Source organism: Pelagimonas phthalicica (assembly GCF_004364805.1).
Lineage (GTDB): Bacteria > Pseudomonadota > Alphaproteobacteria > Rhodobacterales > Rhodobacteraceae > Pelagimonas > Pelagimonas phthalicica.
Genome location: NZ_SOAP01000005.1, coordinates 55937 through 113607, shown reverse-complemented (window position 1 = coordinate 113607; position 57671 = coordinate 55937). Strand labels below are relative to the sequence as shown.

General features: G+C 57.8%; 54 protein-coding genes and 1 pseudogene (1 of these 55 cut by a window edge). 19 read left to right on the top strand and 36 right to left on the bottom strand.

Annotation, left to right across the window (positions count from 1 at the left end; genetic code table 11):
• The 7 genes from CLV87_RS22435 to CLV87_RS22405 all read left to right on the top strand — a co-directional run.
• Nucleotides 1–1524: the 3' portion of a ParB/RepB/Spo0J family partition protein gene (locus CLV87_RS22435; protein ID WP_099249414.1), read on the top strand. Its footprint begins 459 nt before the window's first position; only the last 1524 of its 1983 coding nucleotides appear in the window; its start codon lies beyond the left edge, outside the window; the stop codon is at nt 1522–1524.
• A 74-nt stretch (nt 1525–1598) separates the two neighbouring features.
• Nucleotides 1599–2192: a hypothetical protein gene (locus tag CLV87_RS22430; protein ID WP_058314148.1), complete on the top strand. Its 594-nt coding sequence runs from the start codon at nt 1599–1601 to the stop codon at nt 2190–2192.
• Entirely contained in the window at nt 2192–2839 is a 648-nt protein-coding gene (locus CLV87_RS22425) for a DUF6927 domain-containing protein (RefSeq protein ID WP_058314149.1), read from the top strand. The genes CLV87_RS22430 and CLV87_RS22425 overlap by 1 nt, the downstream gene beginning before the upstream one ends.
• Nucleotides 2840–2961: 122 nt before the next feature.
• Nucleotides 2962–7236, top strand: coding sequence for a strawberry notch-like NTP hydrolase domain-containing protein (locus CLV87_RS22420; protein WP_099249416.1), 4275 nt, complete (start codon nt 2962–2964; stop codon nt 7234–7236).
• 14 nt (nt 7237–7250) lie between these two features.
• Nucleotides 7251–7556, top strand: coding sequence for a hypothetical protein (locus tag CLV87_RS22415; protein ID WP_099249418.1), 306 nt, complete (start codon nt 7251–7253; stop codon nt 7554–7556).
• 124 nt (nt 7557–7680) lie between these two features.
• A complete protein-coding gene (locus CLV87_RS22410; RefSeq protein ID WP_099249420.1) occupies nt 7681–8409 on the top strand; it encodes a DUF736 family protein in 729 nt (242 codons plus the stop codon).
• Nucleotides 8410–8563: 154 nt separating this feature from the next.
• Nucleotides 8564–8980 carry a hypothetical protein gene (locus CLV87_RS22405; protein WP_235872034.1) on the top strand — a complete coding sequence of 139 codons (417 nt, stop codon included), beginning with the start codon at nt 8564–8566 and terminating at the stop codon, nt 8978–8980.
• A gap of 137 nt (nt 8981–9117) precedes the next feature.
• On the opposite strand, the gene CLV87_RS22400 is transcribed toward CLV87_RS22405, so the two are convergent.
• The 5 genes from CLV87_RS22400 to CLV87_RS22380 are packed head-to-tail and all read right to left on the bottom strand — an operon-like array spanning nt 9118 to nt 12624.
• Nucleotides 9118–9840 carry a DUF6602 domain-containing protein gene (locus CLV87_RS22400; RefSeq protein WP_099249422.1) on the bottom strand — a complete coding sequence of 241 codons (723 nt, stop codon included), beginning with the start codon at nt 9838–9840 and terminating at the stop codon, nt 9118–9120.
• A gap of 12 nt (nt 9841–9852) precedes the next feature.
• The gene (locus CLV87_RS22395) at nt 9853–10752 is read right to left on the bottom strand and encodes a CBASS oligonucleotide cyclase (RefSeq protein ID WP_099249424.1); all 900 of its coding nucleotides are present in this window, start codon (nt 10750–10752) and stop codon (nt 9853–9855) included.
• Nucleotides 10749–11252: an HORMA domain containing protein gene (locus tag CLV87_RS22390; RefSeq protein WP_099249426.1), complete on the bottom strand. Its 504-nt coding sequence runs from the start codon at nt 11250–11252 to the stop codon at nt 10749–10751. Before CLV87_RS22390 ends, CLV87_RS22395 begins: the two co-directional genes overlap by 4 nt.
• Nucleotides 11249–11719, bottom strand: a complete 471-nt coding sequence (locus tag CLV87_RS22385; RefSeq protein ID WP_099249427.1) for a hypothetical protein — start codon at nt 11717–11719, stop codon at nt 11249–11251. The genes CLV87_RS22390 and CLV87_RS22385 overlap by 4 nt, the downstream gene beginning before the upstream one ends.
• Complete coding sequence (locus CLV87_RS22380; RefSeq protein WP_099249429.1) at nt 11719–12624, bottom strand: AAA family ATPase; 906 nt, start codon at nt 12622–12624, stop codon at nt 11719–11721. The genes CLV87_RS22385 and CLV87_RS22380 overlap by 1 nt, the downstream gene beginning before the upstream one ends.
• 181 nt (nt 12625–12805) lie before the next feature.
• Between CLV87_RS22380 and CLV87_RS22375 the strand changes: the two genes are divergently transcribed.
• The 8 genes from CLV87_RS22375 (at nt 12806) to CLV87_RS22340 (ending at nt 22850) form a co-directional block, all read left to right on the top strand.
• Nucleotides 12806–13867, top strand: coding sequence for a helix-turn-helix domain-containing protein (locus tag CLV87_RS22375; RefSeq protein ID WP_099249430.1), 1062 nt, complete (start codon nt 12806–12808; stop codon nt 13865–13867).
• Nucleotides 13868–13874: 7 nt separating this feature from the next.
• Nucleotides 13875–14360 (top strand): PIN domain-containing protein, encoded by a 486-nt coding sequence (locus tag CLV87_RS22370; RefSeq protein ID WP_099249432.1) that lies wholly within the window; start codon nt 13875–13877, stop codon nt 14358–14360.
• A 591-nt stretch (nt 14361–14951) separates the two neighbouring features.
• Nucleotides 14952–15881 carry a DUF2493 domain-containing protein gene (locus CLV87_RS22365; RefSeq protein WP_099249523.1) on the top strand — a complete coding sequence of 310 codons (930 nt, stop codon included), beginning with the start codon at nt 14952–14954 and terminating at the stop codon, nt 15879–15881.
• A gap of 269 nt (nt 15882–16150) precedes the next feature.
• Nucleotides 16151–17143, top strand: a complete 993-nt coding sequence (locus tag CLV87_RS22360) for a nucleotidyltransferase family protein (RefSeq protein ID WP_255301763.1) — start codon at nt 16151–16153, stop codon at nt 17141–17143.
• 529 nt (nt 17144–17672) lie between these two features.
• Complete coding sequence (locus tag CLV87_RS22355) at nt 17673–17879, top strand: hypothetical protein (protein ID WP_099249433.1); 207 nt, start codon at nt 17673–17675, stop codon at nt 17877–17879.
• Between the two features lie 669 nt (nt 17880–18548).
• The gene (locus CLV87_RS22350) at nt 18549–19031 is read left to right on the top strand and encodes a hypothetical protein (protein WP_235872033.1); all 483 of its coding nucleotides are present in this window, start codon (nt 18549–18551) and stop codon (nt 19029–19031) included.
• Nucleotides 19024–20940 (top strand): relaxase/mobilization nuclease domain-containing protein, encoded by a 1917-nt coding sequence (locus CLV87_RS22345; protein ID WP_099249436.1) that lies wholly within the window; start codon nt 19024–19026, stop codon nt 20938–20940. Before CLV87_RS22350 ends, CLV87_RS22345 begins: the two co-directional genes overlap by 8 nt.
• 14 nt (nt 20941–20954) lie before the next feature.
• On the top strand, nt 20955–22850 hold the full coding sequence (locus CLV87_RS22340; protein WP_099249438.1) for a type IV secretory system conjugative DNA transfer family protein: 1896 nt from the start codon (nt 20955–20957) through the stop codon (nt 22848–22850).
• 258 nt (nt 22851–23108) lie between these two features.
• Here CLV87_RS22340 and CLV87_RS22335 read toward each other — a convergent pair whose 3' ends face one another.
• A complete protein-coding gene (locus CLV87_RS22335; RefSeq protein ID WP_133840883.1) occupies nt 23109–23306 on the bottom strand; it encodes a hypothetical protein in 198 nt (65 codons plus the stop codon).
• Between the two features lie 326 nt (nt 23307–23632).
• Here CLV87_RS22335 and CLV87_RS22330 point away from each other — a divergent pair, with 326 nt between their 5' ends.
• Complete coding sequence (locus CLV87_RS22330) at nt 23633–24811, top strand: hypothetical protein (RefSeq protein ID WP_099249441.1); 1179 nt, start codon at nt 23633–23635, stop codon at nt 24809–24811.
• 28 nt (nt 24812–24839) lie between these two features.
• On the opposite strand, the gene CLV87_RS22325 is transcribed toward CLV87_RS22330, so the two are convergent.
• From CLV87_RS22325 to CLV87_RS22260, 14 genes are all read right to left on the bottom strand, one after another.
• Nucleotides 24840–25820, bottom strand: a complete 981-nt coding sequence (locus CLV87_RS22325) for an ATPase, T2SS/T4P/T4SS family (protein WP_235872032.1) — start codon at nt 25818–25820, stop codon at nt 24840–24842.
• A gap of 79 nt (nt 25821–25899) precedes the next feature.
• On the bottom strand, nt 25900–27324 hold the full coding sequence (locus CLV87_RS22320; RefSeq protein WP_099249445.1) for a TrbI/VirB10 family protein: 1425 nt from the start codon (nt 27322–27324) through the stop codon (nt 25900–25902).
• A 2-nt stretch (nt 27325–27326) separates the two neighbouring features.
• On the bottom strand, nt 27327–28046 hold the full coding sequence (locus CLV87_RS22315; RefSeq protein ID WP_099249447.1) for a TrbG/VirB9 family P-type conjugative transfer protein: 720 nt from the start codon (nt 28044–28046) through the stop codon (nt 27327–27329).
• Nucleotides 28047–28052: 6 nt separating this feature from the next.
• Nucleotides 28053–28709, bottom strand: a complete 657-nt coding sequence (locus tag CLV87_RS22310; RefSeq protein ID WP_099249448.1) for a virB8 family protein — start codon at nt 28707–28709, stop codon at nt 28053–28055.
• A gap of 6 nt (nt 28710–28715) precedes the next feature.
• Entirely contained in the window at nt 28716–29741 is a 1026-nt protein-coding gene (locus CLV87_RS22305) for a type IV secretion system protein (RefSeq protein WP_099249449.1), read from the bottom strand.
• A gap of 1 nt (nt 29742) precedes the next feature.
• Entirely contained in the window at nt 29743–30222 is a 480-nt protein-coding gene (locus CLV87_RS24225) for a hypothetical protein (RefSeq protein ID WP_235872031.1), read from the bottom strand.
• Nucleotides 30219–31010, bottom strand: coding sequence for a type IV secretion system protein (locus tag CLV87_RS22295; protein ID WP_099249453.1), 792 nt, complete (start codon nt 31008–31010; stop codon nt 30219–30221). Before CLV87_RS22295 ends, CLV87_RS24225 begins: the two co-directional genes overlap by 4 nt.
• Nucleotides 31007–32113 carry a lytic transglycosylase domain-containing protein gene (locus tag CLV87_RS22290; protein ID WP_099249455.1) on the bottom strand — a complete coding sequence of 369 codons (1107 nt, stop codon included), beginning with the start codon at nt 32111–32113 and terminating at the stop codon, nt 31007–31009. Before CLV87_RS22290 ends, CLV87_RS22295 begins: the two co-directional genes overlap by 4 nt.
• Nucleotides 32113–32313 carry a hypothetical protein gene (locus tag CLV87_RS22285; RefSeq protein WP_133840882.1) on the bottom strand — a complete coding sequence of 67 codons (201 nt, stop codon included), beginning with the start codon at nt 32311–32313 and terminating at the stop codon, nt 32113–32115. The genes CLV87_RS22290 and CLV87_RS22285 overlap by 1 nt, the downstream gene beginning before the upstream one ends.
• Complete coding sequence (locus tag CLV87_RS22280) at nt 32304–34706, bottom strand: VirB4 family type IV secretion/conjugal transfer ATPase (protein WP_099249457.1); 2403 nt, start codon at nt 34704–34706, stop codon at nt 32304–32306. Before CLV87_RS22280 ends, CLV87_RS22285 begins: the two co-directional genes overlap by 10 nt.
• On the bottom strand, nt 34681–34962 hold the full coding sequence (locus CLV87_RS22275; protein ID WP_235872030.1) for a type IV secretion system protein VirB3: 282 nt from the start codon (nt 34960–34962) through the stop codon (nt 34681–34683). The genes CLV87_RS22280 and CLV87_RS22275 overlap by 26 nt, the downstream gene beginning before the upstream one ends.
• Before the next feature lie 109 nt (nt 34963–35071).
• On the bottom strand, nt 35072–35353 hold the full coding sequence (locus tag CLV87_RS22270) for a TrbC/VirB2 family protein (protein WP_099249459.1): 282 nt from the start codon (nt 35351–35353) through the stop codon (nt 35072–35074).
• A gap of 21 nt (nt 35354–35374) precedes the next feature.
• Nucleotides 35375–35989 (bottom strand): lytic transglycosylase domain-containing protein, encoded by a 615-nt coding sequence (locus CLV87_RS22265; RefSeq protein WP_235872028.1) that lies wholly within the window; start codon nt 35987–35989, stop codon nt 35375–35377.
• Entirely contained in the window at nt 35961–36293 is a 333-nt protein-coding gene (locus CLV87_RS22260; RefSeq protein WP_099249461.1) for a hypothetical protein, read from the bottom strand. The genes CLV87_RS22265 and CLV87_RS22260 overlap by 29 nt, the downstream gene beginning before the upstream one ends.
• Before the next feature lie 156 nt (nt 36294–36449).
• On the opposite strand from CLV87_RS22260, the gene CLV87_RS22255 reads away from it, so the two are divergent.
• Nucleotides 36450–37028 carry a hypothetical protein gene (locus CLV87_RS22255; protein WP_099249463.1) on the top strand — a complete coding sequence of 193 codons (579 nt, stop codon included), beginning with the start codon at nt 36450–36452 and terminating at the stop codon, nt 37026–37028.
• Between the two features lie 265 nt (nt 37029–37293).
• Here the strand turns inward: CLV87_RS22255 and CLV87_RS22250 are convergent, their stop codons facing one another.
• The 12 genes from CLV87_RS22250 to CLV87_RS22195 form a co-directional block, all read right to left on the bottom strand.
• Nucleotides 37294–37506 (bottom strand): helix-turn-helix domain-containing protein, encoded by a 213-nt coding sequence (locus tag CLV87_RS22250; RefSeq protein WP_099249467.1) that lies wholly within the window; start codon nt 37504–37506, stop codon nt 37294–37296.
• A gap of 241 nt (nt 37507–37747) precedes the next feature.
• Nucleotides 37748–38779: a type I pantothenate kinase gene (locus CLV87_RS22245; protein WP_099249469.1), complete on the bottom strand. Its 1032-nt coding sequence runs from the start codon at nt 38777–38779 to the stop codon at nt 37748–37750.
• A 25-nt stretch (nt 38780–38804) separates the two neighbouring features.
• Nucleotides 38805–40457: an electron transfer flavoprotein-ubiquinone oxidoreductase gene (locus CLV87_RS22240; protein ID WP_099249531.1), complete on the bottom strand. Its 1653-nt coding sequence runs from the start codon at nt 40455–40457 to the stop codon at nt 38805–38807.
• A 55-nt stretch (nt 40458–40512) separates the two neighbouring features.
• A complete protein-coding gene (locus CLV87_RS22235; protein ID WP_099249471.1) occupies nt 40513–41913 on the bottom strand; it encodes a TRAP transporter large permease in 1401 nt (466 codons plus the stop codon).
• A gap of 11 nt (nt 41914–41924) precedes the next feature.
• Nucleotides 41925–42557, bottom strand: coding sequence for a TRAP transporter small permease subunit (locus CLV87_RS22230; protein WP_099249473.1), 633 nt, complete (start codon nt 42555–42557; stop codon nt 41925–41927).
• A gap of 66 nt (nt 42558–42623) precedes the next feature.
• A complete protein-coding gene (locus CLV87_RS22225) occupies nt 42624–43628 on the bottom strand; it encodes a C4-dicarboxylate TRAP transporter substrate-binding protein (RefSeq protein WP_099249475.1) in 1005 nt (334 codons plus the stop codon).
• Between the two features lie 185 nt (nt 43629–43813).
• Complete coding sequence (locus tag CLV87_RS22220) at nt 43814–44740, bottom strand: electron transfer flavoprotein subunit alpha/FixB family protein (RefSeq protein ID WP_099249477.1); 927 nt, start codon at nt 44738–44740, stop codon at nt 43814–43816.
• A complete protein-coding gene (locus tag CLV87_RS22215) occupies nt 44740–45498 on the bottom strand; it encodes an electron transfer flavoprotein subunit beta/FixA family protein (protein WP_099249479.1) in 759 nt (252 codons plus the stop codon). Before CLV87_RS22215 ends, CLV87_RS22220 begins: the two co-directional genes overlap by 1 nt.
• 49 nt (nt 45499–45547) lie before the next feature.
• Complete coding sequence (locus CLV87_RS22210) at nt 45548–46681, bottom strand: acyl-CoA dehydrogenase family protein (protein ID WP_235872027.1); 1134 nt, start codon at nt 46679–46681, stop codon at nt 45548–45550.
• A complete protein-coding gene (locus tag CLV87_RS22205) occupies nt 46635–47819 on the bottom strand; it encodes an acyl-CoA dehydrogenase family protein (RefSeq protein WP_099249483.1) in 1185 nt (394 codons plus the stop codon). The genes CLV87_RS22210 and CLV87_RS22205 overlap by 47 nt, the downstream gene beginning before the upstream one ends.
• 11 nt (nt 47820–47830) lie before the next feature.
• Complete coding sequence (locus CLV87_RS22200; protein ID WP_099249485.1) at nt 47831–49915, bottom strand: 3-hydroxyacyl-CoA dehydrogenase NAD-binding domain-containing protein; 2085 nt, start codon at nt 49913–49915, stop codon at nt 47831–47833.
• Between the two features lie 14 nt (nt 49916–49929).
• Complete coding sequence (locus CLV87_RS22195; protein WP_304363318.1) at nt 49930–51117, bottom strand: acetyl-CoA C-acyltransferase; 1188 nt, start codon at nt 51115–51117, stop codon at nt 49930–49932.
• 506 nt (nt 51118–51623) lie between these two features.
• Between CLV87_RS22195 and CLV87_RS22190 the strand changes: the two genes are divergently transcribed.
• On the top strand, nt 51624–52409 hold the full coding sequence (locus CLV87_RS22190; protein ID WP_099249489.1) for an IclR family transcriptional regulator: 786 nt from the start codon (nt 51624–51626) through the stop codon (nt 52407–52409).
• A gap of 25 nt (nt 52410–52434) precedes the next feature.
• On the opposite strand, the gene CLV87_RS22185 is transcribed toward CLV87_RS22190, so the two are convergent.
• Entirely contained in the window at nt 52435–53232 is a 798-nt protein-coding gene (locus CLV87_RS22185; protein WP_099249491.1) for a helix-turn-helix domain-containing protein, read from the bottom strand.
• Between the two features lie 87 nt (nt 53233–53319).
• Nucleotides 53320–54555, bottom strand: a complete 1236-nt coding sequence (locus CLV87_RS22180; protein WP_099249533.1) for a CaiB/BaiF CoA transferase family protein — start codon at nt 54553–54555, stop codon at nt 53320–53322.
• Nucleotides 54556–55182: 627 nt separating this feature from the next.
• Here CLV87_RS22180 and CLV87_RS22175 point away from each other — a divergent pair.
• Entirely contained in the window at nt 55183–55761 is a 579-nt protein-coding gene (locus tag CLV87_RS22175) for a transposase (RefSeq protein ID WP_133840881.1), read from the top strand.
• 57 nt (nt 55762–55818) lie between these two features.
• Here the strand turns inward: CLV87_RS22175 and CLV87_RS22170 are convergent.
• A pseudogene (locus tag CLV87_RS22170) lies at nt 55819–56592 on the bottom strand (IS30 family transposase); the annotation flags it as partial.
• Between the two features lie 10 nt (nt 56593–56602).
• The gene (locus tag CLV87_RS22165; protein WP_099249495.1) at nt 56603–57613 is read right to left on the bottom strand and encodes an IS30 family transposase; all 1011 of its coding nucleotides are present in this window, start codon (nt 57611–57613) and stop codon (nt 56603–56605) included.
• Nucleotides 57614–57671: the final 58 nt, after the last annotated feature.

Genomic DNA, 57671 nt, shown 5'->3' with positions numbered 1-57671 from the left:
TTGCGCTACGGGCTGATCCACCCCGATATCCGCGCCGCCGCTCGGGCGAAGACGATCACGCTCGACACGATGAAGGCCTTTGCCGAGCATCCGAGCCAGGAGGTTCAGCGCGAGGTCTATGAGGCGCTCACCAAGGAAGACAGCTATCTGCAGGCCTATACCGTCCGGCAAGCGCTCAAATCCCGCGGCGTGCAGGTCAGCGACGATATCGGAGCCTTCGTGCGCGCGGACTACGAGGCGCGTGGCGGTGCCGTCGCGGCTGACCTTCTGGAAGAGCATTCCGTGCTTGAGGATGCGGCGCTGGTCGAGACCATCCTGCTTGAGAAGCTCGGCGCCGCTGCCGAAGAGGCCCGCGCAAAACTGGGCTTTGCCTGGGCGGATGCGATGGTGCGCTATGATTACGCGGCCATGGCCGACTACAGCCGCGTCTATCCCGGCCCGATCGAGCCCGATGAAGCCACCCAAAAGCGCATCGATGAGATCACCGCCGAGCTCGAGCAACTGCAGCTCGAGATGGAGGATGAGGGTCTCGATGACGACGCCTACACGGCGCTCTACGAACGTGTAGACGCTTTGGAAGAAGAAGCGCGCGACCTGCAGGAGGCCTACAGCACCGAGGACCTCGCCCGCGCAGGCGTGATTGCGTCGTGGTCGAGTGGACAGGTGACCCTCCATGTGGGCCTCGTCCGCCCGGAAGACACCGTGAAAGTGGAAGGCGCGCGCGGCTCGTCGGCCGACCCGACGGGGGAGGAGGCCCCGGATCCGGGCGAAATCACCTACCCGGCCTCACTGGCTGAGGACCTCAAGACCGAGCGGGCCATGGCGCTTGGGGCCGCGATGGCGCTGCATCCGGAAGCCACGCTCGATCTGACGCTCTTCAAGCTGGTCAGTGACGTTCTGGCCAGCGGCATGAGTGTCACGCAGGCGATCAAGATCGATGCCCGCAAGGAATACCGCAGCCATGCCAAGATGGACGAGATCGACGAGACCTCGCTCGAGCAGGTGGCCGCAGCCCACGATGTGCTCGATCTGACGTGGCTCGATGAGGCCCGGTCCCCAGCCGATCAGTTCGCGGCGTTTCGCGCGCTCGAGGCAGGGGAGAAGGCCAAGCTCGTCGCCTATGCCACAGCAAGCACCACGCAGTCCTGCTTTGCGCGGGACTCTCGGCGCGACAGCCTGATGCATGATTTCGAGATCGAGATCATGCCCGACATTCGTGCACATTGGACGCCGAACGCGGCGCTGTTCAACCGCCTCAAGAAGGCCTGGCTCCTGAAAATCCTCGGCGAAGATCTGGGTCTGGCCCAGGAGGCGGTGACGCTGGCCTCGTCGAGCAAGAAGGAGATCGTCGCCTTCTGCGACAAGCTCTTCGCCGAACCCTTCGCCACGCTCACCGACGCGCAGCGTGCTGCCGTGGCCACCTGGTGCCCGCCGATGATGCAGACCGCCGGTGTCGCCTGTGATGAGACGGCGCCCATTGCGGAAACCCCGGAGCCTGACAGCGAGGTCGCGCAAGCGGCCTGAGCCATCACGCGGTCCGCGCGAGGCATTCCGCCCGCGCGGGTCGACCCTCCCACACCGAACAGAAAGACATCCCCATGGCTATTCTCAAGTTCTCCGCGTCCGCTGTCGCGGCGCAGATCGGCCTTGCGCGCGGCTGCAAGACATTCCTGCCCAACTGGAATGGACCCGTGGACAGGCCCGCCCTGATCCTGATCGTCGGCAATGGCGTGCATCTGCGCTCGAACGGCATTGATGACACAACAACCCGCATCGTCACGACTGAGCAGGCGGATCCCTCCTTCGCCTTCGCCGATGGCATGAACCCGTTTCGGGACACCGACTGGATGGCGCAGCGCCGCATGGCGTTTCGCGATCTGACCGGGCAGTTCTACACGGACATCCTGGACGACGTTCAAGTGCTCATCGACCGGGGGCAGGGCACGATCCGGCTCGCCACGGATGGCCACAGCATCCGCGTCTTCGTGCGCCGCGCAGCGGATTATCTCATCGGCGGAGCCTATGACGTGCCCTCTGGTCTCGGGGGTACCTTCCGAGTCATCCTCAAGGACGCCTGTGACACGTTCGCGATCGTGCAGAACTGCGGCAATTGCGAGGATTTCGACGCCATGCAGCCCTATCGCGTGCCGCTCGATGCGCTCATGGAGCTCGATGATCGGAGGGCGGCATAGTGGGATGGCTCTTTTACACCGACCGCCGAGTCCAGACCTACGCGGATGAGAAAGCGGAAATCACACGGCTCTGTACCTTCGAGACCGACATCCGAAAGACAGAACCGCTCAAGGCCTGCAAGGTGGGGTCGACCTGGTACACGGCAGCGAGGGTCACAAACCTCCACGGATCTTCGGTCGAGGATGCGACCTATGTCACTGACGCCGATGGCTCCATCACCTTCGGTGCCGTATTCCTCACCCGATACGACGACGGCTGCTGGGGTTACAAGGACATGGAGGAAAGCGCTGGTCCCGTCGAGTCCCGCGCGCCACTCAACCTCCTCGCCCTGCTGTCCGAACTCAAGGACCCCGACAGCTATGCCCATGCCTGGCGCCGGCGCTGCCGGGACTGGGCGGCGATTCCGGACTACCAGGAAGGTGACAGGATCAAACTCGCCGCGCCCGTGACGCTCTCCGACGGCAGCACCTGCCAGATCGTCACCGTGACCCACTACAGGCGCGGTCGCTCGAGACGCCGCTGTTACCGCATCGAGGAAACCGGCGGTCTCGTGCGCCTGTCGAAAGCCTCGCTTACTGGATCGGTGCTCCTCAGCTCCGCAAAGGGCGCGGCCAGCCCGGTGTTGGCGGAGTTCCTGGCGGGGTAGGAGGATTGAACGACTGGACCATCAAGCACCGGCGCTTCCTTCGAGACCTCTCTGCTCTTACAAAGTGTAGAGGGGGCTTTTTGTCTTTTGGAACTCAGACCCTGATCCAAAGGACAAACCCCATGGCCAAGCCAACCCCAACAAACCCAGTTCTTAACGTCTCCGATCCCGATCTTTCCACCGCTCTGAGGCAGGTGGGAGCGGAGATTGATCACCAGCCCCTGCGCAGTTCGGCGCTTGCCCATATCATGCGGGAGGCGTTCGGCGGCAGCGATGCCAGTGGCGCGTGGGACTGGCGCATGGCCTATGACATGATGCAGGCTGCGGCTGTTCAGGTGCTGCTGCGTCGAGACGGCGCCGAGGGTGGTATTGCCGCTGCAAAGCTGCTCGCCTCGCGACTCCTGACGGAAACCCGCCGGTCAGAGCAGCAGATCCGATTGCAGCAATTCTCCACGCCGTTGCCATTCGCGTCTCTGGCCGTGCGGGCGGCTGCGGTCCGCAAGGGCGAGACCGTGCTGGAGCCATCCGCCGGAACTGGCGCCCTGGCCGCTTTCGCCACCCGCGCCGGTGCCAAGCTTCTGCTCAACGAGATCGATCCCTTTCGCCAGCGCCTGCTGCGGGCCGTCTTCGGGGGCGACGTGACGGGTCACGATGGTGAGCATATCGACGATCTGCTGCAGACACCGGTCCTGCCCGATGTCGTGGCCATGAACCCGCCCTTTGCCTCTTCGGTCGATCGCTCAAGGGACAAGCACATCGCGGCCAAGCATCTCGTCGCGGCTGCGAAGCGCCTCGCGCCCGGCGGACGGCTGGTGGCGATCATGCCGCCGGGGTTCAGCGCCAAGCGTGATGCCGCGCAATGGTCGCGCGCATGCGGCCTCTTCACGCCGCGCTTGGCGCTGACGATCCCGGGACAGGTTTATCGTAAGCTTGGCACGAGTGTGGAAACCCAGCTGATGGTCTTCGACAAGGTGCCGGAGGGTGGTGAGTTCATCCGCGCCACGGTGCGGGATCTGGATGAGGCCTCGGCATATGTCGACGCCGTGGTTGCGAACCGGCCCGAGGCGCGTCTCGCCCAAAGGGCGGCGACGAGCCCTCACGCGGGGAGGGTCGTTCCAGTGCCTGTCACGCGCAAGCGGCCTGTTGCAGCAGTCGCTGCATCCAAGACCAAAACCAACACCGCCGTTCCGCTTACCTTCACCAGTCTCGAGACTCCACGGGACAACACGCCGGTCTCGGACATCTATGCCCGCTACCGCCCGCAGCGGATCGAGATCGCGGGCGCTCGGGAACATCCCACGCCGTTGGTCGAAAGTATCGCAATGGCCTCCGTCGCGCCGCCAGCGCCATCGCGTGAGGCGAGCGAGGCATTGCGGCTGCCCGCCCGACTGATCGAAGAGGGACACCTCTCCGAGGCGCAGCTTGAGACCATCATCATGGCCAATGATGCCCATGGGCGCGACTTGCCGGGGCGTTTTACCATCGATGACGACCAGACAAAGCTGACGCGCGCCGATGATGACCTGGACGCCAATACCTATCGTCTCGGCTATTTCCTCGGTGACGGCACCGGCTGTGGCAAGGGACGGGAATGCGCGGGGCTCATCCTCGTGAACTGGCTTGCCGGGCGCAGGAAGGCGATCTGGGTCTCCAAATCCGCCACGCTCATCGAGGACGCGATCCGCGACTGGACCGATCTTGGCGGCTCGCCCGCCGACATTCAGCCGCTGTCGAAATGGAAACCGGATCAGCCAATCCCCATGGGCGACGGCATCCTCTTCGTCACCTACGCCACGCTGCGTTCGGCGGGCAAATGCGGCACCTCGCGGCTGAGCCAGGTCCTCGACTGGATGGGCGCGGGGTTCGATGGTGTTCTGGCTTTCGACGAAGCCCATGCCATGCAGAACGCGGCCGGGTCCGAGCAGGGCAGGGGGGTCAAACCCTCCCAGCAGGGCCTCGCCGGGCTGCGGTTGCAACTTGCCGCCCCCCGCGCCCGCGTCTTCTATGTCTCGGCCACGGGTGCCACCAGCGTACACAACCTGGCCTATGCCGCGCGGCTGGGGCTCTGGGGTCAGGGTACCGAATACCCCTTCCCAAGCCGCGAGAGCTTTGTCTCGGCGATGGAGGCAGGCGGCGTCGCTGCCATGGAGGTGGTCGCGCGCGACCTCAAGACACTCGGGCTCTACACGGCCCGCGCGCTCAGCTTTGATGGGGTGGAATATGACGTGCTGGAACATGCACTGACCCCGGCCCAAACCGAGATCTACGACGCCTATGCGGGTGCGTTTCGCATGATCCACCACAATCTCGAGGCAGCCCTGACTGCCACCGGCGTCAATGACGCTTCCGGCGAGACCAATGCCTCCGCCGCACGCGCCTCGGCCAAGTCCCGCTTCGAGAGCACGAAACAACGGTTCTTCAATCATCTCCTGATGGGCATGAAGGCCCCGACCATCATCCGCGCCATCGAGGAAGATCTGTCGGCAGGCAAGGCTTGCGTCATCCAGGTGGTCTCGACGGGTGAGAGCCTGTTGAAGCGGCGACTTGAGACCATGGATCCGGAGGATGAACTCGTTGAGGGTGCCCTGACGCCTCGCGACTACGTGCTGGGTTATCTCGAACAAGCCTTCCCGATCCACGCGCAAAAGCTCGTGGAGATTGACGGCAACATGGTCGTGGAACCCTTGCGCGACGAGACCGGCGCGCTGGTCGTCTCGCGCGAGGCGCTCGCCCTGCGCGATGCGGCAATGATGGAGTTGATGACGCTCGCCCCGATCCCCTCGGCGCTCGATCAGATCCTCTGGGCCTTTGGCGACGAGACCGTCGCTGAAGTCACGGGGCGGTCCATCCGGCCCCTCAAGGCCGAGGATGGCCATCTCTTCATCGAGAAGCGCTCCGCCAGTAGCAATTCGTCGGAGACCCAAGCCTTTATGGACGGCGAGAAGGATATCCTGATCTTTTCCGATGCGGGCGGGACGGGCCGATCCTATCATGCGGCGCAAACGGCGAAGAACCAGAAACGGCGGCGGCACTACCTGCTGGAGCCCGGCTGGCGCGCCGATGGGGCCATCCAGGGGCTGGGCCGCACGCATCGCTCGGCTCAGGTCAGCGCGCCCTTCTTTCGCGTTTGCACCTCCGATGTGCATGGCGAGAAGCGTTTCACCTCGACGATCAGCAAACGGCTCGACCAGTTAGGCGCGCTCACCAAGGGTCAGCGGGAAACCGGCTCGCAGGGCATGTTTCGCGAGGAGGACAATCTCGAAAGCCCGATCGCGCGAGCGGCGCTGCGCGGCTACTATGCAGATCTTGCCGCCGGACACGCCGCCGCGATGAGCTACGAGAGCTTCACCGACTGGACAGCCTTGCGGCTGACCGACAAGGACGGCTTTCTGCTGGAAGAGCTTCCCCCGATCCAGCGTTTTCTGAACCGGGTTCTGGCCCTGCCCATCCACATGCAGAACGCACTCTTTGCCGAGTTCATGCGCCGGATCGCCGATCAGACCGAACGGGCGCGCGCGGCGGGCACGCTCGATCTCGGTGTGGAAACCCTGCGTGGCGACAAGATCGAGCAGGTCTCCACCGAAGACCTCTGGACCTGCCCGAAATCCGGCGCCGTGACGCGGATCATCGGGCTTGAGGTGACCGACCCGGTTCACGTCCTCAACGCCGAAGAGGCCATGTCGCGCAATCCGGATAAGACCACGATGGTCAACCGCGCGTCCGGCCGCGCGGCGCTCATCTCGGCGCGGCCCATGCAGATGTATGACGAGGATCTCGTCACCCTCATGCGCAAGGCGGTGCGGCCAAACGGGTCGAGCTATCTCGAAGAGGCGCGGTTCGAGTCCTCGGCCTGGGAAGATATCGGAAGGCCCGAGTTTGCAGGGCTTTGGGATACCGAGGCAGCGTCCCTTCCAAAAACCACCACGACGAAGCTCTACCTGCTGACCGGGCTGCTCTTGCCGATCTGGAAGGACATCCCGACCACCAATGAGCGCATCTACCGGGTCACGCCCGACGGCGGAACCAGCATGATCGGCCGCACGCTGAGCGAAGAGGGCGCGGCTGCATTGCGCGGGCGCTTCCTCGTTTCCAACCCACAAACCCCAGAAGAAATGCTGACCGCCGCCCTAGGCACCACTGCCCAGGTCGATCTGGGCCGCGGCCTGACCCTGACCCGCCGCCGTGTCGCGGGCGAGGTGCGCCTCGAGCTGGGCGGTGCGGACAAGGGAATGATCGATGGCCTCAAGGCCATGGGGTGTTTCACGGAGATCATCGCCTTCCAGCTGCGCGTGTTTCTGCCACATGGGGACGGTGTCGACACATTGGGCATTCTTGCCCGGATTGTTGGAACCGGACCAGACGCCACGCGGGACGTAACTTCAGTGGCAGCAGAATAGGCGAGGGGACGATCATGACACTCGAAGAGATCAAAGCCGCCATCGATGCAGGTCAGACCGTACATTGGGCCAACACCGGCTACCGCGTGGACAAGGACAGATTCGGCCAGTACCTGATTACGTTTGAGCCGAACGGCAGCACCATCGGGCTGACCGACCGGAGCGGGCAGCGGTTGAACGGGGAGGAAGCAGAGTTCTTTATCGCTGGACCGGAGAGTGGCGACGAGAAGAGCCAGGACAGCCAACTGAGACCAGACGGGCAGGGGAGGGGCGTCGTACCCGGCGGGGAGGTGGCACAGTCTCTCAGGCGCCAGCGCTGAACTGAAGGTTGGGAAGAAAGGAAAGCGAGCTTTCTGGTTTGTGATCCCAGGAGGGGTCGAAAAAGCAATCCCGGATGCGCTGGCAAGGACGTCAGGCACCGGACATATCAGAAGGAACCATCCCATGTTCGCAGGAACCTTGACCCGCAACACTGAAACCGCAGCCGCCCAATACTCCGGCATGATCCATTCGACACGTTTCGACATTGCCATCCAGCTTGAAACCCGCCCGAAGATGTCCGAGCGCAGCCCGGATTACGACGTGACCGCGGTCAACAAGTCTGGCCGCAAGGTGCGCATCGGAACCGCATGGAACGAGACCGGCAATACAAGCGGCAACCCCTACATCTCGATGCAGATCGATGTCGGCCTCGGCCCGTTCCGGGTCAACGCGGTGCAGACGAAAGAGGCGCGCGCGGCCCAGAGCGGCGAATTCGAGATCATCCCGCTGGTCTCGAACGGCATCATGAAATCCGGCTCGATTTCGGGCGAGTTGACCGCCATGGACGCCGACAACGCCTTCACCGGCTACATTGCCAACATGATGTTCGATCTGGAGTTCATGCTGATCGAGAACGACTACAAGTCCGAGGACACCCATCCCGACTACCGGATCGAGGTCAGCTCGCCTCGCGGCAATCCGATCCGCGTCGGGTCTGCTTGGATGGCCAAGAGCAGCCGCACGGGCAATGACTACCTGTCGCTGTTGATCAACACGCCCGATGGCGACCTGCGCGTCAACGCCGTGCAGAACGAGGAACAGCGCGGCGGCAAGACCTTCTCGATCATCCCGTTCATCGACGGTGGTGAGCAGCCGCAGGATGCAGGCGCGGGGCTGTCGCTGGTCGCCTGATCATATTACGAGGCTTGAACATTCGAGTAGCAAGGGGAGCCGTGGGATCACGGTTTCCCTTTTTCCATGTCCGTTTGCGTGAAGGAGCCCACCCGCTTGCAATCTGGTGCGATGGTTATACAATAATATATTAACGTAGTATCGGGGCGGGCGCGTGGCGGCGAGATCAGGGACGGTTCCATGGTTTGACAACTTTGATGTCGCGGCCGAGGTTGAGATCCTCACCGCCCATATCGAGCGCTGGACCGAATTCGCGCTACCCGCCCGAAAGCGCGATGTTATCATGTCTTTTGCCAAGTCGAAGCTCGAGACGACAAGGCTGGCATACAGAGAGGCCAAGGCGGCGGGCAAGCCGGTGTCCACATCGCGGCGTGCTTATCTGACCGACCTGCAGGACACGATCTTCATGGCGCTGTCCTCTTCGCTGAACGACATGAAGGTGCAAGACGCCCGGGCGTTTGTCTCGAAGCTCTGGCACGGCACGATTGACGACAATGCTCGCAAACTTGCCGAAGCCTTGAAGCGCCCCGAGCGAGAAACCATGCCCCTGCGGCCTAGCAACACCGTGTAAGATCACGATAAACCGGCTCCCCGTTTTGGTAATTCGTGAGTTGATTCAGCTGGCGAGGGAATTGGGTCAAAATCGCAAATCGCCGGGGATATGCAGGCAACAGCGATGCGGCACACGTTAGCGGACCTTTGCGGCAACTATTTGGTCAGCCAATCTCCATAGGCGTCGATATCGATCATCGGCACAGTGCCGCTGAACTGGAGGTGCGAGATCAACGCGAACAAGAAGGCAGTTGCCGGTTTCGCACCCTCAACCAGGTCGTAACCCTTGTCTTCGTCGAACACAAAATGCCCGTGGGAGGCAACACACCCGATGTCCAACCGTCTATCATCTTCGCCTTCGTTTAGGACCCTTTCGAACGATGCACCCAAGGGAGGTTTCCACTCGCTCTCGAATGTCAGAAGCCCGCCAATGATGGGAATGAGTTGTTTTGGTGGGTAGACCCCGCCAGCATGCGGGATTGGTAAGCTGGTCCGATGCAGGTTTCGGACAGATGCGACCTTGTCTTGGGCATACTTCACAAGACCGGCATCTGCCGTCTGCTTTGCCTCGAATACTGCATAGACGCTCTCAGCTGGAACGATGAGTTGTTCTTCGTACGTGAAGATGAATGGCGAATACTGGCGGTCAAAGACCACGGCATCAATCTGGTCGCTGAAGTTTCCCTGGCTGTCCACCACGTGTGCGCTTGCGACCTGATACCTTTCGGGCAGGTACTGGGCGAGCATGCCCATCCATATGGCTTCGCTGGCATCCCCTTTCGCAACAGGATGCTTGAACGACTTTCGCGCTGTCGACAGCCGATGCTGAATATCCTCGTGCAACGACGATAGAAGTTGTGATAGCGACCATTCAGCCATTGTTTTTTCCTTCTAAGACAGCGGAAATTTTGGTCCGAAGAAAGCGCGCCACGCTTTCAGGGCGTCTCCGTTCTTGCCCTGGCGCGCTAAGTGGATTGCGGCAGCGATGTCGCGATTTGCCTGATCCAGAATAGCCTGCGCTCGCTGCACCATGGACGCGTCCATTCGGTCACTGACAGGAGAACCCAAACCGGCCGGATCTGGCCAATCCTCGTGAATTCGGTCGCGCAGCGTAGCGAAGAACGCTTGGATTTCGCGATCGTGTGAGCCGCCCCATCCACCATGTAGACACTCCATCGCCATGACCTCGATCAGAAAGGATGGCTTGATTGGTTTTTCTCCATGGCGGCTGTTTTGGTTCCAGTACTTCACCATGCGCACCAGGCCCTTCCACTCATTGCCATAGGCTTGATGGGCCGCAACAGCCTTCTGTGCATGAATTTCGGGGTTTGTGCCCATCCACTTCCCGGTCGTGTTGTTTGGGATTTCGTAGTCGTCTCCCTTTGCGAATGCGGGCACGGCATCCACGCTTACAACCCGGTAATCTGTGTTGTGGCCTGTATCGACGACGACCCCAAAGTCCACCCCCACGGAGCGTCCCTGTTTTTTGACGGCGCTGCTTCCATAAACGTCAACCAACGTATCGTAGAACGCGGTCAGTATCTTGTCAGGGTGTTTCTCTCGATAGTGGTCCTCGTCCTTTCCAAGAACGAAGAAGATATCGACATCTTTGAGTGGTTTGGACTTGGTCCAGCGGGCGTAGCTTCCTGTCAAAAAGCTTCGGTCAATCTGAAAGGCTTTATCCAGGTGCTCGCGAACTTCCTTCTGCCGCTTGGATGCGTTCTGCTGCTCTCTTTCGTTCAACTCCATTCGGCTCTTGAACTTCTTGAATGCGTCCGGGAGTGAAATCATGATGCTTGTCTCCAATACGAGGCCGTCGCACCCAGCCCATTGTGCTCGATGGTAGATCCAAGGCTTTGGCGAACCATGCCGTCGGTTGAACGGGCAGTGGTTCGATACCAGCCCGGGACATCAGGTCGTCCAGGCTTTGTACGTAGAAGGAGGTCATACTTGGCGCTTGCTGGCGCCACGCCGGCTTTGCGGATTGCCCAACGAAGTTGGTCAGTGTCCGTCCAGAAGTTTCCATCTCCAGCAGACCAACTGTAGGTCACGTCTATGTCCCAACGCAGGATCAGGCTGTCGGTTGTCGGATTGTAGATATCCAGGGTGATTTTCTCGAGGTCTTCGCTCTCCAGCCACGCCTTGATACCCCGCATATTGATTTCCGTGTCATTCACGAAGTTCGTCGGGTCCATGCCGCTCAGACGAATAATGTCTTTGAGGCTTTTGAGGATGTTGTCTGCCACATAGGTAACGGACTGGGTGCGGGAATATGTGATGACCGATGTCATGGCTTCAATAGCCCCTCGAGATCAATTTCAAGCGCTGCACCTTGCGAACTGTTCGCTGTGTCTTGCTTTTTGGTTTCGGTTTTGTCGCGTGCAGTGATGCGGTTGCTCTTTTGTTGTAGGGCAGATTGGACCCAACCGAGATCATCGGGTTCACATGGCAGTGAAATCGACCAATCACCATTCAGTGGGTCAAACCCGAGCACGTCTTCGTTTGCATCCGACCCATCGATCGCATCGTCGTCGTAAATGCAGTAGATGCGCGTTTGCGGTCCCTCACAGCTGACAATGATTGGTGAGTTTTCGCAGGCTTTGTCCGCGATAACGCTGCTTGCAATGCCAGCGACAATGCCGAGTTCCTGTTGCGCGCCGGTATTTGTCCGGGTGAGCAAGTCGCTGATGGTCGCCCATGTGGCCACGGCGTCGCGATGCGGTGAGCTCCGGAATGTTCTGCGGGTTACAGTTGCCATCACTTCCCCCGATTTGCTTTTTTGTTGATTTGGGCTGATTTCGCGGCTTTTACCAACTGAGACAGTGTTACCGAGCCGGGGTTCAGTGCCACCTGAGTGTTCGAGGCGAGCGCGTTCGCAACCGTTTTTCGGATCGCCCTTCCGTCAAGACCGACGAATTCGCCGGCGCATGTATCGAAGCCATGGTCCTTGGTCAGCTCTTCAATCTCAGGATAGGTGCTGCCAAGCCCCAAGAGACACTCCCGCAAAATCGTCTTGCAGGCTTCTTTCCCTGGAAGAGGTACTTCAAGTACCAGATCGCATCGGGAAACGAAGGCATCGTCCACGGCTTCCGGGTAGTTACTGGTCGCCACAAATAGCAGGTTTTTGTGAGATTCTGCCAGCAGGTCGAGCTGTACCAGTACGGCGTCCGTGGCTCGATGAATGTCAACAGGGTTGGCATCAAGGCTGAGCCTAGACCGGTCGACCGCAAGTGTTTCCACCTCATCCAGCAGCACAATCGTCGGACCTGCATTAGCAAGTTCTGAGAGGGTCTGCGCAAAAAGGTCAGAAACCGCCCGTTGCGTTTTCCCCATGGCGGAACTCGTCAATCCATGCGCTTCCACCTCAACCAGTTGAAAGCTTCCACCCTTGAAAGCCGCCGCTGTTCGGTTGGCCAACCCTCGCGCGAGCGAAGTCTTGCCCGTCCCGGGTGCGCCAACCAGGAGAAGGACGCCATGGAGCGGCAACACGGCTCGGCTCATCTTTGGTCGCATTGTGAAATTTAGCACCGCCTGAGAGAGCAGGCGCTCCTTCATCTCGGCTTCGACGATGATTGAGTCCCAGAGTTCTGCCAGGCCGGGGTCCGGCAGTGCCGTAATCTTCTGAATTCCTTTCGGCAGGTCGCCCGCAAACGGTGCGTTCATGGCTGCTTCCTCGGTTCTTTGCCTGTTCAGCGCCTCTTGGGGCGACTTGGCGGTTTACAAATTTGCCTTCGTTTTGGCCTCGTGTTACAACTTAGGGACAATCTGCCGCGCTTTCAAGCGTTGTAGTTTACAAAATATCAATCATATGGGTGAAATGTAAACCACCCACTGGGAGGACGTTATGATTGGCAAGAGACTCAAAGGAGCCCGGGCGGCATCTGGCCTCTCGCTACGTGCACTTTCCGATGCCATGGAGAACAAGGTGTCCGCTCAAGCCATAGGCAAGTACGAGCGCAATGAAGACATGCCTGGATCGGGCGTGCTGCTGAGTCTTGCCCGAGCACTCGGCGTCTCTGTGGATTTCCTGCTCAGCGATGATGAGCTTGAGTTGGAGGGCGTTGAGTTTCGCAAGTCAGCCAGCTCGTCAGCCAAAGAGATCGCGACGATCGAAGCCAAGACGCTCAATATGGTAGAAAAGTACCTAGCTATCGAAAGCTTGCTGAATCTTTCGAGCCAGGAATGGGATGCCCCGCACGAAGCACCCTATTGGGTGGCCGATGTTCGTGATGCCGAGGACGCGGCTCGCAACATGCGTGCTTCTTGGCAGCTGGGTCATGACCCGATTCCAATGCTTGCCGAACTCCTCGAGGAGCACGGGATCAAAGTGCTATCTTTGGATGTCGATCGGATTGACGGACTTGCGGCGAAAGTGCGTCGAAAAGAGCATCACTCCGCCCGTGTTATCATGATCAAGAAGAAGACCTGGTCTGAGCGGAAGCGCTTCAGTTTAGCCCACGAATTGGGCCACATGGTTCTTAAAGTCGCCGAAGGGTGCGATTCAGAACGCGCCGCAAATCGATTTGCTGGTGCATTCCTCGTTCCGGCAGAAGTGCTACGGCAGGAGATTGGTGCCCGCAGAACGGACATAAGCATTGGTGAGCTCATTAGTCTGAAGGATCGGTTTGGCGTCAGCATTCAAGCGCTGACGTATCGATGCAAGGATTTGGAGATTATCAACCAGGCAACCTTTGCGCGCCTGTTCAAGGTCTATAAGCAACGTGGTTGGCGGGATGAGCCGTTCGAGGAGCCAAATTCCATTCCGTGGGAGCGAGAAGAACCGGACCGCTTTCAGAGGTTGTGTTTTCGTGCCCTCTCCGAGGGGTTGATTGGGTTGTCTCGCGCAGCTGAGCTTCTCGAAATACGAGTAAAAGAACTGGAAGAACGTTTGGACCACATGGCATAGTGCCCATGTGCAAGTTCTTGTTTCTGATACCTCCGTCCTGATCGACATCGAGAGAGCCTCGCTGACTGCGAGGCTCTTTGACCTCCCCTATGATTTTGTTGTTCCAGATATTCTTTATGAAGCGGAACTCCTCGACTGGATGGGCCCTGATCTGATCGATCTGGGACTGAGAGTGGAAGAGCTTACGCCAGAAGAAACCGCACGTGCGACAGAGCTGAAGCGGGCGAAAGCTATGTTATCGACGCCAGATGTCTTTGCATTTTGCCTGGCGGCTGGAAGGGATTGGGTTCTCATTACCGGAGACGGTGCGCTCAGGGCTGAGGCCGAGCGCCAAGAAATCGCGATGCACGGCGTCTTGTGGGTCTTCGATGAGATGGAACGTCACGAGGTTTGTTCGACCGCCCTCCTCATGTCGGGTCTCGAAGCGGTTCGTGATCACCCAAGATGCAGACTTCCTATCAGGGAAATCAATAGGCGCCTTGCGAGATACTAACTTGTTTATTCGGCTTGCTTGAAGGAACTTGTTGCCAAGTTTTTCTTTGGTTTAGCCTTGCGGCCTCCCCTGTTCGGCTTCGCGTGTCGCAGGTGAGAACGGCCCTTCGGTCCGTCGCGCATTCGGCCATGCGGCCTCACCGCGGCGTAGCGCCCGGCATCCCGGTTTGCCCGCCTCGCGAGCACGTTGCTCCCCGGCCGCTCCGCCGGATTGCGCTCTGGTCTGTTTTGCTTGGCAAAACGATCCCGCCGCTTCATCCGTCTTCCGCGTCCGGTCGCCCCGTTTGCCTGCTCGTGTCGGGCAAACCTACCGTCAAAACACACACACATGAGCGTGGAATCATATCCTCCGGATGGCCCCCAAATCAGCCCGCCTCAAGGATCGCAAAACTTTTCGGCGAGGGCGGGGCCTGTGGCGCGGGGTGAACCCGTGCGTGAGCGCGCGCATGTGTCGGGTGCTGCGCTCGGAAAACTTTTGCGCCCGGCAAGCCGGCGGCTGCGCCGTCCCTGACCCGAGCAGATTCGGAAACCAGACATTCGGCCATGCCACCACACTCACGTGGTGGTCAGTCAAACATCTGGAGATACCAAAATGGCTTACGATCAAGCGAACACCTACGAGACCATCGAGCTTTTCGGGCTGACCGAGAAGGACGCCCATCTGCCGATCCCGGAAGATCACATCCTGAAGGACAGCATCATCCGCGAAACCTTCGAGACCCTGCTCGGGCAATTGCGCGGGACCGGACTCGAGGCAGAAATCGAACCGCTGGCCCACGGGTTCGCGACGATCCTGCAACGGCGCAAGGTGACGCTCGGCAAGGAGGTCGATCGCACAGCCGACAAGATCGGCGCGCTGGCAAAATCTCACGACGGATCGGAGATCGCCGAGACGGCGCTCGAAGAGGCGCAGGCGCGCTTTCTGCAGCTGCGCGAGATCGTAGGCGCCATCGAGGTGATGAGCGAAGCAGCAGCGGAATGCTACGAGATCGAGACGGGCCATGCCTTCATCCCGGCGGCAGGGTCACGCGCCAGTGGTCGGGCGCAGGAGACCGGGGCCGTCTTCGAGGCCCGGCAGCTTCTGGAGCAGCATGATCGCGAGACGGCCGCGAAGTCGAAGGTCGAGGGGGTCCCCTTGATCGTCTCGGGTGCGACCGACTGGACCGATATCGACGTCATCTTCAACACGCTCGACAAGGTTCGCGAGCGGATCAGGCAGAACCGCAACCAGGAAATCTTCCTCTGCCACAAGGGTGGCAAGCACGGGGCGGAGATGATCGCGGCCCGCTGGGCGCGGGCGCGCGGGGTCGCGCAGGCGCGCTTCGATCCGCGCTGGTCCGCACATGGGCGGGCGGCACCGTTCAAGTGCAACGACGAGATGCTGGACGACAAGTTCGCGGCAACGGGGGTTGTGCTTTTCGGTGGCAATGGCGTGGCGCTGAACCTCGGCCAGAAGGCGGAAGCGAAAGGGCTGACGGTCATGCGGGTCGCCGATCCGGCGAAGAAGACTTCGGAGACTTGAATTGAGAGGGTCGCGCGTGGCGCGGCCCTTTCATCTTTTCTCAGGGGTGGTGTCGCTTCTTCATCGCTCAACGCTGATCAAGAGACGTGTCAGTGGGGGCCTGGCCTTTGCGTTTCCTGGTGCCCGGTTCTGGCGTGATCTTGAGGTGTGGAGTGCACATCGCTGAAGTCCGTTTTTCGCCTTGCCTAGCAATTTCCTGTTTTGATAGGTATATGTGTGCCAAGCAAAATTTGGAAATGATAGGCATGACCCCTCTTAGCAGTATCGCGATGAGCGCCTACACCGATCTGGTGCGGCTCCTGAAGGATGACGCCCTATCCGGTGTGGAGGGCAAACCAACGCTCAAAGAGCGCGGCGACAAGGCCTACTGGTACGCGGCCCGCCGTGTCGGAACCGAGATGCGCTTCATCTATATCGGCGAAAACAGTGATGAGACGCGCGCGCGCATCGAGCGTATCGAGGAGCTGCGCGCGACTGCCAAGGACCGACAGGCTGAGCGGTCGCGGCTGGTCCGACTCTTGCGCGCCGAAGGCATGACGCCGACCGACCGGGCGACCGGCTCGATCCTCTCCGCAATGGCGGGTGCCGGGACCTTCCGGCTGGGCGGTACGATTGTCGGGACGAATGCGTTCCGTCTTTATGAAGGCGAGCTTGGCCTCCGCCTGCCCCTGGGCGGCATGGCCAACACCGGCGATATCGACATCGCGCAATTCGAGAAGCTCAGCGTCGCCTTGCAGGATCAGGTCGATCCGGATTTGGCCGAGACCTTTTCGGCACTGAAGTTCGCGCCCGTGCCCGGGCTCGACAACGGCCGGACATGGCGATGGGCGCAGGGGGGCAGCGGCCAGTTGGTCGAGTTCCTGACGCCTGCCTTCGGGAATGAGACCATCCGAGATTTGCCCGCTCTCGGCGTGGGCGCGCAGGCGCTCAACTACCTCAACTTCCTGATCGCTGAACCGATCTTTGCCGCTGCCCTCTATCGGTCAGGAGTTCTCGTTCAGGTGCCGCGCCCGGAGCGCTATGCGATCCACAAGCTGATCATCGCCGATCGGCGACGCGACGGGGCCGGCAGCCTCAAGTCGGCCAAGGACCGGGAACAGGCAGCCTTTCTGATCGAAGCGATGGGCGAGGACCGCCCTGATGATCTGGCCCAGGCTTATGCCACCGCACTAGAGGTCGGCCCGCGCTGGCGCGCGCACATCGACAATTCGCTGAAGCGCATGCCGGAGACGAAGTCCATCCTCGAAAGCTTGGGCGCGTGATCGTCAGGGCGACGACTGCTGCAGTCCTTGGTGTCCCAAGCAGACCTCTCATGGAACGCTCGATCTGACCGCCGCCTAACACCGTCCCTTGTTCCCGAGCCCTTGGTCTCGGATTGCCGGCCAGCGACCAATCCTTGTTGGATTGATTTGGGGCTCGTGCCAGGCGGTCAGCCCGACGCATTCATGCCGGAAGCTGGAAGTCAAACTTGAGGCAGATGAACGGCACTTCCTGATCGGCGGCCATCCGGAACATGGCCCCCCTATGTGGCGGTTCGAGGCAACCGGGCACGTCATCTCGACATGCACAAAGCCAGTAGCGACTGCGTGATGGCAGAGGTCATTTGGGTATCTCCTTTTTGCTCACTGATGTGGATCGCACGGGGTCGGTCCGGCCGTGCCCTCCGCTTGCGCTTCGGCAAGCACAAATACGGCTTCCACGCCTTTGGCGCGGACCCTCCGCATTTGCGCTTGCGACCGGGCCTCTTGCCCCCGTGCTGTGAGATCCCCATCGCAAAAAGGAGAGACCCAAATGACCAGCCACTACGTCGCCACCGTCCCAGTCAAATTCACCGACAATGACGGCCAGGAACGCACCCGCTTCCAACGCGTGGGCGCCATGTTCCGCAACACCCGCAACGGGGACGGCTCGGAGTTCTTCAGCCTCAAGCTCGACTTCCCGGTCGCGGTTTCGGAGCTGGTGATGTTCCCGCCGAGTTCGAAGGAACCTCACGACTAAATCCTCTGACGAGGATGGGCCGCCATCAGGCGGCCCTTTCCCTGTTCCAGGGACGCCGTCACCGGCGGGGTTGATTGCCGGTGGCGACCCCCAGGTGTCGGTCGCTGCGCGCTCAAAGGTCGAACGCCGCCAAGATCAAAGGAATCGCGACAGAGCAGCCAGCCAGCCTCAAGGGGGCCATCCCCAAAAACCGCCAGGCCGGGCCTGGCGGTTTTTGCGGCAGAGATTTGGCCAAGCCAAATCTGGCCCTCCTTGACCCTGCCTGTCCGCCCTGTCGGTGGGGTTTGCGCCTGCCCGCGTTTCCGTCCGAACACATGCGTGTTCGGCCAGACCCTCGGGCGGGGCTGGAGAAGGGGACCCATTGGACAGGTGGGGTTCTTGATGGTGAGGGAGGCAGGGCCTCGCACCTTTGGTGCTCGGCGTGAAGCGGAATACAAGGCTGCCGAGACCAGAAGCAACGAAAGTATATTATTGACAGACTGGTATAGTATCGTATGGTGGGGCAGCCTTGTATGAAGTTGGCAGGATATGGCAAATGTATACACATTTTGTCCGAGGGGTCTGAAGATGCCGCGAGCGGCGAAAAACCTGAAGCTTGAGCAGCGGATAGAGATCGCGCGACGGTTCCAGACTGGGGAGTCGGCGCAGGAGTTGTCTGCGGAGTTTGGCGTGTCCGTGCGGCATGTGTCGCGGCTCGCGAAAGAGGAGATAGGTGAGGGTGTCGCAGTCCGCGATCCGTCTGAAGTGGTCACCTTCCGGGCGTCTCAATCCGAGCTTTCTGCCTTCGATGCGGAGTGGCAGGTGCGTGGCTTTGCCAACCGTAGTCAGGCTCTGAAAGCGGTGGTGCGCGCCCGCTGCGGGTTCATGGATGTGACGGCAGATCGGCTCGACGGGTTTGTCGAGACCTGGCGCCAATCACGGGAATTGACCGATGCCGGGATGGCCCTGGCCAAGGCGGTGCGTCGGGGACGGATGGTGCTTACAGACGAGGATCGGGCGCTGGTTTCCGAGCTTGTCGAACTGGCACAGAAGACGACTCGCGAGCTTGGTGCGATGAAGGATCTGGCGCAGGTGCAGCGCGGCGCAGGGATGCCGGATATCGTTGAGGAAGACGCGAAGGGGTTTTCCGCAGTGGGTGCCTCCAATGGCTGATCCGCTCTCCCTCTACACCTCGGTCATGGGTCGCCTCTGGGAAGACGAGCGTATCCGAGGCAAGGCCCAGGCCCGGATTGATGCGCGGCTTGCAGGACGCCGGCAGGGGCGCAGCTATGCGCGGGTAGGGCGGCTCTCGGTGCGCAACATCGCCAAGGCCGCCTCGGGTCAAAGCCGAGCGGCGGTGTTCAAGCGGATCAGGGCGGGGGGGTGCAAAACACGCGCCTCTCTCGGCAACCAGCTCTCCTATATCAACGACAAGGCGGTCTTCACCTATTCGACGATGACCAACCCGTTAAGTGAGGCGGCGGTCCTGACGGGGGATCAGAAGGATGAAATCATCGAGGCCTGGTCCGATACCTGGCGGGGCACCACCAAGCTTGGCTTCACCTCGCACATGCTTCTGTCCTTCCCGACAGATGTCAGCACCGACAAGGTCCGCGACATCGCGCTCGACTGGGCGGAACATTTCTTCGAGAGCGGTGAATATGGCGATCAGTGGGATTACGTGCTGGCGGTCCATGACGACCGCGCGCACCGGCATGCGCATATCGTTCTGAACAATCGTGGTCGGGAGCAGGGGACCTGGTTCTCCTGCTGGGCTGAGGGGGTAATGTCGCCCCAGCTCATGCGCGAGAAGCAGGCGGAGATCGCAGAGGGCTATGGCGTGATGCTGGATGCCACCACCCGTCTCGAGCGCGGCATCTTCGCCAAGGCCCCCGGCATCGAAGAGATTTACCGGGCCAAGGAAGAGGCGCGTCTGCCGCGCGAAATCGCGATGACGCCCGAGGAGTCCGCCATCGCCCAGGCCCAGGTTGTCGGTTTTGCCAAGGACTATGTGAAGCTGGCCGACCTAATGGATCGCATGGATCAGCGTCACCTGGCTCGCGCCGTGCGGGCCATGGCCAAGGGTCTTGGGTCAAACACCGTTCACCAGTTCACCGCAGGAGAGATTGACATGAAGGACATCCAGACCGTCGGGGATGCGATCGAGTATTCCGAGCGCACCATTGAGGCCCTGCGGCTCAAAGCCGAGGAACTGGACGGTGAGGCCCGCGCCAGTTTCGAGGTCAAGGCTGCCCCGATCATCCGTGACTTGTCGCAGATGGTGCCTGACCCTGACCTGCGGGCGCGCTTCGGCCGTGACCTGGCCGAGCCCTATCCGCCGGGGGCAGGGGACGTGCGTCTGATGGAAGCGCTGCAATCCGGGCGGGATGAAGCTCTGGAGAACATTCTGTCGGATGCGCGGGAAGCCGGGATCGACGGTGATGATCTCACAGCCCGCATCGTCTCGGGCGGCACCACGAACTACGGGCTGGCCCAGGACTGGGTTGAGCGCGACATGGGGGCGGTGTTGGCCAGGGACGGCCTCACGGTTGAGACCGCCAATGATGACCAACTCGATGGCGCGCTCGAGAAGGTTGACGGCGTGATGGACCGCCTCATGGAGCGCGCGCGGGAACTGGGTGTGCCCGTTGGCGCAGGGCTGAATGCTGAAGATGGACAAGACCTCTCACTGGTTGACGATGCCGACAGGGGACCGAACGCCTATCTGCAGGAACTGGCGGATATGCTGAAAGAGGGTACGCTTTCTGAGGAACAGGAAGAAGTGGTTGAACGCACCTTGCAAGCCGAGCTCTTCAAGGAACTCGGAGAGGAAGGGGTGGCCGAGCTACGGCGCGGCAACTACGCGGTGCTGGAAGAGGCGCTGCCCGGCAAGATCGACCAGATCACGGTCACGCAGGAGTTCCTCGAGATGACCCATGAGGAAACCGGCGATCAGGTCTTCACCGACCGCGCCGCCGCCCTGCAACAGGACAAGGTGACGGAGGTGGCGCGGCAGATGGATGCCGAGCAGACCCGAAGCCGGGACCTCGGACGTGATCTCGACGACGACCTGTCCTTCTGATCGGAGCATCCCTCATGAAACCCATTCCTCTCTGGGCCGCGGTGCCCTTCGGTCTGATCTGTGGCACTTTGCTGGGCACCATCGTCGCCAGCTTCTACCTGGCGCTGGCCTTGCGCACCGGCTTTGGCCAGTTTGATATGTTCGCCGTCTGGCGTGCTGGTTCAGGATTGCGCCTCGCGCACCCGGAAGCCTTCAAGGTGGCGTTCGGTGCAGTCGGGTTCGGGGCGCTTGGGTTAGCGGTTCTCGCCGCCGCCTGGACCTGGAAACGGGAGCAGGATGATTACGGCTCGGCTCATTGGCAGATCAAGGCCGAGCTTCGCAAAAACGGCATGCTGCAAGGTCCGGGCAAGGGTTTTGTCTGCGGCAAACTCGGCAAGCCCAAATCCAAATCCGAGTTCATCTCCTCCACCGAAATCCCCCATGTGATGATGGTGGCGCCGACCCGGGCCGGTAAGGGCGTGGGCTTCGTGATCCCGAACCTGCTGTCTTTCGCGGGCTCCGTCGTGGTGCTCGACGTCAAGGGCGAGAACTTCGACAAGACTTCGCGACTCCGGGCTCTCAATGGCGACGAGGTGTTCCGGTTCAGCCCGTTCGACTGGGCCAACAGCACCCATTGTTACAACCCGCTAGCCCGTATCGCAGCCTATCCCAGCTTCGCTCAACAGTTCACGGAAGTGTCGATCCTGGCTGATCTGTTCCTCGACAAGGACAACAAGACCCTCGACACCTTCTCCGAGGCCGGCAAATCGATTTTCGTCGCGGCCTGCCTACTCGCGATCCAGCGCGGCACGCCGACCCTGGGTGAGGTCAACAAGATCGTCTCGGCAGGGGACTACAAAAACGCCCAGTACAGCGCCTACGCCGAGGAAGCGAATGAAGAGGTCGTCCGCGAGCTCTGGACCAATGCAGCCAGCGCCTCTTCACGGCTTCTGACCTCGAATATCCAGGCCCTGATGACGGCGGGCCTCAAACAATGGGACAACCCGGCAGTGCGATCGGCCACCGAGGCGAGCGACTTTGACTTCGGTCAGTTCCGGCGCAAACCGCATTCGCTTTACATCGTGGTTTCCGAGGATCATATCGCGACGCTGGCGCCGCTTCTGCGGCTCATGTTCGCCGATCTCATCGCCAGCCTGCGCCTGAATGAGCCGGGCCCTGACGAGCCCTGGCCGGTCATGATGATGATCGATGAATTCCAGCAGATGGGGGCGATGCCCTATCTCGAGAGGGCGATCCATTCGCTGGCGAGCTACGGTGGGCGCGTGGCGATGATCGCGCAGTCCCTGGCCGCACTGGATCGCATCTATGGGTCCGAGGGCCGTGAGAGCCTCGAGAACGGGGCAGGGCTTAAACTCTACATCACGCCGCGGGATCAACGGACCGTCCGGGAGGTGTCGGCGGCGGTTGGTAGCACGACGCGGGAGGCCGTGACGCGCATGTATGGGCGCAACAAGGGTATCCTGGGGGCAACCTCGACCAGCGCTCGGCTGGAGGAACGACCACTGCTTTCGGAGACCGAGGCACGGCTACTGGATCCCGACGAGGTCATCATCCTTGCCTCGCCACAGCATCCGATCAAGGCGCAACGGATCAAGTACTATGATGATCCGATGTTCAAGGGAATGGTCGAACAACAGGAGGTCAGGGACTACCCATACCCGCCGAGCGTGGAAGGGGTGGGGCCTTGGGTTGATGGTGGTGATGACGTTGATACCGACGAGGAACAGGAGGCTGCCAGCACATTGAGGTCGCGGCGGCGGCAAGCGCGGGCTATGCGGGCGGTGGCGGCGAAACCCGATGCTGATAATTTCCGACCGGAGGAGATGGACCGGGACGATGGGGTGCCGACGGAGTGGGAGCGCGTGCTGGACCGGCAGGAGAGTTTCATCGAAGAGCTTTTGGGAGAATGACGACCCTTGTGACTTCATGAAGGCTGGAAGTAGACTTGACCGGGACAAATTCTTTGCTAAATCCGCGTGCCGATCCTAAGGCAGGCATCAAGGATTACTTCATCCGGCACGGCTTTGGTGACCTGCAGTTTGGAGGCGGTGCCGACTGATTCCAGCCCTTTGAAAAAACCAAGGGAGCGAATTCCGGCCGACTATCGCAAAAAAAGGCGCCACGAAATCCTCGCAGCGCCCTTGGGTTGGTGATACGAGCTTTTCCGGCTAGAAAGCGCCGGCTTCACTCCGGAACATGATCTCGTCCGCCCATGGCTTCGGGGCTTCATCCGCTACGTCGTCCGACCGGTCTCCTGACTTGCCGAACAGCCACTCAAAGAGCAGCCACAGCAGCCAGGCCAGAAGGCGACGGACAAGAGTGGAAGCCAAGAAGGCTGGCGGTTCATGTGTGTCGAAGGTGCTCATTGGGTGACTCCTTTCGTGAGCAGTTGCGTTAAGCCGTTGACTCACGTTTCCTGCGCAGCTAGGTGTCTCTAGCGTTGCCGGAGCAGCTTGTCTTTGGCGCTTCAACAACTCCATGGTAAGCGGGTTTCGGCAGCGCACGCAAAATATGGCAAGATGCGTGCAGCCTTCGCACTTGCAGAAAAATCTCCTAAAATCATAGCCGTATTCGGAACAAGACCTCGGACAATTCATACATTGAGTTGAATTTGTCCGGGAACTTGAGTTAACGTCCTAAAATATCCGAAAAGTTTGTCTTGTGGATAGTATGTGGATAAGTGCGAGGGCTAATGGGTCGAGGAAAGAAACTTGACGATGAACAGCTGGCCTTGAGGGCAAAGGTAGCCGAATTCTTAAGGCGACTTCAGAGTGATTTGGGCCTGGCAGGGCTGACAAAAAGAGTGTTTGGGCCGCTTTTGGACGAGATGAACCGTGGACTGACTCCTTCCGACGAGAAATTCAAGGACACTCACCTGCGAGCCCTGCAGCAAACCAATCCAAAATGCGGTCAAGACGTCTTCGAAGCGTTTGTGATGGCGGTCCCTGCCGTCCACCCGTGGCGGCAAAACACGGGCGTGGCCAACCTCTACAAGAAGATATTTGGGCTTGAGATGCAGGATCTAAGCCCTGACCGAGCAGTATTCAATTTTCAACGTGCGGATCGAAATCCCTTGGGAGCGACATCTGAGATTTTTGGCGACTACCTTCTATATCGGGCTGAGGCATTGGAAAGGGGACACAGAACACCCCGGGTTTCGCGATCTTTCCTTCGCTTCTATGTTCACAAAAACGGGTACCTTAGGTCGATGGGGCTATGGTTGGATGCGCAGAACCGTTTTTTGTCTTCAAAGGGATGGGTCGTGCAACAGAAAGACAACTACTTGGTCATTGGCCATGTGGTTGACCGTGCGCCTGCATCTCTCGAAAAAATGCGGAAAGGTATGGGCGCAGTCATGATGTCAGTTCGGTTTCGCGAGGACCGATATATTGTCAGACGTCCTGAAGACGGAATCCAGCGGCTACAGATCGCACCGATGCTCCACTTTCGTTCTACAGACTCGGGAGAAGCTTCGTTTTCCAAAGGGGTTCTAATTCGTCTCAGAGGCGTAGAACACCTTGGTGGCGACGCCGGCGTCGACAAGCTGGAACGCTACAAGCGCATCAAAGATCTTCAGGAGGCACTGGAAAGCCGGTTGGCAAAGACCATAACCATTGGCCAGGCCGCTAGAGAGTTGGCGCGTGGGTCAGGATTCAAAAGCACCCTTTTTTACGACAGAGCAGACCAATTTGGCATCCCAAGTGGGCTACTAGTGAATCGGCCAACTCATCGTCCACCGCATAAGGAGGGAGACGAATTCATGATTGGTGCGACGGAACACGAACTGGATGATAAGAACCGTACATTGACCCTAAGGGACGTTGAAGTGGACACGCCAGTTGCTCTCAACTTCGAGGATTTCAAGAATTGAGTGGCGAGATGTGTTAGTGGCAGTGAACTCACTCCAAGACCAGCAATTCCGCAATCCCCCGCCGTCCATCCGTCCGACCCAACTGCACGATCACATCAATCGACTTCCTGATATAGGTCTGCACTTCAGCAAAGGTCAGTGGCGTTCCGGCCTGCAAGACCATGATCGCCAGCCGATCAATCGCCAGTTCTGCCGTCTCTGCATGGATCGTCGATACCGATCCACCATGCCCCGTGTTGATCGCCTCGAGATAGGTGAGCGCTTCCGATCCTCGAAGTTCGCCGACAACGATCCGATCTGGTCGCATCCGCAGAGAAGCTTGCAGCAATGCACCGGCCGACCGCGGACTATCCTTGGCCCGATCCGCAAGAAGGCAAACCGAGTTCGGCTGATGAGGAAAGAGCTCGAACGCGTCTTCGATGGTGATAAGGCGCTCATTGTCTGGAACATGGGTCAGCAGATGGCGCGCGAATGTGGTCTTTCCCGTCGAGGTTCCACCGCTCACCAGGATGTTCAGGCGGTCCTCAACAAGTTGCCGCAATGCTTCGGTCAGATCGGTCTCTGCCTGTTTCGAAATCGCTTTCAGCTTCTCTGCCCGAATGTCGGTCAGAGAAACTGCCTTGCCTTGAAGGTAGGAGGGCTCATAGTTGCGAATGTCGGTTTGCCCAAACAGCCGGATGGTGATTGTAGCCCCTTGCTCAACGGCAGGCGAAACCACGACCTGCACCCGCAGTGGTCGCCCCCGGAACTCGACTTTGCCGGACACCAGCGGGTTTTTCTCGGAGACCTTGGCCTTTGCATCGCCAACCATGGTGGTGCCGAGGTTGATTGCATCAGCCGGATCCACTGCCTTGTCACCACATTCCATGGCAGTGGACCCACGTCGTTCGATCCACACCCGACCGTCCGGGTTGATGGCCAGCTCAATGACGTCGTCATCGGTCAGCCAGTGTTCGAAGGGTGCGAGGTAGCGCTCAAGGTAGGACGATGGGAGGGCTTCTGTATCCAATTCGGTGTTTCCGGTTTTGTAAGATCGGCTTTCGCTGCTTCTCGCCTTTGGCTCGAACGCGAAAGCCGATCCTTTTTGACTAGTGCGACCCGGAATCCCGGTAGATAACCACATCCCTGTCCACCAGCACGGTCACACCCGCGCCCTGATCCACATAGATCGTCGGCGACATCGAGACCTGATCGGCGATGACGGAACTGGTGGCGTCAGACAGGTCTGAGCCAATATCCGAAAGAACATCGGATGCGGTTTCGTCACTGACCCGATCTGCGGCTACGGAGGGGGCAGCCCCGATGATCGAGATCAGCGCGGCGCCACCAAAGCGTTCCAGGAATTTGGTGTCGACGAGGCCGGTCATGCCGGAGCGGCCAAGGCGGTCAGCGCCGACAGAGGCGATATTGATGGAGATTCCGTCGGGTGTGAGAATGCGAGTCCAGAGAATCAGGATTCGCTTCTGGCCGACTTCGATACCAGAGCGATACTGGCCGAAGAGACGCGATCCTCGTGGGATCAGGATCCGGTCTCCGGAAAAGGCCGGAACAGGTTCAGAGACGACTGCCACCACATTGCCTGGCAAGTCGCTGTTGATCGCGGTTTGCAGCGCTGCCTGGATCACCGAGCCTTGCGCGAGCGTGCGATCCGGGAACTCCATGCGCGCGGCCTCTTCGATCTCAAGAGGGCGGGCCGCGGTCTGCAAATAGGCCTCGTTCTCATTCAGGGGCGCGCTTGCGCCCGTGGTGCTGGCAGTTGTTGTGCCTGAAGCCGCATTCGCCTGACCATCCGAATACACGACTGCGGGCGACCGTATCTGGGCTGCCAGCAATTCTGAGGCTGCGCGCTCGGCTTCACGTCGGCGTTGCTCTTCTTCTTGCCGTCGACGTTCTTCCAACAGCCGTTGATCGGCAATCAGCGCACCCTGCTGAAGCTCGGCTTCCAGCGCCTCGCGTTGCGCGCGCTCGGCGTCGAGCAGGCTTTGAAGCCCGGAAAGCTTTGCATCACCTTCGCGCTCGAGTGCTGTCAATTCACGCTCCCGTTCCGCGATCTGTGCCTCCAGCGCCTTGGTCTGGGCATCAAAGGCTTCGCGCAGATCCCCAACAGCGGCCTGGATTTCCGCATTGCGTTCAGATTGGCTGGCGGCGAGGGCCTCGCGCAGACGTGCCAACTCGTCGAGAACTTCGCGACTTGGTTCCGGGGCAGGGGCAGCGGGTACCTCGAGGGCTTCCTCGACGGCAATGAGCGCATCATTGACGCGCCGATCTGTCTCATCAGGCGGAAACTCCAACCGCCCGCTTCCCGGACGCCCGTCCTGGAACGGGGTCACTTCGGAAGTTTCGAGCGGGGTGGGGCTGTCCTGTGTTGTGGTGGCAAGCCAATAGGCCACACCAGCACCACCAAGTCCTAGCGCAATGGCCAATGCTCCTACGCCGAGACCACCGGACCGGGGTTTCGTCTTGCCATCCTTGAACGTGTCGAGGCGCTTTTGCAGATCAGGATCGTCGGCCATGGTCAATTGCTCACGTAAATGGCGGATTGATCCCGCGCGATGCAGAGCGCCTCGTCATCGATTCGCAATGTCCAGAAATCGTTCACACCGAGCACCCGGACGGTATTGCCATCCTGCGTCCAGTTGACCGTGCGTTCGCGACCCTGGTCGTCGGCCTTGAAGATCGCGGGCTGTCGGGTGTTTTCCGGGAAGGTGAAATAGGTGTAGCGCCCATCGTCATAGACCGATGCCGGTCGAAAATCGCTTGCGCCAGAGACGAGATAGGCATAGTTGCGCGGTGCCTCGAAGCCCTTTGCCGTGCCGGGACGCGAACGGCGTGCCTCGTCGGGGTATTTGAACCGCACCTCGAAAAACATGCCTGTGCGGTTCGGTATCGACCCTTCGCGTAAATGGAAGGAATAGGCCCGCCGATTGGTGATCACCGTCATGTTGGTAGACGCCCTGGCCACATGTGGTTTGATCGTCAGCACATTGCCAAGCTCGGGGACCGGATCGACCTGAAAGCTTTCCGTGTCGCCCACAATGACGGCTTCAAACCGTTCTCCACGTCCGAAGTGGATTGTGGTCGAGTGGCGCAGGTCGGTTTCGATCCGGAAGACCTGGTTCACATTATATGTGGCGTAGCGGATGCGGACATCAAGCGGTCCACCCTGCGGTGTGGCCTCGGCGGATACCAGGGTGGGGAGGGATGCGGCGAGCAGGAGTGCTATAATGAGCTTCATGGGAAATCAATTCTCGAGGGTTTCAGCATCGACGCGGTAGGAGGTCACGACAAAGCCGAGCGGGTTGGCCCAGACATCCTGCAGGCGTTGGCGGGTTTCCGGGCGGAACTCATAGGCAAGGGTGGCGACGTAAGGTCGGGTCACGGTGCGGGTGTCGCGCTCCCGCCGGAGCGTGCGGGTAAAGCGGACCTGGGCAACGCCAGGTTCGATCTGGTTCACCGAGCGAATGACCACGTCGATCTTGGCTTCACGCCCATAGACCGCAATTGGGTAGTCCTCGTTGGTCGAGGACCAGAGATCGCGCAGGGTGCGGGCGGCGTCGTTGTCAGAGCGATCAAGCACCGAGTTGATGCGCTGCTCGCCATCGGTGAGGTCATAGGTTTCCCGATCATCGACGTAAGCGACCAGATTGGCCTGGATGATGGCATCGCTTTCATCGAGGGTGAGGGCGGCGACCTGCGAGACGCGGTCCATCTCACCGGTTTCCTTGTCGACCACGACCACAAATGTCTCGATGGTTTTGAGGGGGAAGAGAGAAACCGCGCCGAGAAATCCGGCCAGCCCGACGATAATGCCCGCAGCGGCCACAAAATATGCAAACCGTTCTCGCCGTCGCGGCCCATAGATGAAATCCGCCTCGAAGGCGTCACGTGCTTTGCTCATGATGTGTCAGGGTGTCTGGTTGGGATTGCGAAAGGATTTGGCGCTGGCAAGGAGTGCGCCGGGTGTTTGGCGGATGGCCTGACCGGTTTTGATAACCCCGTCACTGGTGGCGTGGCGCAACTCATGGGGTGTTTTCCCGGTGGCCACGCGCGCAGCTCCACCGGTTCCATATGCACCCGCGTTGACGACGCCTTGCCGTGCCAGTCCTGTCAGACCAATGGCATTGGAGGCGATGCCGACCACACCGGTCAGGTTTGAGGCGATGTAGGGCACCGAAGCCATGATGCCAGCGCTCAGGATCAGGATGACGAGGAAGGGCAGGATCAGGCTGATTGTCGCGACATTGTCCGGATCGGCCGATGAGGCTCCGATGCTCTCGGCAATAGCGACGATGATCCCGGCTGCCCCCGCAGCGGCCACGGGCATGAGCGCGTAGCCAATCGTGGCGCGGGACCAGGCCTCGAAGAGCGATTGGGTGGGTTTGAAGAGTGAAGCCAGGATCATGAAGGGCGCGATGACGATCATCAGGGTGAAGACGATCTTGGCAAAGGCGATGATCCCGGCGGTGACAGCGGCGAAGATCGCCGAGAGCACGAAGAAGATCGCGCCGAGGACCGCACCGAATACCCAGCCCGCATTGTCGCCGATCGCATCACCATAGGCGGTGATACGGTTCACCATGGAATCGAGGCTTTCGTAGACTCCGGCTTCGTCACCGCTGTCGGTGAGATCGAGAATAGCCGCACCCAAACTATCCGGGACCGACGTGGCGATATTGTAGATGACGGCAAAGTTGTCCCAGCTCTGCGCAAATATCGACACCAATGCGAGCTTGATGCCAAATGCAAAGCTGCTCCCGAATGTCATTGGGCGTAGTTGCATGACCACATTGATGCCGAGCAAGATCAGAAGAACGACGGCACCGGCCGAGATCACGTCTCCGACTACGCCCGCGCCATCGGCAAAGCCTGACTCGGCCACACTGTCGACGGCGTCATCGACTTGGGAAAGGATATCGCGGATGATCCCCACGTCAGTCGACCTTGCAGGCCGCAGTTCGCTCGGCTTCCAGGCTGTCGGCCAGCAGACGCAATTCTGAGGTATCGAAGGGACGGAGAGGATCGTTTCTGGTCACGAACTCTTCTCCCTTTAACACCACTTGGTCCCAGGTGATGTCGTTGATTACGCAGTCGCAACTGCCAGTTTCCTGCCAAAGGCGCACGGCAAGAATACGCAGGATCGCGCGATAACCGTTGCGAATATAGGCGGTCTTGGCGAGATCACGCGGTGGTCGCGGCACAATACAGGCTTGGGCTGTTTCCTCATGTTGCGCCATGGTTTCGAACCCGCCGGAGGTCTGGGCGGCGAGTGGCGTAGAAAGGACCAATAGACACCCAATGGCGGCGATGGCGTTTCGCCCGTTTGGGACGGTCCACCCTCCAACGGCGTCCCGTGCGCTGGTGGCGCACCGATCGACGTGGGCGTTCCACCCGCTGACGGCGTCCCGTCTCATTCTGGGACCTCCATGGAACGGAATTTGCGCTCGGCGGCGAGGGTGGCGGCATCGACCACGCCGAGTTGGCCCGCGCTCACGCCTTGCGCGGCTTCAAGGCGCCAGATCTGGGTCATGATGATCCCCAGTTCTGCCGTGACACGGGTGTTGAGATCGACCGCAGCCCGCAACCCGTCCTGATCGTTAATCAGCCCAACCATGGTTTCAATACGCTCCAGACTGGCGCCGGCTTCTTCATGGCTTTCCTGGGCGGCGACCGACAGCATCGCGCTGGCCCCGGCGGAGGTGGCGAGGCGCGTGTCTGCGGGCTCAGATGATGATGACAGAGTGGCGAGGCTTTCCGATGTCAGGCCTGAGCCGCGCAGAACGGATTCAACCTGCCGCGAGAGATCGGCGCCATCGACAAAGCCGGACAGGAAATCCCCTTCCGCAAGGGATTGCAGCGTGGTCATGGGGGCAATGAGTTTACCCTTGAGGCGTTCGAACTCCTCGATGGTGGCAAAGAGCTCTCCGACACCGGAGCCTTCGATCAGGGAGCGGAGCTGGGCCTCGAGGTTCAGAAGCTGGGAGAGTTGGGTTTCCAGCTCCTGCCGCATGGTGGCCAGCTGCTCGAGCTGGACATTCAGATCCTCGGCCATGTGTTCGATCTGCAGGACCAGTTGGCGCAGCTGCTGTCCGTCGAACGTTGGGACACCTTGAGCGTTGGCCGGGGTAACGAGGCCTGAAATAATGACTGAAGATGCGGAGAGGGCAAGCGCCGAGCTCGCACTCAATAGAAATCGTTTCATTCAGAAACCTCCATGGCCATAAATTTTCGTTCCTCCAACCGGTCCACCATCAGGTGCTGGGTGTGCGCCGCTTCTCGGGTCTGGTTCGCTGCCATCAGGCGCATGCGGAGAGAGAGGATGCGGGCGATTTCGGCCCGCGCGTAGGTGTTGAGCTCCATCGCCGCCTTGACATTGGGCTGCGCATCGATCTGGCGAATGATCGCAGCGAGACGGTTGACGACCTGCTCGGTCGTCGCATGCGCATCGGCGGCGTAGTAAAGGCTGGCATCCGAGATGTTCGAATATTCGGCCAGCGCCATGTCGGTCGGGGTCAATGTGCCAAGCGCATCGGCGCCACCAATCACGGCGAGATATTCATTGTAGGACTTCGAGATATTGCGGACGTAGCCCTGGGTTTCCTTGAAGGGCGGTACGCCGCCAAATTCGATGACGCGTCCGGGTCCGGCATTGTAGGCGGCGAGCGCATTCGGGATGGTTCCGAAGCGGTTCAGCTGGGTGGTGATATAGCGTGCCCCGCCACGCAGATTGTCCATCACGTCATAGCGGTCGACGCCCATATCCGAGGCAGTTCCGGGCATGAGCTGGGTGAGGCCGTAGGCACCAACCGGGCTTTGCGCGGTGACGCTGAACCGGCTTTCCTGCTTGATCAGCGCCTGAAACAGGCAACGCCACTGAGTTGGCGACAATCCGGCTCGGGCCACCCCCGGCGCGCCAGCGAACTCGCCGGCGACACGCACGATCATCATCTCGATGGTCTCACGTCCCTCGCCAAAGAGGCGGGCATCCATCGGGTGATTGCTGACGGCGGGATAGATTTCTGCGGCGGGAAAGCTGCCGCCGGTTTCCAGACTGGCGATATTGAAACCGGTGCCTGTCATGGCGGCGGTCATCTCTTCGAGCACGCGCAGCTGATCTGCCTGAACCTCGGCCAGTTGGTCCTGGGTTGAAGTTGTCTCGCGCTGGACCGACATGTCCTCGCCGAGACCGCCCAGGATCGCCACAAGCCGGCCAATTCCGGAGTTGTCCTGGGTCGGAACGCCCTGGGCCAGTCCAACCGAGGGAGCCCAGCATAGGCCCGCACATATGAGGAATACGCGATGCATCAGCTGCCGTTCACTGGCTCGAAGTTGCAATCCTTGGTGGGGTCGGGTGGTTTTGCCGAGAATGAAAGTGAGAGCGGCGTCATCACATTGCGCGATACAACGGGTTCACCGTTCTTACTGAAACACGGTGAGGTTTTCTCGGTGTAGCGCTCACAGGCGGCAACGCTGAGAAAGGCCATCAGTAACAAAGTTACTCGCATTTTGTTCTCCAGAAGTAAGGGGTGTTGCGCCAATCGGACCCGACATGTGTCTCACCAGTGCGCCCGCCCCCGAGGATTGGGAGGAGATCCCCGAGGGCAGACAGGTCGGTGTCGACAAAGAGGCTGTCGCCCGCCGATCTGATCAGTGCGATCCGCTGGCCCGCGGTTGGTTGGGTGAGCAAGGCGGCTTCCTTTTCCGAGACGCGCAGGAAGTCGTAATCGGCCGGTGTGGCGCGATCATTGGGAAAGAGGATCTGGGTCGGGACGGTTTCAACGATGGTTTTGCCCACCCGGGCCTCGCGCAGTTGGCTCGGGTATTGCGTCATCATGATCACGACGCAGTTCATCTTCCTGAGCGTGACCAGCCAGTTTTCCAGCCGCGCCCCGAAATAGGCGTCATCAAGCAGCTTCCAGGCCTCATCGAGCACGATGATGGTGGGGCGGCGGTCCTCGACCACCCGTTCGATCTGGCGGAAAATATAAGAGAGCACCGCCATGCGTTCGGTGGCCATGTCGAGGATTTCTGTCATGTCGAAGCCGACGATGTCACCGTCCAGCGCCAGCGCGGTTTCGCCTCCGCTCCCGGTGGTGCTGCCAGCAAAGACCCAACCATAGCGCCCGCCAGGTCCCCATTCACCCACGCGGGATTGCAACTCACCGCCATCGTCGAGCGAGCGGAACAACGTCTCGAAGCTCTCGAAACTCTGCAACGAAGCTCCGGCTTCCGCATTCTGGCGCACCGCGTTCTGGATATAGCGGGATTGTTCACCAGACAGGGTGCCGTGGGTGGAGAGCAGTGTCCCGAGCCAGTCGGACAGCCAGGCACGTCCACGCTCGTCCGTTTCGGTAGTAAGGGGGTTGAGACCCGTGGGCACACCGGCGCGGACCTCGTGGTATTTGCCGCCCAAGGCGCGCACGGCCATCTCAAGCCCGCGGTCCTTGTCGAAGAAGAACAGCCGCGTGCCGACGCGCTGAGACTGGGCGGCCAGAAAGGCTGTGGTCAGGGTCTTGCCCGAGCCTGTCCGGCCCAGAACCAGCGTGTGCCCGACCGTCGGTTCCTTCGTGATTTCACCCGCTTCATGAAAATTGAACCTGTACCCGGACGTACCGACGCTTGGCAGTACGGTCACGGGGTCTCCCCAAGGGCTGTCCTCGCTACCACGTCCTTCGACCGAGCCATGCAGGGCGGCAAAATCCGCGAAGTTGACCGACGAAATCGGTGTGCGTCGTGCCCGGTAGCCGAAGTTCCCCGGATGCTGCGCAAAGTATGTGGCTTTCAGCGCCATATTCTCACGCACGATCACCGCCATGATCTCCTGTCCCGCGCGTTTGATCTGAGCAGCCGCGCGTTCGAGCATCTCACGGCTCTCGGCATAGACGGCGACCGAGAGATGGTGATTGCCGAAAGCAATACGCCCCGCTTCCTGATCATCAGCAGCGATGGCGAGTTGGTCGCGCAGCGAGACGGCGGCATCGTCCGAGGCATGCATCTGGCGAATGATCCGTTGGATGCGTTCGGCCATGATATTGGTCGGGATCGGGGTGAAGGAATTGGTGAGTACGACGTCGAGGGGCAGGTCGAGCCCATCGAGCAGGGTGACATCTGTCAGGGCCGGGTACGACTTGATGCTGAAGAGCGAGCCGTAGCGGTGGGCACCGGTCGTGGCGCAGTCGATGCGGACCGTGTCGCCTTCAAAGGTTGCGCGCACATCGCCCAGTTGATGCGACAAGGGCAGGGCGCTCTGACCAAACGCGACGGATGCAAAAGAGCCCGAATTCAGCGTGTTCAGGAACCCAAGCCATTCGCCACCTGACGTGGACAGCCGTTTGGGCCTGGCATTGGCCAGGGCCACTTCGAAGAACCCAACGACCTCGTTCAATTCCTGCGCCCGCGCTTCACGGTCCTTGACCCAACCTTTGCGGGCGAGGCCGCGCAGGAGGGGCAGGCGAGAGGTCAGGTCCGGGCGGCGCAGGATGGTGAGATAGAGTTGCTTTTTTCTAGGCTTAAGGCTTTGGACGTGCTTCTGCCAACGGCGGTCGATCTCCGCTGAAAAGCTATTCCCTTTGATGGGGCGTAAGCGCAGATGTTGCGGCACTGAGATCCGATGAATGTAGAACCCGTAGAGGTCACCGGTCTGGGCGACAATGGCGGCGACCGCCCGTCGCAGAGCATCGAGTTCCGCGTCGGGCGTGGTCATCGGATTGAGGCCCTCAAGGCGTAGTGTCGCCATCAGATCGCCGTTGCGCGTGATCAGCACGTCATCGGCCACGCGCGAGAAATACGGCAGGTGTTCTGCCAGAAAGCTCTCCCGCGAAAACGCCTCTCCGTCTGCTGCCAGCAGGGCCGGGGAGACGGATGTCGATCCATCAGGCGCCAAAACTGTCACCCCCATGCAGTGCCCGGTTTTTTGTGGACCGCACCGCGCCATAAGAAACCCGCAGCACTTCGAAGAAATGCGGTTCCTTGTCGGCCACGAACCACAGCACCGGATAGGCGATGATCCCGATCAGGAAGAAGATCAGCGACTTGGTCCAGATGAAGGGCAGAACAACACCTGAGGCCAGCACAACGAGGTACCCCACAGGGAGGCCGAGATATTTCGGCGGGCGTGCGAGGCCTAAGAAAAGAGGGGATCGTTCCGACATCATGACAGTTCCGCAGAACAGCATTCTGCAGCTGGCCCGAACGCGTTGTGCTTCGCAAACGCTGCCTCGGTCCAGCCTTCGAATTCTCTTCTTTTGCTGAGCGGAACTGTCATTAAGTAAACCCATCGACGATGGTGCCGGCCGAGAAGATCAGCACGATGCCGATGATGACCGAGGCGAACCAACCCCAGTTGAGGCGGCCCATCATGCACATGAAGCCGGTGCCGATGACGGCCAGCGTGGCCACAGCAATACCGATCGGGCCTGTAAGCGCGGCCTCCACGGTTTCCAGCATGCTCTGAATGGGAGACAGATCTTGCGCGAGTGCCGGGTTGGCAATGAGCGCCATGGTTGCGGCTGTAGGCCATAAGTGTCGGAGACGAGGCTTGTTCATTTGGAATTCCTTTGGGGTTTATCAGTGTAGCGCGATCACGACCGGTGGGCGCGTCGTTCCACGGGTGGAGACGTGAACGATGGACTGCTCAGCAGGTTGTCCGGAAAGACGCGCGCGGATGCGGTGAATGCGCGCGATGTACGCCCGTGTCTCTGCGAAGGGCGGCACGCCGCCATACTCGCGCACGCGGTGCGGACCGGCGTTGTAGGCGGCCAGCGCCAGATCAATGTTCTGGAACGCGCCAAGTTGCGCCAGCAGGTACCGTGCGGCGCCTTCGAGGTTTTGGTGTGGGTCTGTTCTATCGACCCCCAGGCTTCGCGCCGTGGCGGGCATCAGCTGGCCAAGCCCGTAAGCGCCCTTTGGACTGATTGCCGTCGAATTGTAACTGCTTTCAGCCTCGATCAGGGCCTGGAAGAGGACATGCCACTTGGTGGCCGACAGTCCAACAAGTGCGATGCTGCGATTCTTGGCGTGTCGTTCCGAAGTCGCGCGAATGGCTGCGAGGATAGCTTGCTTTGGTACTTGAGCGGCGGTCTCGGCGCGTGCGACTGCAGGTTCCGCAGCGTCTCGCTCGTGAAAGTTCCAACCGGACGTCCTGACGCTTCCGTCAGTTCCGATCACCATCAGATCCGCCATCGCCGCCTTCGGCGTTGCGGATATCGAGATCAATGCTGACAGGGTGGCCATCGCCAAAATTGACGTGGTGATTGACGAGCCCTGGCCAAAGCGCGAACTCGCGCACTTTGGGTCCGTGCTTCTGCACCTTTGCCGCGACCAGGATGAGTTCCTCATCCCCGACCGTGTAGATGCAATGGTAAAGCGGCTTGCCGTCACCTGTGCCTCTCACGAGCTCGTACCGACATGTGAACTCAACGTCCCTGGCGATCAGATCCTTCACTCCATCGAGCGTGATCAGGCTTAGGTGTTTTGCTATCGGCATGGTCTCTCCCCCTGAGAGACCTTCTACATGATGCAAATGACACGAAAACCACAGATAGAGTCAATATATATAAAACGTAGATAATAGAAAAAAGGTAGATTCCCGCCGAGAACCTGCTAAGTGAATGATAGATTGCAGAAATTATTGGAGACTCTCATGCGTCGGATACTGGCAAGCTTGATCACTGCGCTCACATTTGGGGCGTTTGGCACAAAACCTGCCCGTGCATACGACATGGATTGTGCAATCATGCTGTGTATGGCCGGTGGGTTTCCGTCGAGCGCCGTCTGCGCGGCCGCCTACGCGGAAATGATTCGCCGCATCACACCCTGGCCTGTCAGACCTCCCTTCGGGATCTGCACGTTTGCGGCGGTGCCGGTTGAACTCGGCGGGCCGGGCGGGGAAGGGGAGTTGGACATCTCCATCCCCGAATACGCGTGGCTGAGAAAAACGCGGGTTCTCTGGTTTTACGGAAGGTCCTATGAACCGCGAGACGATCCACGTCAGTGGGATTGGTACGTGCGATCCTGCGATCACGAAAACCGGAATTGCCGGTATCACGTGCGCGTCTACGGATCACACGCACCCTGGCCTGCGAGATTTGTCAGTGAAAACGGACAGTCGATATCGTTTCCGAGTAGCGGAGGTCATTACAGTTTCTCCCACCGCGCCGTGATGGTTGAGTTCGGCGACTATGAAGGCAATATGGATCACTCGGAGTGGTTCCGGTACTAAGTCTCGCCTGCTGAGTCCTTAGCGGAGCCGAGTTCCCGGATTTCGATCTGATCCTCGTTCACAACATCGGGATCGACAAACCACATCCTGTCGGTCCTGCCGGTATTCCATCGAAACTCCCGCCAGACCAGTTTCAAGCCAGCAGAAGTTTGCATGAAGCCTTCGGTTATAGGTTGTGCTTTGAGGCGAGGAGGGGGCATCGGGGTAATCTCCCGTGAAGAATTAACGGACTAATTGAGTGTTTGGATCAAATCTGGTGGCGATGTCAGTTGCGCGGAGCGACAAGCGCAGATGGATCGACTGAAAGGGCCTTGGCGATCTTCTCGAGGATGTCGACCGAAACGGCATATTTGGAGTTTTCGAGCTTGCCCATATAGCCACGGTTTACGCCTGCGCGCAGGGCGAGCTCTTCCTGGCTCAGCCCACGCACGCGGCGCAAATCCTGAGTATTGAGGGCTACTCGGTCGCGTAGGTTCATGACCGAACAACGGCCATGAAGCGCAGTATTTAGCCACGCGATATACTATACATTTTGGGGGAAGCGGTGTTATCTGGGCATCTGTGTTCGATGGCCCGCTTAGCAGTTGACTTCGCGTTTCTTCAACTTTTGGAAGCAACTTTGTATTCTCCACCGATTTCAGATCGCGGCATGTGAGGGACTCAAATTAAGCCTGCTGGCCAAAGGGTCGAACCGAAGAGACTTTTGAAGCACACTCTAGTTACCCAAATTCAGTGTCGGAGAGTTTTGGGTGCATTTCGACCAAACAATGATATGAGTTTTTTCTCAAAATCAAATCGGCCGACATTCGCGTTGGGAAGATATGGTGTTTTAGGTTTGGAAGGTTTACACGCGACCAAGTGTCCAATGCTTCCTGGTTCAGTCTTCCCGTGCACGAGTCTGTGCAGGAAGAACCATCTTCAGATCCGACCTCACCAGAGGTATTGCGACGCAGTTGAATAAACCGGGAAACATACCATCGCCGAATATCCTCTTCTTGGGCATCCAGATAGAATGAGTAATCCAAGGCATTGGCAAAACTTTGTGAGGCTCCCACCTCTTTCAGAGGTCTTGGATTCTGCAAGACGTTCACGCCTTCCAAAATCAGAATGTCAGGCATCATTGCATGACGTTGCAGCGGCAGGACGTCACGAATGACGTGCGAATATTCGGGAATCGATAGGGTGTGGCGACCATTCGCCAGCTGGTCCAAGAAAACCGCGACCTTTTTCTGGTCATAGCTTTCAGGGAAGCCTTTTCGCTCAAAGAGGCCTTGCCGTTGCAAATCATCGTTTTTCTTGAGAAAACCGTCCGTTGACACAATCTCGACCGAGGGATTTGGGGGCAACTTGGAAAGGCAGGCTTTCAGCTGCTCGGCAAATGTTGATTTTCCAACCGAGACCGATCCCGATACTCCCAAAATGAGTGGTTTCGGACTACTTTTGGTGTGCGAACCAACGTATCGATCAAGTTTCTTTTGAAATCCCGTGAAGACCAAGTGGGCTAACTGTGCAATGGAATCATGGATTTCGGGATATGGTGATGAATTGATACTTGATTTGGCATCTTGCTTTGGAAGATTGAATGCGTGCTGCCAGCTAGCTTCTCCTAAAACGGCTCGCCCTTGACCGTGTTCGGATAATGGGGCGAGTTGCGACAAATCGATTTCAAGCGCTCCAATGCGATGCAAGCCGGGCATTTCGGTGCGTTTCCTATCAGCGAACTCAAGATTTATTGTTGAATTAGAGGTCATGTGACTACCTGTTGGGAGCCAAAGTTCACATATTCGGATAATTCGGGCCGTCGCCGCCCTGCGGGGTGAGCCAGGTGATATTCTGGCTCGGGTCCTTGATATCGCAGGTCTTGCAGTGCACGCAGTTCTGGAAGTTCACCACGAACCGCGGCTCCTTGCCCTCTTCTTCAACAACCTCGTACACACCTGCCGGGCAGTAGCGCTGCGCCGGCTCAGCGTACTTGGGCAGGTTGACACTCACCGGAATGCTGTCGTCCTTCAGACGCAGGTGACACGGCTGGCTTTCCTCGTGGTTGGTCATCGCAAAGGACACGTTGGTCAACCGGTCAAAGCTGATTTTGCCGTCCGGTTTCGGATAGTCGATGACCTTATGCTTATCAGCCGCCTCGGTCGCCTCGGCATCGGTTTTGCCGTGGCTCATCGTGCCAAAGAGCGAGAAGCCAAGGAGGGTCTGGAACCACATGTCAAAGCCACCCAGGGCCAGCGACACCAACATGCCCCACTTGGACCACATCGGCTTGACATTGCGGACTTTCTTGAGGTCCTTGCCGATCTCGCCGGTGCGCACTTTGGTCTCGTAGTCGTTCAGCTCATCCGCCGAGCGGTCTTCGCCGATGGCAGCGTGAGCTGCCTCGGCCGCCGCCATGCCCGAGAGCATCGCGTTGTGATTGCCCTTGATGCGCGGCACGTTGACCATGCCGACCGAGCAGCCCAGCAGAGCCACGCCCGGTGCCACCATCTTGGGCATCGACTGATATCCGCCTTCCGAGATTGCACGCGCGCCGTAAGCCACACGTTTGCCGCCCTCCAAAAGCTCAGCAATCATCGGGTGATGCTTGAAGCGCTGGAATTCCATGTAGGGGAACATGTGCGGGTTCTTGTAGTTCAGGTGCACCACGAAACCGACATAGACCTGGTTGTTGTCCAGGTGATAGACGAACGAGCCACCCCCGGCGTTGCCGCCCAGCGGCCAACCCATGGTGTGGGTGACGGTGCCTTCCTTGTGTTTGGCCGGGACGATCTCCCAGATTTCTTTCATGCCGACGCCGAATTTCTGCGGCTCTTTCCCGGCTTGCAGATTGTATTTGCCGATGATCTCTTTCGCGAGCGATCCGCGCACACCTTCCGAGATGAACACGTATTTGCCGTGCAGCTCCATCCCCGGCTCTGTGCCTTCACCGATCGATCCGTCGGGCTCGAGCCCGAACACACCGGCAACCACGCCTTTGACTTCGCCATTGTCGCCGTAAACCAGTTCCGAACAGGCCATGCCCGGGAAGATTTCCACACCCAGACCTTCGGCTTGCTCGGCCATCCAACGGCAGACGTTGCCCATCGACACGATGTAGTTGCCGTGGTTGTTCATCAGCGGCGGCATCGGGAAGTTGGGGATACGGATCTCGCCCGCCTCACCCAGCATGTAGAAATTGTCTTCCTTCACAGGCGTGTTCAGCGGCGCGCCCTTTTCCTTCCAGTCCGGAATCAGCTTATCCAGACCGCATGGGTCCAGCACCGCGCCGGACAGGACATGCGCCCCGACTTCCGAACCTTTTTCCAGCACCACGACGTCCAGATCGGCGTCGAGTTGCTTCAGGCGGATCGCCGCAGACAGGCCCGCGGGGCCTGCACCTACGATGACGACGTCATACTCCATCGCTTCGCGTTCGATCTCGGCCATCATGGCTTCCTTCTTACTTAGGTGGGGCTTTCACAAACTCTGTGTGTTCAGAACGTTAGGTCAGGCTTGGTAGCCAGAGCACGATCCAAGGGAACATCACAAGGCCTGCGATTGTTAGTGCGTCTGCGACGAAGAACGGCGTCACACCACGGAACACATCTTGTACGGAGATATCATCTCTGACACCTGCGACCACAAAGCAGTTCAATCCGATGGGAGGCGTGATGAGGCAGAACTCGGCCATCTTCACAACCAAAATACCGAACCAGATCGCACACATCGGGCCACTCATGCCAAAGGCACTGTCTGCGGCAGCCACTGTTTCGCCACCATTCAGCGCCATCACAGCAGGATAGACCACCGGCAAGGTTAACAAGAGCATGCCAATTGCGTCCATGAACATGCCAAGCACCGCATAGGCCAATAGGATCATGATCAGTGTCACCATTGGGTCTTGCTGCAAACCGGAAATCCAGTCCGAAAACGCGCCAGGAAGGTCCGCAAAGCCCAGGAAGCGCACGTAGATCAAAACGCCCCAAATGATGGTGAAGATCATCGCTGACAGTTTTGCCGTTTCCACAAGCGCGTCTTTCAGCTGACTCCAGCTCATTTTGCGGTAAAGCGCCATCAAGAAGACAACAAACGCACCCAGCGCGCCGCCCTCAGTTGGGGTACCCCAGGCTTTGTCGCCGATTGGGTTGTAGATGAAGAGAATGATAATACCGATCACAAAGAAAATCGGGAACGCAGCCGGCACGGCTTCAAAACGCTCGCGCCATGTAAAGCCTTTTACCGGTGGGCCAAAATTGCGGAAGGTCAAAGCCATGCCGACGATCAGCGCACCATAAACCACAGCCGAGAAAGCCCCCGGGATAAAGCCCGCCAAAAGCAGCTTACCAACGTCTTGTTCCACGATGATGGCATAGATCACCAAGATGGCCGATGGCGGGATCAAGCTTGCCAAGGTACCACCCGCAGCAACAACACCCGCCGCAAAGCGCTTGTCATAGCCCAGCTTCAGCATTTCAGGGATCGCGATACGCGCAAAAACCGCAGAGGTCGCAACCGATGCGCCAGACACCGCAGCAAAACCAGCTGTTGCAAAGACAGTCGAGACGGCCAAACCGCCTGGCAGCCAGCCAACCCAGCGTTTTGCCAATTCGAAAATCGCGCGGGTCAAGCCAGCGTAATAGGCCAAGTAGCCAATGAGGATGAAGGTCGGGATCAATGATAGAGCTTGGCTTGCAACTTTTGAGTGCGGCACCTGCCCCGCGGTCTTCAGAGAGATCGTAAGCGCTTTGCCAAACTGTTCAGGTGCATAGCCAAAGCGTGCCCAAAAAATCCAGATCAACCCGACCAGCCCTGCGAGGCCAGCCGCGAAAGCGACGCGCATCCCTGCAATAACAAGGAGCAACATTCCGGCGGATACCGCCAGTCCAATTTCAATCGGTTCCATAAGTAGTCTCACTACGTTTGGCTGCCAGAAACATGCTTCGCTTCTTCAGCGGCTTGTTCTGCAGCGCTTTGAACCAACGGTATTGCGATTGGTTCGCTTATGTTTAGGAAGAAGGCTTTGCCGTAAGCGTAGATTTGCAGGACCAGCCGCAAGGCAAGCACAGAAAAGGCCACTGGCGCCAAGAGTTTGGCAGGCCAAAGCGGCAGGGAAATATCGATGGAGCTGTCATTGCTCCACATTGGACGTGCGAAATCGAAACTTCTTTCGAAATGCGCCCATGACCCATAAATCAGCGCGATGACGAGGATGAAAATGGCAATCGTTGTCACCAATTCGAAAAGCCACAAAACCCGACCACGCAACCGGCCAACGAGAATGTCCATACGGATATGGCCACCGTCGCGCTGCGTGTATGAAATTGCCATGAAGGCAATCACTGGCATGATCTGCTCAATCCAATCGATATAGCCTGGAAGCGGTGCGTTAAAGAACATGCGCCCTGCCACGGAAACCGTTGCAAGAAGCATCAATGACAACGTCGCCAGACCGCAGACGATAGCCAACTGACGCTCAGTGAAATTGAGAGTTCGGTCTAACCGACTTAACAGTGAGTGATCTTCCAGAACAGAAGCTGAGCCTGCCATGAGAGTTTCCCCTTCATAAAAAAATTGCCAGCCCGTTAAAACGAGCTGGCGATCAGGGTTGACGTTTTACTGACGAACCTCAGACAGTGTCGCGTTGATCAGATCGATCAGCTCCTGTCCTGGTACGTTGATAGAAGACATTTTCTCAAGCCATGCGTCGCGCACTGGACCAGCGGCCATTTCGCGGAAAGCATTGGCTTGTTCATCAGAGAATGTCACTGGCTCGATGCCGTATTCTGTCATTGCGGCGTCCCAACGGTCAAAGATCTTGGCGTATTCTGCCAAGTAGTGCTGCAGAGCCTCATCGATAGAGGAATCCAGCGCTTCGCGGTGCGCATCAGACAATGCATCATATGCGTCTATGTTCACCACAACCGGGCAGTTCACAACGCCTGGGTTCAGGTTGGTTGTCCACCAGTCACCGTTTTCCAGAATGCGGTATGCGATATGCGCGTGTTCAGCGAAGGCAACGCTGTCCACAACGCCGGATTGCATCGCATTGTATGCTTCGGTCGCTGTCACAGAGGTTGGTACCGCACCGATTTCAGAGAAAGCCTGGCCGATACCGCCAGTCGCACGGATGCGCATGCCTTCAAAATCGTCCAGAGAGCTCGGTGCTTCACCAACACCAACTAGGTTATACTGCGGCATTGGGCTTGGCATGACCAGCTTTGCGTTCCAACGTGCAAGATCTTCGATGGTGGATGGGTGGTTGTAAACGGCCATGGAAACGGCAATCTCTTCTTCAAGAGAGCCAATGCCGAGGAATGGCAGTTCAAGTGCTGTGATTGTTGGGTTTTTGTCACGGTGATAACCCGCGCAGAACTGCGCCATTTCGAAGGCACCAATAGAGATACCGTCGAGGTTTTCGCGGTTCTTGGACAAACCACCGTAGGAAATATTCATAGTGAACTCACCGTTGGTTTTCGCCGACACGAGTTCACTCAGTTTTTCGATGTGCTCTGTGAAAGAACGGCGCTTACCCCATACGGATACATTCCATTCCGTGGCCGCGGCTTCCGTCGCAAAGGCCATCATTACAACACCACTCAGTGCTAGTTTTATGTTCATGGTCTCTCTCCCGATAGACATTGTTTGAACGCTCTTTACTTATGCGGAGCGCAACGCACTGGTATAAATGTTGGTGATGCGAAGTTCTCTTTCTGAGGTGCGCATCACCTTGGTATTCGCCGACCTTCAATCGCTTTGATTGGATAAAAAGCCGGCAAAATTCTATTAATCTTGGCCTCCAAGCTTCAGAGCTTTTGAGTGAGTTCTGGCACGGCATCGAAGAGGTCTGCGACTAGTCCGAAGTCTGCGACTTGGAAGATAGGGGCTTCTTCATCCTTGTTGATCGCGACGATCACCTTGGAATCCTTCATTCCCGCCAAATGCTGGATCGCACCGGAGATGCCCACCGCGACGTAAAGTTCTGGCGCCACGACCTTGCCGGTCTGACCGACCTGCAGATCATTCGCCGCATAGCCTGAATCCACCGCCGCACGGGACGCGCCAACGGCCGCACCCAGTTTGTCCGCCAGCGTTTCGATCAGTGCAAAGTCTTCTTCAGACCCAACACCCCGACCGCCAGAAACCACGATGCCCGCAGAAGTCAGCTCTGGACGATCGCTTTTGGCAACCTTGTTTTCAACCCACTCAGACAGACCTGGGTTGTCAGCTGCCGAGATGGTTTCCACGGAAGCAGAACCGCCTTCGCCCGCTGCGTCAAAGTTTGCAGTCCGGAAGGTTATGACCTTCTTCGCGTCAGATGATTTCATGGTCTGGATCGCGTTGCCTGCGTAGATCGGACGCTCGAAAGTCGCGCCGTCCACAACAGCCGTTGCGTCAGAGATGATCATCACATCCAGAAGTGCCGCAACGCGGGGCAGGATGTTTTTTGCGTCTGTGGTCGCAGGAGCAACGATGTGCTCGTAGTCGCCCGCCAGGGATGCGATCAAAGCCGCTGTTGGTTCCGCCAAGCGGTGACCCAAGGAAGCGTCTTCCGCAACCAGAACCTTGGACACGCCTGCGATTTTCGCCGCCGCGTCGCCCGCTGCTGCCGCAGAAGCGCCAGCCGCCAGAACCGTCACGTCACCCAGCGCTTGCGCTGCAGTTACTGCTTTTGCGGTTGCGTCCATCGCCAGCTCGCCGCCAGTGACTTCCGCCAGAAGAAGTACAGCCATTACACAGCCCCCGCTTCTTTGAGTTTCTCGATCAGCTCATCCACGGAGCCAACAGTGATACCAGCCGCGCGCTGCGCAGGCTCTTCGGTCTTCACCACTTCCAAACGCGGAGAAACATCCACGCCGTAATCCGCTGCGCTCTTTTCATCCAAAGGCTTTTTCTTTGCCTTCATGATGTTTGGCAGGGAGGCATAGCGCGGTTCGTTCAGACGCAGGTCAACCGTGACAATCGCGGGCATCTTCACAGAGATGGTCTGAAGACCACCATCCACCTCGCGGGTGATCTTGGCGCTGTTGCCTTCGACATCAACTTCAGAGGCAAAGGTCGCTTGTGACCAGCCCAGCAGTGCAGACAGCATCTGGCCGGTGGCGTTCATGTCGTTGTCGATCGCCTGTTTGCCGCAAAGAACCAGACCCGGTTGTTCTTCATCCACGATGGCTTTCAGGATTTTCGCAACGGCAAGCGGTTCAATGTCAGCATGCACGTCGTCTGTCGCCACAACCAAAATGGCGCGGTCTGCCCCCATCGCAAGCGCAGTGCGAAGAGTCTCCTGCGCCTGTTTCACTCCGATGGAAACGGCAACGATTTCGTCTACTTTTCCGGCCTCTTTCAGGCGGATGGCTTCTTCGACTGCAATTTCGTCGAAGGGGTTCATAGACATTTTTACATTCGCGAGATCCACACCGCTCCCGTCCGCCTTAACGCGAACCTTTACGTTGTAGTCAATCACGCGTTTGACAGGTACCAAGGCCTTCATGATGCGTCCTCTCTGAGCTGTTTCACATCCGTAAATTTTTTGTTTATTTTCAATCCACTAGCTGCTTCGCGCCCGTCGCAATCAGGCGCATGGCATGATCGTTTTGATCGCCCAACTGGTGGTCAATCATCACCAGACGCTTGGCGAAGTGCGCACCAGGGTATTCCCAGGTCATGCCAATGCCGCCATGCAGCTGAATGGACTCTTCCGACATCAATCTGCCCGCGCGTCCAATCAGGTTTTTCGCCATGGAAACATTTCGCTCGCCCCCGGGCTGACCGAATTGGCCAACAGCGGAGATCACAATCGAGCGGCATTGCTCAATCTCGATTTGCATATTCACCGCGCGGTGCTGAAGCGCCTGGAAGCTGCTCAGTGTTGTGCCAAATTGTTTACGTTGCTTGAGGTAATCCACAGTAAGATCTTGCAGAGCAGACATGGCACCTACCGCTTCTGCGCAAAGCGCAATGCGACCAAGATCAAGGGCACTTGTCAAAGAGGTCTCAGCATCCAAAGCAAGGCATTCAGCAGCCGTATTTTCCATAACCAGATCAGCAACGCCGCCGCCATCGACCATGGCCGCGCAGATCAGAACTGGATTTTCCAGAAAAAACAGTCCTGTACCGGATTCTGTCTTAGCCGCAACCACAACAAAATCAGAACCAGGCGCACCGTAGATTGCGGATTTGCGCCCGTTCAGACGCCAAACGCCGTCTTGCTCAACTGCAGTGGCTTCCATAGCGGACAAATCGCAACTCATATTCGGTTCATAGACCGCGAGTGCGGCGCGAGATTCACCGGAAATGATTTGCTCTACACGCTCATCCTGACCGTGGTCAGAAAGCACACGCAGCGCCAAAAGCGTGCCCAGCATTGGTTCCACACACAGGCTGCGCCCAAGCTCTTCAAAAACAACGGAGATATCTTCAGCGCTACCGCCAAAACCGCCTTTTTCTTCACTGACAAGAGCGCCGATTACACCAAGTTCGGCAAGACCGTTCCACATGTCTTGGAGGTGGTAGGGTGCTGTGAAGCCGGCTTCGTTACGCTTCTCAATGTCGTAGTTATCGCCCAAAAAACGGTTCAACGTATTGGACAGAAGTTGGTGATCTTCGGAAAGATTAAAGTCCATCGAATTAGTCCCGGAACATTTCTTTGGCAACGATGTTGCGTTGAATTTCATTTGAGCCGCCAAATATCGACAGCTTGCGATGTAGGAAGTAGACCTGCGCCGCTTGACCAGCGTCGTAAGGTACAGACATTTCGTTGTGGGACAGGCCGCTTGAGAGCGTCGCTGCGCGAGGGCCAATGGCCGAGCGATAGAGATCCTGAAGCTCTTGACGCACTTGGGTGCCCTTGAGTTTCAACATCGAGCTGCCAACACCACCAGCAGATCCATCCCTTGTTTCCGCGAGAATGCGCAGGTTCGTAATGCGCAGTGCTTCCAGATCAGCTTCAATTGCCGCAGCACGCGCTGCATAAATTGGGTGATCTGACAGTTGCATTCCGTCACGTTTGATTTCCTGCGCCAGCGTCTTGTAGCGTTCAAGATCCATGATCGAGAACCCAACCCCAGCGATGTTGGTGCGCTCGTGGGTCAGCAGGTATTTCGCGATCGTCCAGCCTTCGTTTTCGTTGCCAACCAGGTTTTCAACTGGCACGCGGACGTCTGTGAAGAAGACCTCGTTAACCTCATATCCACCGTCAATCAGACGAATTGGGCGCATTTCAACGCCAGGTGTGTCCAAATCAACGAGCAAGAAGCTAATGCTTGCCTGTGGCTTGCCTTCTGACGCAGTCCGCACCAGACAGAAAATCTTGTTGGCGTATTGACCAAGAGTCGTCCAAGTTTTCTGACCGTTCAGGACATATTCGTCCCCGTCCCGCTCAGCACGCATTTTCATGCTGGCCAGATCAGACCCTGCACCTGGCTCAGAGAAGCCCTGACACCACCAGTCCGACCCGTCCAAAATGCGCGGAAGCAACGTGGATTTTTGCTCTTCAGTTCCGAATTTGATGAGAACTGGCCCCATCATTGCAAGACCAAACGGTGGCATGCGCGGCGCACCGTGAAGGGCGGACTCTTCTGAGAAGATGTGGCGTTGCACGGCATCCCAACCTGGGCCGCCATATTCTTCTTCCCACGTCGTGGCCAGCCAACCCTTGGCGTTCAAAATCGCTTGCCAACGCATATAGTCATCGCGCGTCAGCTCGTTACCGGAAATCACCTTGCGAGAAATATCTTCCGGCAATTCGGACCGCATAAAGGCGCGAACCTCATCGCGAAATGCGAGTTCCGTTTCGTTGAATTCAAGATCCATTGCGAGCCTCTTTAGTTTAGATCGGCAAAACTGCCGTTAGAATCCGCCAGCTTTTGAAGCAGTGATGGCACTTGCCAATAATGCGGGTCTTCTTTTGCATAGGTTTCAATTTGCGCAACCAGCTGGGCGGCGCCCACGCGGTCTGCATAGTTCAATGGCCCGCCAAGATGACGCGGGAAGCCGTAGCCGAACAGGAAGACTGCATCGACATCGATTGGGCGTAATGCGATGCCTTCCTCGACCACGCGAGAGGCCTCAGAAATCATGGCTGTCATATATCGAGAAACGATTTCTTCATCGGAAACCGCGCGCGGTTCGATACCTTCAGAAGCACGAACTTGCTCAACGATTTCAACAACATCCGGGTTAGGTTCGCGCGATTTACTGTCGCCGTAAAGGTAGTAGCCGCGACCGGTTTTACGTCCGAACCAGCCGTTTTCGCAGATATGATCTGCAATGGTCACATAACGCTCTTCCGCAGGACGGGTCGGCGCTTTGCGTTTGCGGGTCGCCCAGCCGATATCCAGACCGGCCAGGTCGCCCACGGCAAATGGCCCCATTGCAAAGCCAAAGTCTTCAAGCGCTTTGTCGACTTGCTCAAAGGAGTTACCGTCCAACAGCAAATAGTCAGCGACCTTGCGGTAGTGTGCCAGAATGCGGTTGCCGATAAAGCCATCGCAGACACCAGAACGCACCGCAACTTTTTTCATGCGCGCGGCCATTGCCAATGCAGTAGCGACAACGTCATCTGTGGTTTTGTCTGCAACCACGACTTCCAGCAGTCGCATGATATGCGCGGGCGAGAAGAAATGCAGACCAACAACCGACTCTGGCCGTGATGTGGCTGCAGCAATATCGTTCACATCAAGGTAAGATGTGTTCGTGCCGAGAACCGCGCCAGGCTTGCAGATTTTATCCAGCTTCTGGAAGATTTCAGTCTTTACAGCCAGATCTTCAAACACCGCTTCTACAACGACATCGACATCCGAAAGGTCTGTTAGGTCAGCGCTCGCGCTCAATGAAGCAAGGCGCTCATCGCGAGCTTTCTCGCTGAGTTTGCCACGCTTTACTGCTGAAGCGAGGTTCTTCTCAATCGCTGCTTTCGCGTTGTCTGCACGTTCTGTCGAAGTTTCAAGGATCGTGACAGTGATGCCAGCCAAGAGCATAGCGGTCGCAATGCCGACACCCATGGTGCCGCCACCGATCACACCAGCTGTGTCGCAGGCGCGCGGCTGTGCACCGGCTTCTGGGAACTGACGCGTTGCGCGTTCGGCGCTAAAGGCATGGATAAGACCCTGACGATCTGGGCTTTCCATCAGTTCCAGGAACAGTTCACGTTCTAGCTTCGCGCCTTCTTGAATTGGCTTTGCCGCGTGCGACGCGGCCTCGACGGCTTTGATAGGTGCGATCAATTTCGGGCGTTTACGGTCGTATTTTTCCTGCGCTGCCGCAAGAACATCGACATCGATCTCAGCTGTGAGTTCGCCGGTCACGCGTGTTTTCAGGTCGCCTTCAATGATGTCGTTTGCCGCTTTCAGCGCTACATCACGCGGCGCGCCCTGACCGATCTGATCCACCAGACCAATTTCAAGAGCCTTTGCTGCGTCAACCTTGCGCCCACTTGTGATCAGGTCGATCGCAGTTTCAAGATCAACAAGACGCGTCAGTCGCTGTGTGCCACCCGCGCCTGGCAACAGGCCAAGTGTCACTTCTGGAAGGCCAAGCAGGGTACCCTTCAAAGCCACGCGCGCGTGGCTCGCGAGGCAAACCTCCAAGCCGCCACCCAAAGCGACACCGTGCAGGACAGTCGCAACAGGCTTTTCGCTTGTTTCGATCGCGTTCACAACTTCGGGCAGCGTTGGCAGCTTTGGCGTTTTGCCAAATTCAGTGATATCCGCGCCTGCAGAGATCGCTTTGCCTTCTCCATAAATGACGATGGCTTCGACATTTGCATCACCATTCAGTTCACTCAGTGCATCTACAATACCTTCGCGAAGCTTAAGGCCCAAAGCATTGACAGGTGGGTTATTCAGAATGATCAACCCGGCCTTGCCAACAACCTCGGTCCGCACCGCTTGTGTTTCGGAATGTGACATCGAAATAGTACCCTTTAGTCCAGACGCTCAATGATCATTGCGATGCCTTGGCCCACCCCGGTACACATGGAGAGGCACGCAAACCGGCAGCCGGTGCGTTCGAGCTGGCGCAGAGCCGTCAGAACAATCCGACCACCGGACGCGCCAAGCGGGTGACCAACTGCAATGGCACCACCATTCGGGTTCAGACGTTCGTCGTTCGGATTCAAATCCAGCGCTTTACAGCAAGACAGAACTTGACTTGCGAAAGCTTCATTGATTTCAATCAGGTCCATGTCGTTCATTGTCAGACCGGCACGCTCCAATGCCTTAGGAACAGCATAGGCCGGACCAATGCCCATAATGCGTGGTGGTACACCAGCGACGGCACCGGACACGATGCGCGCGCGCGGCTGAGCCTTGAGTGACTTTGACCCGATCATAAGTGCTGCAGCACCATCGTTGACACCGGAGGCATTCGCCGCAGTCGTCACGCCACCTTGATAGAGAGTGCGCAGGGAGGACATCTTCTCAAGGGACGTTTCGGGGCGTGGATGCTCATCGGCATCAACGATAGTTTCCTTGCCTTTGCGACCTTTGATCGTGATCGGTGTAATCTCACCTTCGAAAAAACCATCGGCACGCGCGGCTTCAAACTTTTGCTGACTGTTGAATGCGAACGCGTCACAGGCGTCGCGTTCAATTTCATACTCTTTGGCGACATTATCAGCGGTCTCTGGCATCGCGTATTCACCGAACATTTCGGCAATGCGCGGATTTGGGAAACGCGTTCCGATCGCTGAATCAAAAATCTTTGGTGCACGGTTCCAAGCGCTTTCAGATTTCGCCACGACGAAAGGCGAGCGCGTCATGCTTTCAACACCGCCAGCGAGGTACAGGTCGGCGTCGCCGACAGTTACGCAGCGCGCGGCATCCAGTACCGCAGACATACCAGAACCGCACAAACGGTTCACTGTCAGGCCACCCGCCTCGACGCGAATGCCGCTCAGCAATGACGCATAGCGTGCAATATTTCGGCTGTCCTCGCCGGACTGGCAAACGTTACCAAGGATAACATCTTCGATCCGATCACTTGGCAGTTCAGACCGCGCAACCACTGCAGACATAACCTGTGCAGCTAGGTCGTCGGGACGGATGCCGGACAACGCACCTGCATGACGCCCAAATGGGCTTCTCAAACCATCAAAAATATATGCTTCCAGCATCTAATAGCCAATCCTCTCGTAGGGCTTGCCGCTGCTTTGTCGCTACGGATCGCCGGTATAGGTGCGGGACCTCAGCATTACAGGGAGGTAACCATTGCAAACATGATGTTTCGCTATGCAGCCGAGGTGTCCGCTTAGCGAAATTGATAATTGTGACGACCACGTACGTCAACCCATTGGAAAAAATATCTAGTGACGGCTCTAATAATGAGGGCAAAAAAAAGAATTCGCTCGAACCATTGGTTTGGGCCAATGACTCCAAGCATATGGTTTTATTGATTTTATTTGAGAGTTGATAACGGACTTACGATACTCAAGCGAAGACGGCGCACCTAAACAGGATAAATCTTTCCCGGAAGAACCTACGCCCTCCGCAATCGGACACCTTACACAACCGATTCGGAACTAGGTACCCGTTCGCACTGCGAAATTCACTTGCACTTTCCTAAGTTGACGTTAAGGTTGGCGAAAAATTGCGTTATGAGAAAGTTGGCAGTTGATCGATGGACAATGTTCTGAACCAGGATGTAGAAAACGACCGGCAGTTTGTGACCGCGTTATCGCGCGGGCTCGCGGTATTGGAGTGCTTCAAGACCGAAGATCGCTATCTCTCCAACCTAGAGGTCTCCGCACGAACTGGTTTGGCACGCCCCACCGTTTCGCGTCTCACACATACTTTGACCAAAACTGGGCATTTGTATCGGGATGAAACTAGCGGCGAATATCGCCTTGCGGCTCGGGTTCTTGAACTTGGATTCAGCGTTATCGCCGCAGTGAACATTATAGAACGCAGTCGGGAAATCATGGATCGAGCTAGTGACGGTCCCAACCCTTATATCACGGTTGCCCTTGCGGAACGCAGCGGAACACGCGCAATATATTTGGCCACCAGCAGGTCCAGACAAGCCATCGCTATCACTATTGAAGTCGGCAGCCGACTTCCGATTTTCTATTCGGCTGTTGGGCGCGCCATACTAGCTGGCGAAACAAAGGAAAAGCGCGAAGAGATTTTGTCTGCGGGTATCAGAGAGTTCCCAGAACACAAGCAACGAATGGAACAGAGCGTTGATCAGGCAGTTCGGGACTATGAGACATATGGTTATTGCACAAGCTTCGGAGGCTGGAAAAGGGAAATTAACGCAATTGCTGCCCCCATAAGATCCCTGGACGGAACGTCTATTTATGGATTGAATATCGGGGGGCCGTCATTCTTGGTTGAACCTCAAATGCTGCATGGAAGTTACGGGGAAAAACTCAAACAAGCAGCCGCCGAGCTCGGAGGCGCATAGCAATTGTCAATCAATTTTGAGGCACCTAAAGGCTTGAGAAAGATCCGCTTTCCTGCAGAACTTGGCCCATTTCCCGTGCCGCCATTTGCAACTTTGGCAAAAGCAACTTTTGGGCCTGCTCAAAAGTTATAGCGCTCCGAAGATAAATTACATTGATTGCAGCAACGGCAGCCCCATTTACCAAAATCGGCACACCCATCCCTTCAATTCTATTTTGAAATTCGCGCTCCCTATACGCTTTGTCTGTGGTTGCAAATCCCTGCTCCCGGACAGTGTTTAGAACAGTATTCAGCGCGACTGGTTCGCCAGGCAGAACAGTTCCTGAATCGAAACCATTTCCAATCCGATCAATTAATTCTTCCCTTTCCTCTTCGGGGCAATAAGCGAGATATGCAAGCCCGAGTGACGTTGGCAAGATAGGGGCGCGATGGTTTGGTTGGCGATTGAACGACAATGCACCACCAAAACGGGATGACGAAATAATCATCATTTCATCGCCATCCCGCACTGCCAAATCTGAGGGCCAATCGATAGTCTCACAAAGGCTTTTCAGGGGTAGTGAAAGGTGGCCAGAAATTACTTTGTGTTTAACAAACCCTGAACTTAGTCCAAGAGTTTTTCCAGTAGGTCTATATATTCGATCATGATCCTGCAAAACGTAGCCAGCATGAATCAGAGTTTGCAGCATTCGGATCGTGGTCGCCTTATCCAATCCTGTTTCTTCGACGATATTGGACACTGAGGCTTTTTCGCCAAGTTGGTTCGTAGCATTCAAGACATCCAAGACTCGGAGTGACGCAGTTACCGGTTTGTATGATGTCATTTTCACTCCTGAATTTTTTAGATGCGACCTTGCCCTGACGCCCGTTGCAACATGTCTACGCGCGCGCCGTTGATCCAACCAGGCATATCAACCTAAGACTCCCGCTGACCGCAATTCTGAAATTTCCCTTTTTGAAAGATTCAGCCTGCGTTCCAAAACCTCAGCTGTGTCTGCTCCTAGTGTGGGCGGCGCTTTTAGGTAAGCGGCAGGTGTTGCACTCATTTGCACCGGAAATGCGACCGTCGGAATTTTCTGACCATCTTTTCGATCCAAATCTATTCGCATTCCCATTTCCTGAACTTGCGGATCATCGAAAACGTCTGAAATTGAGTTGATCGGACCCGCAGGAACACCACAATTTTCCAGCAGCATCAGTATTTCGGAACGTGTGAAGCAGGACAGGAAATTAATGATCTCACTTTCCAAAGCATCACGGTTCAAAATACGCATTTCATTTGTAGCAAAACGAGGATCTTCGGCAAATCCAGGGGGAGCGATTTCCTTGCACATCGCTGCGAATTGACGATCGTTTCCGCAAGTAATGATGACGTGCCCATCTGCCACCGGGAAAACCTGGTAGGGCACGACGCTAGGATGCTTGTTTCCCATCTGCTTCGGAACTTGACCTCCAATTAGAAAACTTGCCCCTTGATTGGCGAGCATTGCGACTTGAGACGCCATTAGAGAGCAGTCCAGGTGCTGCCCTTCACCGGTGACCCTTTGGTGGTTTAGAGCAGCCAAAATTGCTACAGCGGCATACATGCCAGTGAACAAATCGCAGACCGCCACACCAGCTTTCAACGGCTCGCCTTCATCAGAATTCCCAGTGATACTCATCAAGCCGCCCATGCCTTGCAGCAAGAAATCATACCCAGGGCGGTGGGCATACGGCCCTGACTGACTAAACCCGGTAACAGAGCAATAAACAATTCTCGGATTGACCTCTTTTATGCTGTCATAGTCCAAGCCATATTTTTTAAGGCCACCAACCTTGAAATTTTCAACCAATATATCTGCCTCGGCAGCAAGCCGTTTTATCAGTTCCGCGCCGTCAGGCTTGGAAAGATCAATGCAGACAGATTCCTTATTTCGGTTGGCACAGGTGTAATAAGCCGCGTCACGTCGATTGTTGACTTCGTCGTCTACAAACGGGGGCCCCCAAACCCGCGTGTCATCACCCCCTTTGGGGTTTTCAATCTTGAATACCTCAGCACCAAGGTCCGCAAGAATTTGTGTTGCCCAAGGCCCTGCAAGGACACGGCTTAGGTCAAGTACTTTCACACCTGCGAGAGCGGTGTTGGGGTGATTGCTGGATGACTCCATGAGAAGTGCCCTCTCGATTAATCGGTATCGTTCGTTCAAAAGGTGCAAATTCATAAAAACGCCAGCTATAAGCAGTAGCTAAGCTCACCTAATGAACTATTGGTTCACTGGGTGAATGCCACTCCTTCAGACTAATTGCAAGTGATTCCTCGACTCTGAAATTCGGCACTACCCTAGGTTGGGCCTCCCCAATTGATCTGGTCCGCCCCTATGTTTAGGAAACGGAGGACCAAGAATGGCGAACAAGCGACCGAAGCCAGAAGAGATAGTCGCCCGTGATTTTCTCACAAGGCATTGATGTATATCTGTTTTACCTTGCTGGGAAGTATTGTGAATCGCAAGGTTTCGGGTGATTTTCTGTGAAAACCTTGTGATTTCGTACTCGCATGCGCGAGAGGGATTCCGGTCCTTCGCGGATTATGGTGAGCTGCTGGGGACAGCAACCGATGTTGGGGAAAACCATGCGTCCGAAGAAGCCCGAGCCGTCGAGCCACGATCTGTTCCGCTCCTCGCTGGAGGCGATCCTCGACTCCGGCACGAACTATCCGTCTGACCGAACTGATCGACTGGAATCGCTTCGACGATGCGTTCGGGCGGTATTACCACGACCGCAAGGGTCGGTGTGGCTTGCGCACCCGGCTCATGGTCGGGCTGCATCTTATCAAGCACATGAAGGGGCTCTCGGACGAGGAACTCTGTGCGGTTTGGGTGGAAAATCCGTATTTCCAGGCCTTCTGCGGCGAGACGCATTTCCGGCACCGGTTGCCTTTCGACCGAGCTTCGATGCCGCGCTGGCGCAAGCGGATCGGGGCCGACGAGATGGAGCTCTTGCCGGCCGAGACGCTCTCGGTGGCGGTGCAGACCGGCGCAGTAAGCGAGCGGCAACTGTCGCGGATCACCGTGGACACGACCGTTCAGACCAAAGCTGTAGCGCACCCGACCGACAGCCATCTGTTGCTTCGCGCTACCGAATGGCTGAACCGGCTGGCGAGGCGCCACGGGGTGAAGCTGCGTCAGTCGTTTTCCAGGCTGATGCGGCAGGCCGGGCGCGCGGCCTCGCGGCTTCTCAATGGTCGCGGTCACAGGCAAGGCCTGCGCTGGCTGCGAAAGATGCGCACCTGGCTTGGTCGCCTGACGCGGGATATCCGCCGCAAGATCGACGGAATGTCAACGCCGGAGCAAAAATCCCCAAAAGTGCCGGAGTAAAATTCCAGTGTGAGCGATACTTGAACCGCGACTTTTGTTGGCTTCAGGGTAGGGGTATCACCGCAATTCCTCCAACATCTTTTCTCTGAAGACCTCCGCCGGTGTCTTCCATCCGAGGCACTTGCGGGGCGTGTTGTTGAGGCGGTCACAGAGCATCTTCAGGTCGTGATCTTTCATCGTCCTGATGTCACGCTTGCGGGGCAACCATCTTCGTACCCGGCGGTTGGTGTTTTCAACGGTGCCTTTCTGCCACGGACTGGATGGATCACAGAACCAGGTCTGCGTTCCGATCTCAGCCTGTAGGTGCGGCCAGCTGACAAACTCGCTTCCGCGGTCAAACGTGATGGATTTCTGCGCTAGGTGGGGCAGGTCACGGACAGCTTTCATGATCTTTCCCATGACAGGCTTCGTGCGCTTGTTGGGGTTCTTCAACAACACTGTGAAGCGGCTAACGCGCTCGACCAGCGATGTGACATTAGATTGTCCAAGCTTCTGTTTGAACAGGATCAAGTCAGCTTCCCAATGACCAAACTGGCGTCTGTGGGCAACATCATCAGGTCGAAAGAGAATGCTGACATCTCGATCAAATTTTGGAGCCTGACGCTTTCTGGCACGACGTGGTCTACGGGACTTGCGATGCTCAGGCAGATACCACCACAGCTCCTGTGCCATACCTTCCTTGGAATAGATGTAGCGGTAGATTGTTTCCTGGCAGACACGCAGCTTAGCACCTTCATAGATCATCCGATTGCCAATCTGCGCGGGCGTCCAGCCATTCATAAGGCGCGCGATGACACGCTGATGTGAACTCACGGTGAAGTGCAGTTTCTGATATGTCTATTTATTCCAATCGGTTCTGAATTTCCATCAGCTTAGTCTCGAAGATCTCCGCCGGGGTGTAGTAGCCCAAGCACTTGCGCGGTGTGGACTTGAGGCGATGGCAAATCGACCTCAAATATCGATTTGTCAGCGCCGTCGGTTCGGTTGATCTGGGGAGATACCGCCGCAATCTGTTGTTCGTGTTTTCCACGGTACCTTTCTGATACGGCGCTTGTGGATCACAGAACCACGCATCCGCTCCGATCCCGGCTTTGAGGTGCTTCCAGGCGGAGAACTCGGTACCGCGATCGAAGGTGATCGATTGACGCGCATCGGCGGGCAGGGGAGCCAGGCCCTGGATCAGTGCCTCCATGATCGGTTTGGACTGGCGGTCTTCGTTACGCATCACGACAGCGAAGCGGCTGACGCGTTCGACCAGCGACGTCACGTTGACCTTCCCATGTTCCTTGCGGAACATCATCAGATCGCATTCCCAGTGGCCGAACTCAGCGCGTGCTGAGATGCGGTCAGGCCTGTGTGACAGGCTTTGAACGTCGAAGATATGCGTTCGATTGTGCCTGCGGTAGCCGCGTGGCCTGCGACGTCGGCGATGTTCGGGCAGGTGGCGAAAGAACTGCTCCTCGCGGCCATCTTTGGAGTATGCAAAACGATAGATCGTCTCATGGCTCACACGGATCGGACGGCGTTCAAGTCGCATGCGTCCGGCTATCTGTTCAGGCGACCAGCCAGCTCTGAGCCTGTCCTCGATGGCAGCCTTGAGTTCAGGATGAACGACCATCTTGCGATGAACAGCGCGACGCTTCTCATACATGTCCTGAGCGTTCAGAGCGTAGTATCCATTCAGCTCCGGCAATTCGTCGTCTGTGTATCGGTTCAGCTTGATGTCTCGGTAAATCGTGGAAGGGTCACGGCCCAATCTATCCGCGATCTCCGAAACCGGCATTTTCGCTTCAAGCCACTTTGCTAGCTTGCGTCGTTCGTCCAGCTTCAGGTGACAGTAGTGGTGTCCCATTCTTCATACTCCATGCAACTCTCTGTATTCGTAAAGAATTTGCACTTCGTTTGTGAAT

Bases quoted from the DNA above. Each gene is read 5' to 3' on its own strand.
- CLV87_RS22315 (WP_099249447.1), bottom strand. From the start codon at position 28,046: ATGAAGCTCATTATAGCACTCCTGCTCGCCGCATCCCTCCCCACCCTG.
- CLV87_RS22250 (WP_099249467.1), bottom strand. From the start codon at position 37,506: ATGAACCTACGCGACCGAGTAGCCCTCAATACTCAGGATTTGCGCCGC.
- CLV87_RS22320 (WP_099249445.1), bottom strand. From the start codon at position 27,324: ATGGCCGACGATCCTGATCTGCAAAAGCGCCTCGACACGTTCAAGGAT.
- CLV87_RS22400 (WP_099249422.1), bottom strand. From the start codon at position 9,840: ATGGCTGAATGGTCGCTATCACAACTTCTATCGTCGTTGCACGAGGAT.
- CLV87_RS22255 (WP_099249463.1), top strand. From the start codon at position 36,450: ATGCGTCGGATACTGGCAAGCTTGATCACTGCGCTCACATTTGGGGCG.
- CLV87_RS22415 (WP_099249418.1), top strand. From the start codon at position 7,251: ATGACACTCGAAGAGATCAAAGCCGCCATCGATGCAGGTCAGACCGTA.
- CLV87_RS22310 (WP_099249448.1), bottom strand. From the start codon at position 28,709: ATGAGCAAAGCACGTGACGCCTTCGAGGCGGATTTCATCTATGGGCCG.
- CLV87_RS22420 (WP_099249416.1), top strand. From the start codon at position 2,962: ATGGCCAAGCCAACCCCAACAAACCCAGTTCTTAACGTCTCCGATCCC.
- CLV87_RS22270 (WP_099249459.1), bottom strand. From the start codon at position 35,353: ATGAACAAGCCTCGTCTCCGACACTTATGGCCTACAGCCGCAACCATG.
- CLV87_RS22190 (WP_099249489.1), top strand. From the start codon at position 51,624: ATGGACAATGTTCTGAACCAGGATGTAGAAAACGACCGGCAGTTTGTG.
- CLV87_RS22335 (WP_133840883.1), bottom strand. From the start codon at position 23,306: ATGAGCACCTTCGACACACATGAACCGCCAGCCTTCTTGGCTTCCACT.
- CLV87_RS22355 (WP_099249433.1), top strand. From the start codon at position 17,673: ATGACCAGCCACTACGTCGCCACCGTCCCAGTCAAATTCACCGACAAT.
- CLV87_RS22365 (WP_099249523.1), top strand. From the start codon at position 14,952: ATGGCTTACGATCAAGCGAACACCTACGAGACCATCGAGCTTTTCGGG.
- CLV87_RS22220 (WP_099249477.1), bottom strand. From the start codon at position 44,740: ATGGCTGTACTTCTTCTGGCGGAAGTCACTGGCGGCGAGCTGGCGATG.
- CLV87_RS22265 (WP_235872028.1), bottom strand. From the start codon at position 35,989: ATGGCGGATCTGATGGTGATCGGAACTGACGGAAGCGTCAGGACGTCC.
- CLV87_RS22285 (WP_133840882.1), bottom strand. From the start codon at position 32,313: ATGCGAGTAACTTTGTTACTGATGGCCTTTCTCAGCGTTGCCGCCTGT.
- CLV87_RS22245 (WP_099249469.1), bottom strand. From the start codon at position 38,779: ATGACCTCTAATTCAACAATAAATCTTGAGTTCGCTGATAGGAAACGC.
- CLV87_RS22200 (WP_099249485.1), bottom strand. From the start codon at position 49,915: ATGTCACATTCCGAAACACAAGCGGTGCGGACCGAGGTTGTTGGCAAG.
- CLV87_RS22205 (WP_099249483.1), bottom strand. From the start codon at position 47,819: ATGGATCTTGAATTCAACGAAACGGAACTCGCATTTCGCGATGAGGTT.
- CLV87_RS22330 (WP_099249441.1), top strand. From the start codon at position 23,633: ATGGGTCGAGGAAAGAAACTTGACGATGAACAGCTGGCCTTGAGGGCA.
- CLV87_RS22230 (WP_099249473.1), bottom strand. From the start codon at position 42,557: ATGGCAGGCTCAGCTTCTGTTCTGGAAGATCACTCACTGTTAAGTCGG.
- CLV87_RS22360 (WP_255301763.1), top strand. From the start codon at position 16,151: ATGAGCGCCTACACCGATCTGGTGCGGCTCCTGAAGGATGACGCCCTA.
- CLV87_RS22240 (WP_099249531.1), bottom strand. From the start codon at position 40,457: ATGGCCGAGATCGAACGCGAAGCGATGGAGTATGACGTCGTCATCGTA.
- CLV87_RS22340 (WP_099249438.1), top strand. From the start codon at position 20,955: ATGAAACCCATTCCTCTCTGGGCCGCGGTGCCCTTCGGTCTGATCTGT.
- CLV87_RS22275 (WP_235872030.1), bottom strand. From the start codon at position 34,962: ATGATGTCGGAACGATCCCCTCTTTTCTTAGGCCTCGCACGCCCGCCG.
- CLV87_RS22210 (WP_235872027.1), bottom strand. From the start codon at position 46,681: ATGAAATTCAACGCAACATCGTTGCCAAAGAAATGTTCCGGGACTAAT.
- CLV87_RS22225 (WP_099249475.1), bottom strand. From the start codon at position 43,628: ATGAACATAAAACTAGCACTGAGTGGTGTTGTAATGATGGCCTTTGCG.
- CLV87_RS22280 (WP_099249457.1), bottom strand. From the start codon at position 34,706: ATGGGGGTGACAGTTTTGGCGCCTGATGGATCGACATCCGTCTCCCCG.
- CLV87_RS22375 (WP_099249430.1), top strand. From the start codon at position 12,806: ATGATTGGCAAGAGACTCAAAGGAGCCCGGGCGGCATCTGGCCTCTCG.
- CLV87_RS22345 (WP_099249436.1), top strand. From the start codon at position 19,024: ATGGCTGATCCGCTCTCCCTCTACACCTCGGTCATGGGTCGCCTCTGG.
- CLV87_RS22180 (WP_099249533.1), bottom strand. From the start codon at position 54,555: ATGGAGTCATCCAGCAATCACCCCAACACCGCTCTCGCAGGTGTGAAA.
- CLV87_RS22295 (WP_099249453.1), bottom strand. From the start codon at position 31,010: ATGAAACGATTTCTATTGAGTGCGAGCTCGGCGCTTGCCCTCTCCGCA.
- CLV87_RS22390 (WP_099249426.1), bottom strand. From the start codon at position 11,252: ATGACATCGGTCATCACATATTCCCGCACCCAGTCCGTTACCTATGTG.
- CLV87_RS24225 (WP_235872031.1), bottom strand. From the start codon at position 30,222: ATGAGACGGGACGCCGTCAGCGGGTGGAACGCCCACGTCGATCGGTGC.
- CLV87_RS22290 (WP_099249455.1), bottom strand. From the start codon at position 32,113: ATGCATCGCGTATTCCTCATATGTGCGGGCCTATGCTGGGCTCCCTCG.
- CLV87_RS22260 (WP_099249461.1), bottom strand. From the start codon at position 36,293: ATGCCGATAGCAAAACACCTAAGCCTGATCACGCTCGATGGAGTGAAG.
- CLV87_RS22385 (WP_099249427.1), bottom strand. From the start codon at position 11,719: ATGGCAACTGTAACCCGCAGAACATTCCGGAGCTCACCGCATCGCGAC.
- CLV87_RS22380 (WP_099249429.1), bottom strand. From the start codon at position 12,624: ATGAACGCACCGTTTGCGGGCGACCTGCCGAAAGGAATTCAGAAGATT.
- CLV87_RS22185 (WP_099249491.1), bottom strand. From the start codon at position 53,232: ATGACATCATACAAACCGGTAACTGCGTCACTCCGAGTCTTGGATGTC.
- CLV87_RS22215 (WP_099249479.1), bottom strand. From the start codon at position 45,498: ATGAAGGCCTTGGTACCTGTCAAACGCGTGATTGACTACAACGTAAAG.
- CLV87_RS22410 (WP_099249420.1), top strand. From the start codon at position 7,681: ATGTTCGCAGGAACCTTGACCCGCAACACTGAAACCGCAGCCGCCCAA.
- CLV87_RS22235 (WP_099249471.1), bottom strand. From the start codon at position 41,913: ATGGAACCGATTGAAATTGGACTGGCGGTATCCGCCGGAATGTTGCTC.
- CLV87_RS22430 (WP_058314148.1), top strand. From the start codon at position 1,599: ATGGCTATTCTCAAGTTCTCCGCGTCCGCTGTCGCGGCGCAGATCGGC.
- CLV87_RS22165 (WP_099249495.1), bottom strand. From the start codon at position 57,613: ATGGGACACCACTACTGTCACCTGAAGCTGGACGAACGACGCAAGCTA.
- CLV87_RS22395 (WP_099249424.1), bottom strand. From the start codon at position 10,752: ATGATTTCACTCCCGGACGCATTCAAGAAGTTCAAGAGCCGAATGGAG.